Below are 56018 nucleotides of genomic sequence, written 5' to 3'. Positions count from 1 at the left end.
CGGGGAGGGCGCTCCGGCGGGCGGGGTCGGGGTTGCGGCCGGGCCGGGTACGGCCGGCGGCGGGGCGTCTTCGCGGGGGTGAGCGGGGCGACGCGGTGGCGCTACGGCCGTCGCCCCGTGCCGGTTCGGTTCCTCTCGGCGGGACGACGGCCATGGCGGGCCGCCGGGTTCCGGCGGAGCCGGCGGCCCGGGGCGGTGGCGGCCTTCCCCGGAGGGAGGACCGGCACCACCCGGTGCGTACGGCGTAGCCGCCCGAGGAACGGGGGTACGCCGTACGCGACCGGTCAGCCCGCGGCGGGGGCGTAACCCGTCGGACGGGTCGTGAAGGTGCCCCGGCCCTGGGTGCGGCCGCGCAGGCGCGTGGCGTAGCCGAAGAGTTCGGCCAGCGGCACCGTGGCCGTCAGGATCGCCGTACCCCCTCGGGTGACCGAGCCGGTGACGCGGCCGCGCCGGGCTCCCAGGTCGCCGATGACCGCGCCCACGGCGTCGTCCGGGACGGTGACGGTGACCTCGGCGACCGGTTCGAGCAGGGTCGTCCCGCCCGACCGGAGCGCCTCGCGCAGGGCGAAGCGGCCGGCGGCCCGGAACGCGAGCTCGGACGAGTCCTTCACATGGGTGGAGCCGTCGGTGAGGGTGACCCGTACCCCGGTCACCCGGTGGCCGCCGAGCGGGCCCTCGGCGAGGGCGTCACGGCAGCCCGCCTCGACCGCGCGGACGAACAGGGGTGGCACGCGGCCACCGGTGACCGTCGAGTGGAAGCGGAAGTCGACGTCCTGCGTGTCGAGGGGTTCGACGTCGATGACGACATGGGCGAACTGACCCGCGCCGCCGTCCTGTTTGACATGCCGGTAGACCAGGCCGCGGGCGCCCCGGTCGGGGGTTTCCCGGTAGGCGACCCGGGGCCGGCCGACCGTCACGTCGAGGCCCTGGTCGCGGCGCAGTTTCTCCACGGTGACCTCCAGGTGGAGCTCGCCCAGGCCGGACAGCACGGTCTGGCCGGATTCGGGGTCGGTGCCGACGACCAGGGACGGGTCCTCGTCGGCCAGCCGGGCCAGGCCGGTGGCCAGCCGCCCGGTGTCGGTGGCGCGCCGGGCCTCGACGGCCACCGAGACCACGGGGTCGGCGGGCGCGGTCGCTTCGAGGAGCAGGGGCGCGCCGGGCGCGCAGAGGGTGGCGCCGGCCCGGGTGTTCCTCGGGCCGACGACGGCGACGATCTCGCCGGCCGTCGCCCGGCCGGTGTCCGTCGTACGGTCGGCCTGGACGCGCAGGATGCGGGCGACGCGTTCGGTGCGGCCCGTCAGGGTGTCGAGCACGGTGTCCCCCTTGTGGAGTGTTCCCGCGTAGACGCGGAGGTAGGTCATGCGGCCGGTGGGTGTGGCGGCCACCTTGAAGGCGAGGGCGGTGAACGGGGCCGCCGGGTCGGTGGGGTGGCGGTCGGGGTGCACGGGTGGCAGGTCCACGGGCGCGGGGAGATAAGCGGTGACGGCGTCGAGGAGCGGTTCGATGCCTCGGTCGCGGTAGGCGGAGCCGCACAGCACCACCAGCGCCGTGCCGTCCAGGGTGAGTTCGCGCAGCGCGGTGACGAGGGTGGCGGCGGTGAGGGTGCCGTCCGCGCAGTACTCCTCCAGGGCCGCCGGGTGCAGTTCGGCCACCTGTTCCACGAGTGCCCGGCGACGGCGGTCCGCCTCGGCGTGAAGCGCCTCGGGGACGGGACCCTCGACCGGGCCCTGCCGTCGCCCGTCACCCCGTCCCTGCCCCTGCTCCTGCTCGTGCCCGCGGGTGCCGTCCGGCCAGGTGTACGCCCGCATCCGTACGAGGTCGACGACGCCGGTGAAGGCGTCCTCGCGGCCGATGGGGAGCTGGACCGGCAGAGGGACGGCCCCGAGCCGGGTGCGCAGCGTGTCCACGGCCGCGTCGAAGTCGGCTCCCGCGCGGTCGAGTTTGTTGACGAACGCGATGCGCGGCACGCCGTGCCGGTCGGCCTGGCGCCACACGGACTCGCTCTGCGGCTCGACGCCCGCGACGCCGTCGAAGACGGCGATGGCACCGTCCAGGACGCGCAGGGCGCGTTCCACCTCGCCCGCGAAGTCGACGTGGCCGGGGGTGTCGATGAGGTTCAGCCGGTGGCCGGCCCAGGCGCAGCTGACGGCCGCGGAGAAGATGGTGATGCCTCGGTCGCGTTCCTGCGGGTCGAAGTCGGTGACGGTGGTGCCGTCGTGGACTTCGCCGCGCTTGTGGGTGGCGCCGGTCAGGTAGAGGAAGCGTTCGGTGAGGGTGGTCTTGCCCGCGTCGACGTGGGCGAGGATGCCGAGGTTGCGGATCCGGGAGATACCGCCGCGGGCGGGGACGGAGCCGGTGCCGGTGCCAGGAGTGCCGCCGGGGGTGGGCAGGGAGGTACGCATGGTGAAGGTCCTTCGCGTGCGGTGCGGATGCAGGCAGCGCGATTCCCGTGACGACGGGCCGCGGGCTTGAACGGGCGGCCGTGTGGGGGACGTGGGTGACGTCGTGCCGTGGGGCGCGAGGCGCGGGTACGGCTTCGTCGCGGGTCAGCGGTGGCGGCCGCGCAGCCGGCACCGGACGGACGAAGAGGCCAGGATCACGTCGTACCGGGAACGGGAGCCGACGGACACGGCAGGCACGGTGGTGATGGCGGTGCGCACGGCGGTCGTCTCCCTTCTGTGCGGGCACGGCGGCCCGGGGTCCCGACGGCCGGTGGGCCGTCTCCTCGCCGCTCAGCGGCTGGTGGACGTGAGTGTAGGGAGGCGCCCTCCGCGCGGTACACCGCTTTTCCGTCCACACCGGCTGCACCGGGCCCCTCGCCGGGGTGAGCCGGCCGGTGCCGCCCTCCGCCGCCGGCCGCTCGGCCGCTCGGCCGCTCGGTCGGCGGGTCGGCGGGTCGGCGGGTCGGCGGGCGTGTCGGGTCGGCGGGCGTGTCGGGTGAACGGCCCTGACCTGCCCGGCTCGACGGGGCCGCACAGCTCTCCAGCACGGGTTCCCAACCCTTACGTCTGACCGTTCCCTCCGCGCCCAAACCCGATTGGCGCGCACGTCTCAGACCTCGAGTCGGCGGCACCACCCACCCGAAGAGCCGTTACCCAGCCGTTATAAACGGGGAATTCATCCCGGATTCTTCCGATTTCCCGCGCCCCTGTGACGGGAAATCGGCGTGGTGGCGGGTCGCGGCTATCACATCCCCAAGGCCCCCACAACCCCGCCTCGCCAGGAAGTTCACCGACCCGCTCGGTAGCTTCGGCCCCCATGACCACAGCACACCCGATCTCTCCGCTCACCGATTCCGACATCGGACCGGCCCAGCTCAGCGACGGTGCCGACCTCTGGCGGATCGCCCGCGACGCGGGGGAACTCGACCTCAACTCGCCCTACAGCTACCTGTTGTGGTGCCGGGACTTCGCCGAGACGACGGCCGTCGCACGCGACGACGCGGGGCGGGCGATCGGCTTCGTCACCGGATACCTGCGACCGGACGCCCCGGGGACCCTGTTCGTCTGGCAGGTCGCCGTCGAGGGTTCACACCGCGGAACCGGGGTAGCCGGAGCACTGCTCGACGCTCTGGCCGCCCAGGTGGCGGCCGGACCCGGGCTCGTCCGGATCGAGGCGACGGTCACCCCAGGGAACGTGGCCTCCGACCGGATGTTCCGATCGTTCGCCCGCCGGCACGGCGCCGGTGTGACCCGGGAGGTCCTGTTTCCGTCCGCCGTGTTCCCCGAGCCGGCCTCCGCCGGCGGCACGCACGAGCCGGAACTCCTTTACGTCATCGGCCCTTTGACGGACTGACAGCGGACGGCCCCGCCCCGCGACCGCCCTCCGGCCTCTGGCCGGCCTCGGCATCGTGTCGAGTCCTTTCCGGGCGCCGTACCGCGGCGCCCCTCACCCCCCCGTTCCACCGAACCTCTCGTGGGAGTACGTGTGACCATCCTCAGCCCCCTCAGCCCCCTCAGCCCTTCCGTCTTCGAGACCGTCGAATCGGAAGTGCGCAGTTACTGCCGCGCCTGGCCCGTCGTCTTCGAGCGGGCCAGCGGCACCCGGCTGTACGACGAGCACGGACGGCCCTTCCTCGACTTCTTCGCCGGAGCCGGCTCGCTCAACTACGGCCACAACAACCCGGTGCTCAAGCGGGCACTGCTCGACTACCTCGCCTCCGACGGCGTGACGCACGGCCTCGACATGTCGACCACCGCCAAACGCGACTTCCTGGAGACCTTCCGGGCGACCGTCCTCGAACCCCGTGCCCTGCCCTACAAGGTGATGTTCCCGGGGCCGACCGGCACCAACGCGGTCGAGGCCGCGCTCAAGCTGGCCCGCAAGGTGACCGGACGGGAGACCGTCGTCTCCTTCACCAACGCCTTCCACGGCATGTCGCTCGGCTCGCTCGCCGTCACCGGCAACGCCGCCAAGCGGGCCGGAGCCGGGGTCTCCCTGCCGAACGCCACCCGGATGCCGTACGACCGGTACCTCGACGGGCAGATGCCGGACTTCCTGTGGTTCGAGCGGATGCTGGCCGACCCCGGCTCCGGCCTGGACCACCCGGCGGCCGTGATCGTCGAGACGGTGCAGGGCGAGGGCGGGATCAACGTCGCGCGCGCCGAGTGGCTGCGCGGACTCGCCGCCCTGTGCCGGCGCCACGACATGCTGCTGATCGTCGACGACATCCAGATGGGCTGCGGCCGTACCGGCGACTTCTTCTCCTTCGAGGAGGCCGGCATCACGCCCGACATCGTCACCCTCTCGAAGTCCATCAGCGGCTACGGCCTGCCGATGGCGCTCTGCCTGTTCCGTACCGAGCTGGACCAGTGGGAGCCGGGCGAGCACAACGGCACCTTCCGCGGCAACAACCCCGCCTTCGTCACCGCCACCGCCGCCCTCGACGCCTACTGGCGCGACGGCACCCTGCGCGACCGCACCCTGGGCAGGGCCACGCGTGTCGAGCAGGCGCTCGGCGAGCTGTGCGGCGACGACGGGCGGACGGCGCTCACCCGCCGGGGCCGCGGTCTCGTCTGGGGCCTGGAGTTCGCCGACGGCGAGCGGGCCTCGGCCGTGTGCCGACGGGCCTTCGAACTCGGCCTGCTGGTGGAGACCTCGGGCCCGTACGACGAGGTCGTCAAGCTGCTGCCGCCGCTCACCGCGACCGATGACGAACTCGACGAGGGTCTCGGCATCCTGGCCCGCGCGGTGCGGCACACCGCCGGCCGGGCCGCGGGCTAGGCAGCCCTTGGGCCGGCCCGGCCGAGAGCCGCCGGACGGCCTCCGAACGCCCGCGTCACCCGTATCACCGAACACCCGGACACCGGCCGCCGAACCGGGACCCGGGCCCCACCCCACAGACGAAGGGAATCACCATGATCGTCCGTAGTTTCGCCGACATCGAGGGCACCGACCGGCACGTCCGCGCCGCCTCCGGTACCTGGGAGAGCAAGCGCATCGTGCTCGCCCGCGAGCGGGTCGGCTTCTCCCTGCACGAGACGGTGCTGTACGCGGGGACCGAGACCTCCATGTGGTACGCGAACCATGTCGAGGCAGTCGTCTGCACCGAGGGCGAGGCCGAGCTCACCGACCACGAGACGGGCCGCACGTACACGATCCTTCCCGGAACGATGTACCTGCTCGACGGGCACGAACGGCACACGCTCAAGGTCGTCCGGGACTTCCGCTGCCTGTGCGTCTTCAACCCGCCCGTCACGGGCCGCGAGGACCACGACGAGAACGGCGTCTACCCGCTCCTGACCGAGCCGGATCCCGAGCCGGGGGCGCCGGCCTCCGCTCAGGGCTGACCGGCTTGTCGTCCCCACGCCGCTCCCCCGCCCCGCTCCCCCTCACCTCCCCGTCGCCCCAGTCCCGGCACAGCGAAAGGAAGGCAGCACCACCCATGGCCTCCGCCCCGACCCGTCCCATCGACCTCTATCCCACCCGCGGCGCCGAGGAGGTGCTCATCGGCCGCAAGGACCCCGTCGTCTGGTCCGCCCCTGGCACCCCCGGTCCCTTCTGGGCGCGGGAGCTGGAGGAGTACGAGCGCGACGGCTTCCTCACCGTCGACGAACTCGTGACCGCCGGCGAGGTCGCCGCGCTGCGCGCCGAACTCGACCGGCTGGTCGCGGACCCCGCCACCCGGCAGGACGAGCGGGCGATCGTCGAGCCGCACGCGCAGGAGATCCGCTCCGTCTTCGAGGTGCACCGGACCAGCGAGGTCTTCGCCGCGCTGGCCGCCGATCCGCGGGTCGCCGGGCGGGCCCGGCAGATCCTCGGCTCGGACGTGTACGTCCACCAGTCGCGCGTCAACGTCAAGCCCGGGTTCGGTGCCAGCGGGTTCTACTGGCACTCCGACTTCGAGACCTGGCACGCCGAGGACGGGCTGCCGCAGATGCGGACCGTGTCGGTGTCGATCGCGCTGACCGAGAATTATCCGACCAATGGCAGTCTGATGATCATGCCGGGGTCGCACCGGACGTTCCTCGGCTGCGCCGGTGCCACCCCCGAGGACAACTACAAGCAGTCGCTGCGGATGCAGGAGGCCGGGACGCCGTCGAACGAGGCCCTGGGCACGTTCGCCGACGCCTGCGGGATCCGCCAGTTCACCGGTCCGGCCGGCTCGGCGACCTGGTTCGACTGCAACGCGCTGCACGGCTCGGGCGACAACATCACACCGTACCCGCGCAGCAATGTCTTCTTCGTCTTCAACAGCGTCGAGAACCTGCCGGAGGCGCCGTTCGCCGCCCCCGCGCGGCGCCCGTCCTTCATCGCCTCGCGCGAGTTCACCCCCGTGGGGTGACCCCGCGGGCCGGCCCCCGCCCGGCCCGCCCCGGCTCCCCCGCTTGCCTCCCCTCCTCCGGAAGGACCCTCATGCCCCGTCCCGTACATCTCGACCGGCGTGGATTCCTCGCGCTGTCCTCCGCCGTCGGGGTCGCCGGTGTGCTGACCGCGTGCAGCCGCACCGAGGTCGGCACGGGTGCCCCGAAGGAGGACGCCGGGCTGCTGGGCAAGCTGCGCGACCAGGGGTTCGTACGGGTGGGGTTCGCCGGCGAGGCACCGTACGGCTTCCAGGACGGCGGTGCTCTCGCGGGCGAGGCGCCGACGCTGCACCGCGAGATCTTCTCGGCGCTCGGGGTACCCGAACTGCGGCCTTCCCTGACCGAGTTCGGCGCGCTGATCCCGGGCCTGCTGGCCGGCCGGTTCGACGTGGTCAGCGCCGGGATGTCGATCACACCCGACCGGTGCGGCAAAGTCCTCTTCTCGGAGCCCGAGTTCGTATCCACCACGGCCCTGATGGTCCGCCGGGGCAACCCCCGGCGGCTCACCGACCTCGCGTCCTGCGCGCGGGCCGGTGCCCGGGTCGGGGTGCTCACCGCCGCCGTCGAGGCCACGTACGCGAAGGCGGCGGGGGTCGCCGACGGGCGGGTCAAGACGCTGGCCAAACAGCAGGACGGGCTCGACGCACTGCTCGCCGGCCGGATCGACGCGTTCGCGCTGACCGCGATCTCGCTGCGCTGGCTCGCCCGGACGAACAAGAACGCCGAGGTGGAGGTCGCGGAGCCGTTCGTTCCGGTGGTCGACGGGGTGAAGCAGTGGAGCGCGGGCGGGGCGGTGTTCCGGCCCGGGGCGGACTCGCTGCGGAAGGCGTTCGACGGCGAGCTGGCGAAGATCACCGGTGATCCGGCGCGCTTCGTACGGCTGGTCGGCCGGTACGGCTTCACCGAGCGGGAGGCCCCGCCGCGTTCGCTGCGGACGGCCGATCTGTGCGAAGCGGGAGGTGGCCCCGCGTGACGGGCCTCATAGCCCTGGGGTCAGGACCGCCGCGGCCGGATCCGGCGGGTCTCACGGCACCGCACCTCACGGTGCCGGACCTCTCGGTGCCGGACTTCGCGTGGTCGCACCTGGCGGGGGCGGGGGCCGGGGGCCGGCCCTTGGCGCTCTCGGACCTCGCGCTGTCCGACTTCCTGCCGGCGCTCCAGGAGGCTTTGCCGCGCCTCGGGACAGGTCTGCTGGTCACCCTGGAGGCCACGGTCCTCGGCGCTCTGCTCGCGCTGGTGCTGTCCTACGCGCTGGGGCTGATGGCCGGCTCGCGGCGGCTGCCGGTGCGCGGGGCGGCCCGGGTGGTCGTGGAGTTCTTCCGGGGCACGTCCCTGTACGTGCAGTTGTTCTGGCTGTTCTTCGCGCTGCCGATGCTCGGCTTCCGGCTGGAGCCGCTGGCCTGCGCGGTGGCGGCCCTCGGGCTCAACTACGGGGCGTACGGGGCCGAGGTCGTCCGGGGCGCGGTCGCCGCGGTGCCCCGGGCGCAGCGGGAGGCCGCGGTGGCGCTCGGCATGGGGCCGTGGCTGCGGCTGCGGCGGGTGGTGCTGCCGCAGGCGCACCCGCTGATGGTCGCACCGTTCAAGAACCTGCTGGTGCAGCTGTTGAAGGCGACACCGCTGCTGTCGCTCGTCACTGTGCCCGATCTCACCTTCGAGATCGACCAGTTGCGGTCGGCGACCGGTGACACGGCGGCGGCGTATCTGCTGTTGCTGGTGGTGTACGGCGCACTGGCCGGGCTGATCAGTGTGTCGATGAACGCGCTGGAGCGGGCCGCCCGGGCCCGGCTCGGGGCGGGGGGTGGCGGGTGATGTGGGACGGGGAGGCGGCCCGGGCCGCGCTGCCGGCCGTACTGGAGGGTTTCGGCATCACTCTCCTCGCCACGGTGCTCGGATTCGCGGTGGCGGCACTGCTCGGGCTGGCCCTCGCCCTGGTGGGGCGGGCGGCGCCGCGCTGGGTGGCGTTGCCGGTGAACGCGGTGGCGGCGTTCATCCGTTCGACCCCCTTGCTGGTGCAGTTGTTCGCGGCGTGGGTGCTGGTGCCGGGGTTCGACGCGCTGACGCTCGGTGTGGTGGTGCTCGGCGTGCACTACGGGGCGTATCTGTCGGAGGTGTACCGGGCGGGCATCGAGTCCGTGCCGAAGGGCCAGTGGGAGGCCTGTACGGCGCTGTCGCTGCCGCGCCGGCGGGTGTGGCGAGCGGTGGTGCTGCCGCAGGCGGTCCGCAACGTCCTGCCGCCGCTGGGGAATTACGCCGTCTCCATGTTCAAGGAGACTCCCCTGCTGTCGGTGATCACCGTGCACGAGATGGTGCACGAGGCGAACACGTTCGGCAGTACGCACTTCGCCTATCTGGAGAGCTTCACCCTGGCCGGCGCGGTGTTCCTGCTCGCCGGCTGGCCTACGTCCGTGCTCGTACGACGACTGGAGGCACGTCTTGCCCAGTGAGAAGGCCGCGCCCATGGACCAGACCTTGTCCGCCGGCGGGCCCTCGCCGGCGGACGGGCCGCGGTCCCTCCCCGTGCCCACGCCCACGCCCACGCCCACGCCCACGCCCACGCCGGTGAGCGTGGTGAAGGATGCCCCGGCCGGTTCGACCGCCGGCGGCGCGTCCGCCCCGGGGTCCCCCGAGGCGGTCCGCTTCGCGCGGGTGACGAAACGGTACGGCGAGCAAGTCGTCCTCGACGGTCTCGACCTGGAGGTGGGGCGTGGCGAGCGAGTGACGCTGATCGGGCCGAGCGGCTCCGGCAAGACGACGATCCTGCGGCTGCTGATGACCCTGGAGCGGGTCACGGAGGGCGTGATCCATGTGGACGGCCTGCCGTATTCGCATATGCTGGCAGGCGGCCGGGACGGTCGGGACGGCGGGCGGCTGGTGCCGGCGAGCGAGCGTTACCTCGCGGAGCGCCGGCGCGGGATCGGCATGGTCTTCCAGCAGTTCAACCTGTTCCCGCACATGAGCGTCCTTGAGAACATCGTGGAGGCGCCGGTGCACGTCCTCGGCGAGAGCCGGGACGAGGCGGCGGTCCGGGCGCGTGAGCTGCTCGGCCTGGTCGGTCTCGCCGACAAGGCGGACGCCCGGCCGACCCGGCTGTCCGGTGGTCAGCAGCAGCGGGTGGCGATCGCCCGCGCGCTCGCCATGCGGCCGGAGATCCTGCTGCTCGACGAGGTGACGTCGGCGCTGGATCCGGAGCTGGTGGCGGAGGTGCTCGACGTGTTGCGCGACATCGCGCGGGATACCGACATCACGCTGTTGTGCGTGACGCACGAGATGGGGTTCGCGCGGGATGTCTCCGACCGGATCCTGATGTTCGACCGGGGGACGATCGTGGAGTCCGGTCCGGCCGGCCGGCTGCTGGACGAGCCGGCGCACGAGCGGACGAGGACGTTCCTGAAGTCGGTGCGCTGACGGCTCACGGTTTCCGGTCTCCTGTGGGGGCGTGCGCGGCGCGTACGCCCCCTTGCTCTGCTCGCACTCCCTCCTGCTTCGCCCTTGCACGAAGGGGTGAACGCGGCCCGACCTTCGTCTCCCGGGCCCGCCGGGGCGCCACCCTGCTGGCGTGCGTAAGGTGCGTGAGATCACCGTCCCGGGGCAGCGCCGGCCCGTGGTGGCGGAAGCGAAGACGGTGCGGGGCCGGCCGACAGGGCGGGCGGCGCGGGGCCGGCGGCGGGCGGGCAGCCGGGAGCGGCTGCGGTACTGGGTGGACCGTACCGTCGTCCGGGGTGTGTCGGCGCTGGTCGGCTGGCTGGCTCTGGCGTGTCTGGCGGTGGTGGCACCGGCCAGCACGCTGCTGGTGTGGACGGACGGCCGGGCGCCCGCGACGTTCGACGGCAAGGTGGCGGCGGTGTGGCGTACCGCCGGGCAGACGCTGCGGCTGGGCGGGGAGGCCGGACCGCCGTTGCGGTTCGCGCTGTCGCTGCTGCTCGCGCTGGTCGCCCTGTTGTACGTCTCCACGCTGGTCGGCATCGTGACGAGCGCGCTCACCGATCGGCTGACCGAGCTTCAGCGGGGGCACTCCACGGTGGTGGAGGACGGTCACACGGTGGTCCTCGGCTGGTCGGAGCAGGCGCCGACGGTGGTCGCGGAGGTGCTGGCCGCCCATGCGCAGCGGCGGCGGGGCGCGGTCGCCGTTCTGGCCGACCGGGACAAGGCCGGTATGGAGGCGGAGTTGCGCGCGGTCCTGACCGGACGGGCCGGGCGGGTCCGGCTGCTGTGCCGCAGTGGCCGTCCGGCCGATCCGGTGGCGCTGGCCCGGGTCGGGCCGGCGACGGCGCGCGCGGTGGTGGTGCTGCCGCCGGACGGCGAGCCGGGGCCGGGACCGGAGAATACGGGGAGCACCGACACGGGCGCCCGGGTGGCCGGGTCGCCGGAGTCCGGGGACGCGCAGGTGGTGAGGACGCTGCTGGCGCTGCGCGCGGCGGCCGGTGCCGGGGAGCGGGTCAGGGTGGTGGCGGCGGTCCGCGACGGCCGGTTGCGGGCGGCCGCCGAACTGGCGGCGGGCGAGGGCGCGACGGTCCTCGACGTCGAGGACATCGCGGCCCGGCTGTTGGTGAGTTGTGTACGTGAGCCGGGTCTGGCGCTGGTCCTGGAGGATCTCCTCGACTTCGCGGGCGCCGAGCTGCACACGCTTCGCGATCCCCGGCTGGCCGGGCTGCAGTTCGATGCGGTGCGGGCCGGGTGCGCCGACGCCTGTGCGGTGGGGATCGTGCGGGCCGACGGCGCTTTGGTGCTGAATCCGGCGCCCGGTACGGAGTTCGGCCCGGGGGACGGACTCCTCGTGGTCGCCGAGGACGGCGGCGCGCGGGCCGTGGGCGGCGCGGCCGCGGACGCCGTCGACCCGTCGGTGACGGTGACGGGGGCCCGCGCGGGCGGGCCGCGCCCGTACCGGGTGGTGGTGCTCGGCTGGAACCGGCGCGGCGCCCGGGTGACCGGTCTGCTCGCGCGGGGAGCCGCGCCCGGCTCCACCGTGGACGTGATCACCGCGGACGTCCACGCCCACGAGAGCGAGGAGTACGGCGGGGTGCCGGTGGTGTTCCACCAGGGCGACCCGTTGACCGAGGAAGCGGTCCGCCTGATCGACGAGCGGTACGACCGGGTGGTCGTCCTCGGGCCGGACCGGGCGCCGGGGGCCGATGCGGGGCAGCCGGACGACGCGACCCTCGTCACGCTGCTGCACCTGCGGGCCCGGGAGGCGGAGACCGGCCGGGTGCTCCCGCTCGTCGCCGAGCTGGCCGACGAGCGGAGCCGGGCCCTCGCCCCGGTCGGCCCCGGCGCGGACCTGGTGGCGAGCGGACGGCTCGTCGGACTGCTGATGGCCCAGATCTCGCAGAACGCCGCGCTCGCCGCGGCCTTCGCCGAGCTGTTCGCACCGGACGGCGCCTGCGTACGGCTGTGGCCCGCGGGCGATCTGGTCCGGTGCGGCGCCGAGGCGTCCTTCGCGACGGTCGTCGCGGCGGCGGCGCGGCAGGGGGCGTCGGCCGTCGGCTATCGCGCGGCGGCCGACGCCGCCGTGCCGCCGCGGCACGGCGTACGACTCAATCCGCCGAAGAGCGGGACGCGGTGCTGGGACCCCGGGGACGAGGTGATCGTGATCGCGTCGGCGGAGCCGCCGGCGGACGCCGGCCTTGGGTGACGAGTTCTCGACAGGGTTCGGAGGTTTCGCATCCGGCCGGGCGGGGTGGGCACAACGCCGTAGACGGAGCGGCGGGGGCGGCCCGCCGTCGCCTCCCGTGGTGGCGTGCGCGAGGCCGGTGAGGCCGGTGAAGCGCTGACGAACAGGGCGGGGCGCGGCGCCGTGTCGCGCCGACGGACACGCGAGGAGCGTTCATGACAAGGCTGGATCCGGCCGGCGAGCCGGTCTTCACCGCCGACTTCGGCTCACGGGAGCAGTGGACCGCGGGTCGCACGTGGGCCTATCCGCGTGGCGGCCCGGTCAACCAGGCGGACGACAAGCTCGATCATCTGACCGAGGATCCCGCGTACACCCGGGATGGGGTGTTCCGTGCGACCCGCCGGTCCGACGGGCTGTGGGACACGGGTCTGCTGACGACGGAGGACAGCCCCGGCGGGTTCGAGCTGCGGACCGGCGACGTGCTGGAGGCACGGGTCCGGCTGCCGGAGCGGCCCGGGGCGTGGCCGGCGATCTGGACCTGGCGGGACGGTGGGCACGAGGTCGACGTCTTCGAGTACCACCCCGACAACCCGGATCTGCTGGAGCTGTCCAACCGGGTGCGTGGCGCCCATCGCTACCACCACTCCCCCTCCGTGCACCCGGGCGCGCTGATCCGGCTGCGCACCGAGTTCGGCGCGCATTCGGTGGTGTGGTGGCTCGACGACGCGCAGGTCTTCGCCGACGGGCGGGGAGTCGGGCGGGGCTGGCACGCGTCACTGATCGTCAGTCTGTCCGTGTGCGCGGGCCGCTATCACCCGGCGCCGTCACCCGACACGACGGAGTTGTCGTACGAGGTCGCCGGCCTGTGCGTGTACCGGCCCGGGGCCGGCTACGCGGGCGGGTGGCCGCCGTACTGACGCGCGTCACCACCAGTAGGCGGGGTAGGCCGGTGCGCCGCGGCGGGTGCGGGAGACCACGACTCCCACCAGGACGAGCACGACCGTGGCTGTGAACAGCAGAGGGACGAAGCGGGCGGGGGCAGGCGCCTGGAGGGTGACGACCACGGCGGTGGCGCAGGCAGGCGCGTGCGGGGTGCGGGCGAGATGAGTGAGGGCCAGGGTGACACCGGCCGCGACGGCGGCGGCCCACGCTCCGGCGCCGGCCACGGCGATGGCGGCGTAGCCCACGCCTGCCGCGAGGAGGTGGCCGAGGATCACGCTGCGCGGCTGCGCCAGCGGGATGGTCGGCACGCTGTGGATCAGGGCGGCACTCGCGGCGATCGGCGGGATCAGTACAGGCTCGTGGAGGGCGGCGCCGAGCGCGACGAGGCCGAGCAGGACGGCGGTGACGGCGCCGGCGCTGTGGAGGGCCGCCCCGGGAGCGGGCCGGGCGGGAGCGCGGCCCGCTCCGCGGGGACGGGAACGGGAACGGGAGCGGGCCGGGGACGCGGGTTCGCGGGCGGGCAGGGGGGCGGTGATCGTCGTGCTCTCGGGTACGGCGTCGGTGCTCAAAAGTGCGATGTTTCCGGGTCGGCCGGCCCGAAGCCGGCGGGGATCGGTGTGAGGGCAGGCGGGCGGGCCCTGTGATCGGCGGTCGGCCCGCCCTCGCGTCACGCCTGCGCCGCCGGGAAGGGCGGCGCGACCGTCACTGATTGTATACAAAACACTATCGGGGGCGCGTTCGGGGGACGGAGCGGCTCCGCCGTACGCCCTGGGACCGCGCCGTGGAAACGGGTGGCCGACGGGGAAGGAGACCGCTGGAACCCCGTCGGCGGGACCGGCCCGGCCGCCCGCCCGCCCCTCCGACGCCCAGGGAGCGCGCCCGAGATGACCCACGCACAGCCGCCGTCCTTCCAGCTGCTCGCCGGGGATCCCGGCTCCCCGGTGCTGCTCCATGTGCCGCACTCCTCCCGCACGGTCCCTCCGGAGGTGCGCGCGGGCATCTCGCTGGGCGACGCGGAGCTGGAGCGGGAGCTCGACCACATCACCGACGCCCATACGGAGCGGATCGCGGCCCACGCGGCGCGGTCGGCGGACACGGCGCCCTGGAGCTTCGTCAACCGGCTGTCCCGGCTGGTCGTCGATCCCGAACGACTCCCGGACGAACGTGAGGAGATGACGGCGGCCGGAATGGGCGTGGTATACACGCGCACCACGCACCGGCGCGAGCTGCGGCCGGCCGGCTTCGACCCCGCACCCCTCATGGAGCGCTACTTCACTCCGTACGCCGAGGCCATGACCCGGGCCGTGGACGAACGGCTCGCGGCGACCGGGCGGGCGGTGATCCTGGACGTCCACTCCTATCCGGCGGCGGCGCTCCCGTACGAGCTCCACGGCGACGGCCCGCGCCCGCCCGTCTGCCTGGGCACGGACCCCGTCCACACGCCGCCCGCGCTGGTGTCCGCGGCACGCCGGGCGTTCGCCGGGTTCGGCGGGACCGGGGCGAACAGCCCGTTCGCCGGGGCCTATGTCCCGCTCGCCCATCACGGAGCGGATCCGCGGGTCACCGCGCTGATGGTGGAGATCCGCCGCGACCTCTGCCTGGCGGGACCGGGAGAGGCCGCCGAATCCTCGGTGAAGGCCCTCGGCTCGGCGCTCGCGGCACTCGTCGACGCCGTTTCCTGACCCGGTCCGGGGCGGCGCGGGGCCGCGTGAAAGCCCCGGCCGGGCCCCGGCCGGAAGGCGTGTGCGGGCGTAGACTGGGCGGATGAGCGCTCCCCGATACGCGCTGACCTTCTCCGCCGGGACCGACACCGGGGCCGGCTCCGAGGCCGCCGACGACGATGTCGTGATCGTCGAGCGGACCACGGCCACCGGGCCGGGCGGCCATTTCGTCTACGCGGACGCCACCGGAATCATCCGGGCCGAGATCAGCGAACGCGACGAGGTACGGATCCTGGCGTCCGGCGGCCACCAGGAGCCGGTGCGGGGTGTGGTGGCCCGGCGGCTGCCCGCGTGACCCGGGCCCCGCTCCCGGGGCGGTGAGCGGGGGCGGTGCGGATGTCGCCTAAGCTTCCGGAATGACCACGAACGACCCCTCTGCCACCCCGTCCGAACCGCGCTACGTCCGCGTCACCATCGAACTCGTCGCCGAGATCACCGACGAGCAGGCCCTCAAGGCTGCCGCGCTCGACCAGGTGCGCGACGACGAGTACCTGGACGACGACGAGCGCGCCCAGTCCGTCGAGGCGATCGAACTGGACCCGTCCGGCTCCCTCGCCCACTTCATCGACCCGGTCGCCCTGCTCGGCTCCGTGCCCGGCGTGGAGCTGACCTCCGCGACCTGGGAGTCCGCCCACACCGAGTACGACGCCGACGAGGAGACCTGGGAGGAGCACTCCCTGGAGGGCTGATTTCCGACGGTCGTGCCCGCGATTCCCGATTCCCCGCACGGTACGCGCGCGTGGCGTAGGGTTCGCGGGCACGGCCGGACGGCAGGCTCCGGCGGTGCGGACCGGCCGGGCCGTACGCAGGGGGTTGGATGAAACGCGCCGTCGTCATGGGTGGCAGCTACGCGGGGCTGTTCGCCGCGCGGGTGCTGAGCGACTTCGCCGAGGAGGTCGTCGTCCTGGAGGCGGACGACACGATCGGCACGGCGGGGATCGGGCGGCGCGCGCCACAGCGGCGTCAGCTGCACGCCCTGCTGGCCATGGGCCACACCCAGCTGGAACGCTGGTTCCCCGGACTCACCGCCGAGCTGGTGGCGGGCGGTGCGCGGCTGGGCGAGGGGGACGAGGTCCGTTTCTTCGTGGACGGCAGGCCGAAGGCCTCCGCCTCGGGGGCGCGGATGCTCGGCGCCTCCCGCCCGTTCCTCGAATCCGCCGTGCGCGGCCGGGTGGCGGCGCTGGAGAACGTCCGGCTGGTGACCGGGAGGGCCACCGGTCTCGTCCTGGAACGGGGCCGGGTGCGCGGAGTGCGGACGGCCGGCGGCGAGGTCCTGGACGCCTGGTTCGCCGTGGACGCCATGGGCCGCTCCAGCAGGCTCGGCGGCTGGCTCGAACAGGAGGGCTGGGAGCGGGCGCCGGTCGACCGGATGAAGGTCGATCTCGGGTACGCGACCGGCACGTTCCGGCGCGGGGACGAACTGCGCGACACGGTGATCGTGCACTCCTCCGCCGGCCCCGCGAGCGGCTACCAGCCGACGCTCACCGAGCCGGGCGGGATGGTGGCGGTGGAGGACGACCGCTGGTCGGTGGTGCTCGCCGGATACGCGGACGACCGGCCCGGGACCGATCCGGAGGAATTCAGGACCCGGATGCGCCGCGGTGTGGAGCCACTGCGCACGGTGGCCGACGCCTGCGCGATGACGGACGAGGTGGTCACGTACCACTTCGCGGAGAGTCTGCGGCGCGACTACGGGCGGCTCGGGCGATTCCCGGGCGGGCTCGTGGTGGTCGGGGACGCGCTGACCAGTGTGAACCCGGTGTACGGGCAGGGGCTGACGCTCGCCGCCCTCGAGGCCAACTCACTGGCGGTGCACCTTCGTTCGGGGGCGGCCGCGCGGGAGCCCGCCTGGGGGTACTTCCGGCGGGCGTCGGCCGTCGTCGGCGCGGCCTGGCAGCTGTCGACCACCGCCGATCTGGCCCAGCCGCATGTGACGGGGCCGTACCCGCCCGGCTACCGGCTGACGCGGTGGGCGGGCGACCGGATCACGGAGGCGTCGCTGGTGGACCCGGCCGTCGACGCGACGTACATGAACGTGGTGAACATGATCGAGCATCCGCGCGCCCTGACCCGGCCGGCGGTGCTGCTGCGCGCGGCGCGGGTGCTGCTCACGGGCTCCGGCCGGAGGTGAGGACTCCGGACGGAGCCGTGCGCGCCTCGGCCGGGGCCGGGTAACCGGACCGGCCGGGGCGGGTGGTGCCGCTCCGGCCGGCGGGCCGTCAGACGCGCTGCCAGAGCGCGGGGACGTTCGACGGTTCCCAGCCCGCCTGGGCCTGGTGGGCCTGGAGACAGCGGTAGGTCGCGCCGCCGTAGGTGACGGTGTCGCCGGCCGCGTACACCGTACCGGCCTTCCAGGTGCCGCCCGGCTGCGGTTCGCCCGGGCCGGGGCCCGGGTCGGAACCGGTGGTCTTCAGGGTCAGACCGTACGTCTGGAGGATCGGGTTCAGCGGCTGGAAGTAGGTGGTGCCGCCGCTGGAGCAGTCGCCGGTGCCGCCCGAGGTGGTGCCCTGCGCCTGGCTGCCGGAGATGTACGAGCCGCCGGAGTCGCCCGGTTCGGCGCACACGGTCGTACGGGTGACACCGGAGACGGTGCCCTCCTGGTAGGTGACGCTGGTGTTGTGCTGCTGGATGGTGCCGCAGTGCCAGCCGGTGGTGGAGCCGGAGCGGCACACCGAGGATCCGACGGGCTGGAGCACGGAGCCGGTGACCTGGACGTCGGCCCCGGCGCCCTTGACGTACGGGGTGGCGGTCCAGCTGGAGTTGACGGCGACCCAGGCCATGTCGTTGCCGGGGAAGATCGACGCCTGGAAGGTGCCCTGGGCGACCTGGTTGAAGCCGCTGGTGGCGGTGCCGGCCCGGCCGCAGTGTCCGGCGGTGGCGAAGCCCTGGGTGGTGCCCCGGGTGACGGGGAAGCCGACCGAGCAGCGGCCGCCGCCCATGTAGTACGCGTCGCCGCCGCGCAGGTCGTACAGCGGGCGGGGCGCCTCGGCGATGCGGACCGCCTCGACCAGGGAGCCCGGGACACCGGTGGCGGCGGCCAGACGTGCGGCGGCGCCGGGGCGGGTCTCCTCGACGACGAGCCGGTTGGTGCGGACGTCGACGTAGCGGACGGGTGCCTCGGCGGTGGCGGCCCGGGTGAGGCTGCCGGCGTCCGCGATGGCCCGGATGGTCTTGAGGTGCCTGCCTCAACTCCAGATTCGTGACTCCTCCCCCTCGTGAACGAGGGGGCTTCTCGCTATGCCTGGTTGGCGTCGCGACGGACCAGCCCGGCCCGTAGAACGTTGAGTGCGCCCACCATGTCGGCATGCGCGGTGTGGCCGCACGCCTGACAGTGGAACTTCTCCTGCGCAGGCCGGTTCTCCCTGGCGATGTACCCGCATTCGGGGCACCGCCGTGAGGTATCGCGGGGGTCCACGGCCATCACTTCCCGCCCGGCACTCTCAGCCTTCGCGTTCAGGATCGCGAGGAACACCCCCACCCGGCATCAGCGATCGAGCGATTCAGACCGGCCTTGGACAAGGCCCCGTTAGGCAGGAAGCCGCCCGGCCGGCCGGGGTCGGGCTTCGCAGCGGGGGCCTTGCTCATGTTGCGGATCTTGAGGTCTTCGTGCGCGATGAAGTCGTGTTCACGGACCAGGCCGAGCGCGGTCTTGTGCGCGTGATCGAGGCGCTGGCGACGCACCTTGCCATGCAGGGCCGAGACCTTCTCCACCGCGCGCTGATGATTGCGGGTGCGGTCCTTCGCCTTGCGGCGGGGAAACCGGCTGAGAGCCCGCTGCGCGGCTGCGAGCCTCTCGGCAGCCTTGCGGGCGTAGCGCGGGTTCGCGATGTGCTCACCGCTGGACGTGGTGAGGAACGAGGCGATACCCAGGTCGATCCCGACCGCACTGCCCGTCATGGGGAGCGGCTCGGACCGCTCTTGCTCGGCAGTGAGCACGACGAACCACTTACGCCCCTCACGCTTGACCGACACGGTCTTGATCTTGCCGGCCACCGCGCGGTGCTGGTTGACCTTGACATGCCCGACGCCCTGGAAGCGGACTCGGGTGACGCGGTCGTGCGGGGTGGAGTCCCACCGGCAGCCGTCGCCGTCCCTGGGGAAGTCCACCGTGTCGAACCAGTTCACTCCGCGAAAACGCGGGCAGCCCGGAGTGTCACCGGCCTTGATCCGGCGGAAGAACGCCTGGAATGCCTTGTCCAGACGGCGAAGCGTCGCCTGCTGCGAGGAGAAGGACCAGCGTCCCTGACGCTCCGGATCGAATGCCCGGATCTCCTTGAGCTGCGCGGACTGCATCCCGTACGTGACGCTCGTCTTCGAGACGTGCCGGTACGCGTCACGGCGTTCCTGCAAGGCCCCGTTGTAGAGCGAGCAGTGATCACGCAGCATCTCGCCGAGCGCGATCGCCTGGCCCACGGTGGGCCGCATGAGGAACTTGTACGCACGAATCACCCAGCCCACCCCCTTCGGTCAAGCCAGCTTGATCACACCACATTTGGCGTATGTCACCACGCTGGGAACCAAACCCCGATATCCGCACCGGACGTCACATAGCCTACTAACCTCCACGCACACTTGGTGTTCGTGACGAAATACCGGCGTGATGTGTTCGATGACCCCATGCTCAAGCGGTGCGAGGAGATCATGCGGGAGGTATGCGGCAGCTTCGAGACCGAGCTGCGGGAGTTCAACGGCGAAGCCGACCATGTCCACCTGCTGGTGCACTACCCGCCGAAGGTCGCCCTGTCGAAGCTGATCAACTCGCCCAAGGGCGTCAGCTCCCGGTATCTGCGGGCGGAGTACACCGGCCGGATCAACCGGATCGGCATGGGCTCGGTGTTCTGGTCCCGCTCCTACTTCGCCGGGTCCTGCGGCGGCGCACCGCTGACCGTGATCCGCCAGTACATCGAAGGACAGAAGCGACCCGTCTGACCGTCAACCCGCAGGCGCGGGGAACTCCGGCGCTTCGCGCCTCCGGTCCGGGGATGCGTTTCCCTCCCCGACTGAAGCCGCGGATACCCACGCAAGATCAGGGATGGAGCGAGCTTGCCGCCCCGCCCCTGAAAGGTCCAGACCAGTGCGGCGATCATATGCCGGTCATGCCCAGGGCCGGGGCGGGCACACGCCGGCAGGCCCCGCCCGAACGGGGCGGGGCCTGCCGGTGTACGGGTCAGCGGTGTTCGCGGAACGCGACGTGGGCGCCGGCGACCGGGTCGTACTTGCGCAGGACGAGACGGTCGGGGTCGTTGCGGCGGTTCTTGCGCGTCACATAGGTGACACCGGTGCCCGCCGTGGACCTGAGGGTGATCACGGGGCGCTGGGTGCTGCGGGGCATGGGGGCTCCTTCCGGCCGCCGGTCACCGAGTCCCTTCGGCTCGGTCCGGTCGGTCCGCCCGCTGCAACAGCGCCGCCGGCCCCCGCATTCCCGCGTGTCCACGCAGGTCCTCGGCGGGTCCGGACGCTTCCGGGTGCTTCCGGGCCCCGTGCCGTCGGCACCTCGCGAGACGCCCGGGGGCCGTGATTCGGCCACGCGTGCGGTGTCCGGTCGGGGTTCGTGACTCGGGGCCCGCGGTCGGGTACCCGGCACCGGAACCCGGTGCGACGGGACGGGTCGAACCGGGGCGGCCGAGGGCACCGGATGTGCGCCGCCGTACGGCTTCGGTTCGGCGGCCACACGGGGCCTTGGCGCGCTTCGCGGACCCGGTTCGAAGGCGCATGGCCGTACCCCGGAGCCGATCGGGGGCGCCCGAGCGGAGGTCAGCCGGCCGGCAGGTCACCCGGACGGGCGGCCGCGCCCTTGGCGAGGACGGCGGTGGTGCCGAGGAGCGTGCCCGCCGGGCCGGCGGACGTGGCACGGGTGAGGACCGTGCGTTCGCCGAGGAAGGCAAAGGTGGCGCGGTCGAAGATCCACTGGGTCTGCTCGCCGTGGGCGGTACGGGCCACGGCGACGCCCTCGCGCCCGGCCGCGTCGGTCGCGTACGGCAGCACGACGGTGTCCGGGATCCGCGCCGCCGCCTCGTACAGCGCGGCGGTCACCCGCGGCGGCGCCCAGGTCTCGGCCAGCAGGGTGCCGATGGCGTCGAAGGCCCGCTGGTGCGGGTCGGCGGCACGGCCGGCGGGCCGGGTCTGCGCGTAGACGAGATCGAGCAGGGCCCCGGGGTCGGTGGGCAGCGCGGACACGAAGGTGTGCGTCGGATCGGTGACCGACGGCTCCGGCCGCCCGAGGGCGCCGGGGCGCGGGGTGGCACCTCGGTGGTCGAGGTACTCGACCGGGCCGCTCGCGGCGAGCGGCGTGTCGGGCGCGCCGGCCTCGCGGAGCAGTCCTTCCCGGGTGCCGTCGGCCGACAGCCATACCTGCCTGCGGTGGGCCGGCGCCATGGTGGCGGGGCCGCCGCCGGCGTCGCGCCCGGCGTGGCCGACCAGGCTCTCGATGTAGACGAACCGATCGGGCCGGACGGTGGTCGCCGAAGCCTCGGAGGCGGCGAGCGCGGCCCGGGTGAGTACCTGGGCGGCGTTCGGCGCGGCGGCGTGGGCGCCGGGGCGCGCGGTGCCCCGCGGGACCGGGTCGGCGGTGACCACGGCCAGGGTGAAGGCGCCCGTGAGGGCGAGCCCGGCCGCGACGGGCAGAGCGAACCGGCGGGCGCGGGCGCGGTCACGGTGTGGCCGGGCCTCCGTGGCGTTCAGGACCCGGTGCTTCAGGGCCTGGTGGCGCAGCGGGGGCAGGTCGTCGACGGGCGGGGGCGGCAGCAGGCGCGTGAGGTCGGAGCGGAGACGGGAGTCGTCGGCGGGGATGGTCATGATCGGCACTCCGGGGTGGAACGGCGGGAGACGAGGGCAGGGGTGAGGGCCGCCGGGCCGAGGCCGTCGGCGGTGGTGGCGGCGACGGCGCCGCGCGGGGTGGTGGCCGTGGCGGTAGCGGTGGTCCGGGTGCGGGCGCGGCGGCCCGCGCACAGTTCCTCCTCGGCGAGCGCCCGCAGCCGCTCCCGGGCGCGGGAGAGGCGGGAGCGGACCGTGCCGACGGGGATGCCGAGGGCCTCGCCCGCCGCCGCGTAGTCGAGTCCGGCCCACACCACCAGCGCGAAGACCTCACGGTCGCGGCGGCGCAGCCGGGTCAGGGCGACCCGGGCGGCGCGCAGTCGCTCGGCGTCGGCGAGGCGGCCCACGACGTCCTCGGAGAAGTCGGGCAGGACCCCCCGGTCGGCGAGCCGGGCGTGCGCGGCAGCGTGGCGGCGGGCCTGGCGGGCGGTGCCGCGCAGCACATTGGTGACGATGCCGAGGAGCCAGGGGCGCAGGCTGCCGCCGTCGGCGTGCAGCCGTCCCCGGCCGCGCCAGGCCTCCAGGAAGGCCGAGGAGACGACGTCCTCGGCCGTGGCCGGATCGCCGCACACGCGCAGGGCGTACCGGTACAGCACGCTCGCGTGCTCGTCGTACGCCTCGCCGAGTGCCGCGAGATCCCCGGCACGGAAACGATCTCTCATAACGGATTCCACACTGGGTACTGGGCGCCGGTTCGGGTGGGTTCCCGTGACGCCCGCCACACCGGCGGGCAGGCTTCGCCGCGTGTGACGCGGGTCACGGGAACGCGGCGGCGGCCCGCTCCAGTGCAGGTCATGAACGTTTTCCAGAACTCCCCCGTCCCGGCGGTCTCCACCACCACGCGGCGGCGCGTGCTGCGCGGGCTCGCCGTCACCACGGCCGCCACCACCGCCGCCGTCTGCCTCCCGGCGGTCGCCTCCGCCGCGTCCGCGTCGCCGGCCGCACCTCGCCCGAAGACGGGCGGCACGTCCCCGACGTACACGCTGACCCTGATCCACCGGGGCCGCACGGGCGCGCCGACCGGATCCTTCCGCAGCCAGCTCACCGCGCTGTCCGGCACCGAGGCCGGGGCGAGCCTGCAGCCGTACGACGAGTCCGGCACCGTCACCGTCCAGGTACCGGCGGGCCGTTATCTGCTGGACAGCACCATCTCCACCGAGCGGACGGACGGCACGGAACACCGGGGGATCGACTGGCTCGTGCGGCCCCGCCTGGACGTGGACCGCGACACGACGATCGTGCTCGACGCCCGCGCCGCCCACCCGGTGGACATCCGGCCGCCGGTCCCGGACGCCGAGTTCGAGACCTGCGGGGCGTTCGTCGAGGTCACGCACGAGGGGACGACGGGCTTCGCGAATGTGGTGGCCTACACACCGGACCTCCGGATCGCACACCTCGGTCCGGCCACCGAGGCCGGCGCGGTCCGGACCTGGGTCGACGGGTACTGGAGCAGGCCGGAGGGGGTGTGCTTCCTCGGTTACGCCTTCCGGACCGACCGGGCGCTGGACGGTCTGGTCCGTCATCCGGCGCTCGGGGACCTCGCCACCCTGGTCGTCCGGGCGGCGGCGCCCGCGTCGGGGGCGGGTGTGGCGTTCGTGGATCTCTCCCCGTCGGCGGGGCCCTCCCCGTCGCTCTCCCGGCCGCTGACGGTGCCCGGCAGCGCGACCTTCCTGATCGCCGCCGAGCGCGGCACCGTCGACGTCATGTACAGCTCGCCGGCCGACCCCGAGAAGACCCCGACCCGTTACCTCACCCGCGGGATCGAGCTCACGGCCGGCGCCACCACCGTGCACACCTTCGACACCCCGGTCTTCGGGCCCGCCCTGGACTCCTCCCCCGGCGCCGAACCCGCCGCCCGACGCACCGGCAACGTCCTCGACGTGGCCGTGCCGCTGCTCGCCGACGGCGACGGCCATACACCGTCCTCACCGCTGTTCACCGCCGCCACCACCGCGCTGTACCGTGACGGCGCACTGCTCGGCACCCGGCGCGGCACCCCCGGGGAGGGTTCGTTCACGCTCCCCGCGGGGCGGGCTTCGTACCTGCTGACGGCGCGTGCGTCCCGGCCGCACGGCAGCGTCACGGCGGCCTGGACGTTCACCTCCGCCAGGACGGCGAGCACCACCGAAATCCCGCTCAGTGTCGTCCGGTTCAGCCCGGAACTCGCGGTCGACGGCACGGCTCCGGCGGGCGCCGCGAGCACGGTGGGAGTGGCGGTGCGCGGCGCGGCGGAGCGGTCGGGGGTGCGGTCGCTGGTGGTGTCGGTTTCGACCGATCGGGGGGCCTCCTGGTCGGCGGTGCCGGTGTCCGGTGGACGGATCGCGTTCACGACGCCGGGGCCCGGGAGGACGGTGTCACTGCGGGCGGAGCTGACCGACGCGTTCGGCAACACGCTCACGCAGACGCACATCGACGCGTACGCGGCGGGGGCCGCGTCCCGGGCCTCCTGACCGGACCGGGCCGCTCCCCCGCTCCGCCATCGCCGTCTCGGCCCTCAGCCGCGCTTCCTGGAGGGCGTCGTCGGCTCGGCGAGCGGGCCGGGCACGCTGTGGGCGACCTCGCGCAGATGCGGCCGGTCCGGCTCGGACCGCCGGACCACCGGACCGCCGGACCGCCGGCTCGGCCCTGCCCGTCACCCGCGCTCCCTCTCGCCCGCCTGCCCGGCGATTCCCCTGGAATGGGGCGGGGTTCAGCCCCGGGGCACCGGGGTGGCCTGGTGGTAGTACAACCGCCAGGCGCCGCTCGCGTCCTCGCGCCACAGGGAGCTGCGGCGCGCCCGCCGGTCCTCGACGACCGTCTCGTACGTCAGATGGACCAGGCCGGGCGCGAGCAGCACGCCGCGCATCCCGGACGCCTCGATGCGCGGGCCGTCCGGCTGGGCGTCGTCGAACCCGGGGAGCTCGGCCAGCATCTCCTCGTACGTCCAGCGCCGCCCCGAGGACCCCACCTCGACGAACTCGGGGTCGAGGAGCAGGCCGGGCTCGACGGCGTCGGCGCGTACGGCGGGCTCCAGGAGGCGGAGTTCGTTGTCGACGGCGGCCTGAACGGCGGCCCGCCCGGCGTCTTCGGTGTGCGCCGTACTCTCGGCGCCCCCTGCGTGCTCTGCGTGCTCTGCGTGCTCTGCGTTGTCGATCATCGGCCCATCCTTTCCGGCCCGGAGTCCCTCGGCAATCCTTTTCGGCGCCGACGGGGTAGGCGCGCGGGCGGACTTGTTGTACCTTCCGTCGAACGGCTTACTAGACAGCTCGTCTAACAAGCCTGCCCCGCTCTCGCCCCTCCCCGCCCCCGAGGTCCTCAAGGAGCCGCACCATGGCCGGCAGCACCCTCCGCCCCGCGGACCAGGCCCCGGACCCGGGCCAGGCACTGCGGCCCGAACGCGACGCGGCGCGCCGGCTGCTCGACTCCTCCGCCCGGCTGTCCTACGACCCCGCCACCGAAGTCGACTGGGACACCCCGCTCGACCGGGACTTCCACGGTATGAGCCCCGAGTGGAGCACGCTCTACGGCACCCGCTACTGGCAGGAACTGACGGAGGAACAGCGCAAGGAGCTGACCCGGCAGGAGGCAGCGTCCGTGGCGTCCGCGGGCATCTGGTTCGAGATGATCCTCCAGCAGATGGTGTTGCGTGACATGTACGCCAAGGACCCGACGGATCCGCGCTTCCAATGGGCGCTGACGGAGATCGCCGACGAGTGCCGGCACTCGATCATGTTCGGCCGGGCCGCCGCCAAGCTCGGCGCGCCCGCCTATCGCCCGCCGCGCCTCGTCCGCGAACTCGGCCGCCTCTTCAAGTCGCTGGCGGTCGGCGAAGCCGCGTACGCCTCGATCCTCGTCGCCGAGGAGGTCCTGGACGTGATGCAGCGCGACTGGATGCGCGACGAGCGGGTGGTCCCGTTCATCCGGACCATCAACAACATCCACGTCGTCGAGGAATCACGGCACATGAGGTTCGCCCGCGAGGAGACCCGCGCCCGGTTGCGCGCGGCGGGGCCGTTGCGCCGCCGCGCGCAGGCGCTGGTCGTCTCCCTCGCCTCGTACCTCATCGTCACCAGCATGGTCCACCGCGACGTGTACGCGAACGCCGGCCTCGACGCCGGGCGCGCCCTCGCGGAGGCGAAGGCCAACGAGCACCACAAGTCGCTGATGCGGTCGAGCTGCGCGGGCCTGATGGAGTTCCTGTCCTCGGCGGGGCTGCTGACCCGGCCGGCCGTCGCCGTGTACCGGCGCGCCCACCTCGTCTGACCGGCTCGCCCCCTCCCCGGAGAGCCGCCCCTCCCCTGGGCCCCGACCCGACCGCCTTCCGGGCCCCGCCACGCCCCCGAGCCCCCGCGAGCCGTCGACGCCATGACCTACGCCATCACCCAGACCTGCTGCAACGACGCCACCTGTGTCGCCGTCTGCCCTGTCAACTGCATCCACCCCACGCCCGACGAGCCGGACTTCGGCCGTACCGACATGCTCTACGTCGACCCGGCGGCGTGCATCGACTGCGGTGCCTGCGCCGACGCCTGCCCGGTCGACGCGATCCTGCCCGCGGACGCCCTGGCCGCCGCCGGGCAGGAGGGGTACGCGGAGATCAACGCGGCCTTCTACGAGGGGCGCGCGCCGCGTCCCGCCGCCGAGGGCGGGCCCGTCTTGCACTCCTGGGGCGCGCCGTCGTTCGCCCGGACGCTCCCCGCCGACTTCGCGCCGATCCGGGTCGCGGTCGTCGGCACCGGCCCGGCCGGAATGTACGCGGCCGAGGACCTGCTGCTGCACACCGGTGCCGAGGTGACCCTGATCGACCGGCTGCCGGTGGCCGGCGGCCTCGTCCGCTACGGCGTGGCACCCGACCATCCGGCGACCCGGCGCATCGGCGACACCTTCGCCCGTTTCCACACCCATCCGCGGGTGCGGATGTACCTCGGTGTGGATGTCGGCACCGACATCACGGCGAGCGAGCTGGCCGCGCACCACGACGCCGTCGTGTACGCGGTCGGCGCGGCCGGTGACCGGCGGCTCGGTGTCCCCGGCGAGGAGCTGCCCGGCTGCGTCCCGGCGGCCGGGCTCGTCGCCTGGTACAACGCGCATCCGGAGGTCGCGCCGGACATGGTCGACCTGTCGGGCACCGAGCGGGTCGTGGTGGTCGGCACCGGGAACGTCGCCCTCGACGCCGCCCGGGTCCTGGTCGCGGACCCGGACGCGCTCGCCTCGACGGACATCGCCGACCACGCGCTGAGCGCGCTGCGGAACTCCGCCGTACGGGAGGTGGTGCTGCTCGCCCGGCGCGGGCCGGAGGATCTCGCGTGCACCGCGCCCGAACTGCTCGCCCTGGGACGGCTGCCCGGGGTGCGCCTGGTGGTGGACGACCACGATCCGCGCGCGTGGGCGGCGATCGAGGCCGCGGCGCCGGGGGACAAGGCGGCGCTGCTGCGGACGGCGGAACGCGAGCGGGTGGACTGGCCGGGGACCCCGCGGCCGGGCTCCGGGGGCACGGGAGAGCGGCGGATCGTGTTCCGGTTCCACTCCTCGCCCGAGGAGATCCTTCCCGGCGCGGTACGGGTGACGGGCGCGGCCGGGCCGGTCGGCATGGCCGCCGGGCTCGTCCTGCGGGCGGTCGGCTACCGCGGGCTGCCGGTGGCCGGGCTGCCGTTCGACGAGGCGACGGGCACGGTCCCGCACCGGGGCGGCCGGATCGAAAAGACGCCCGGCGGTTATGTCGTCGGCTGGATCAAACGCGGTCCCTCGGGTGGCATCGGTGCCAACCGCGCCTGTGCGGCCGAGACCGTGAGCACGCTCCTCGCCGACGCGGTGGGCGGCGCGCTGCCGTCGCCGTCGGGCTCCGCGCGGGCTTTCGGCCGGCTGGTCCGGCGCCGGGTCGGCCAGGTGGTCGACGCGCGCGGTCTCGCGGCGATCGAGCGCGCCGAGCGGGCCCGGGGCGAGGCGTCCGGCCGCCCGCGCGTGAAGCTGGGCACCGTACCGGAGCTGGTCGCGGCGGCGCGTTCCCGGCGCCCGCGGGCACGCTGACGGCCCCGGGCGGCCCAGCGCGGCCCCGGGCTGAGCGGCGCCCGGCCGGCGGGAGGATTCCGGCCGGGCCCGCCCGCGCCCCGGCGGGTCGGCTACGGCGGCCGGGTGCGGCGCGCTCGTGGACTCGACGGCCCTCGGCGTGGCACCCGGTTTCCACCGATGGCTCCCGATATGAGTGCGAAGCATGAGCCAGAACTCAGCTGTTGTGGTGGGGGTCGACGGTTCCGAGCACAGCCTGCGCGCGCTGGAATGGGCGCTGCGGGTCGCGCGGAGCCTGTCCGCCCCGCTCACCGTCGCCCATGTCCGTTCCGAGGCCCTCCAACTCGGCAGCGCCCGGATCTCGTCGCTCGGTCCGGCACCCGAACTGCCGGACACCGTCGTGAACTCCCTCGCGGCACAGATCGGACCGCGGGCCGAGGACCTCGACGTGCGGTACGCCTCCCTGGAGGGCTCCGTCGTCGACGCGCTGGTCGGGGCGGCGGCGCGGGCCCGGCTGCTGGTGATCGGCTCGCGCGGCCGGGGCGGTTTCAAGAGCCTGCTGCTCGGGTCGAACAGCCGCGCGCTGGCCGCCGCGTCGCCGTGCCCGCTGGTGGTCGTCCCGCACGAGGCCCGGATCGCGACGCTGGACGGGAGCGCGGCGGCCGGCCGGGTGCTGCTGGGACTGCACCCGGAGGAGACCGGGGACGAGGTCGTGGAGTTCGCGTTCCGCGCGGCGCGGCAGCGCGGGGTGCCGCTGCAGGTGGTGACGTCCTACCCGGTGCCGCCCAACCCCGTCCTCCTGCTCGCCCCGCCGTCGCCCAAGTTCGACGTGCCGCCGACGACCCCGGACGAGACGCCGGAACTCGTCGAGAGCACCCGGCGGCGGCAGGCGGAACGGCTGCTGCCGTTCACCCGGCGTCATCCCGATGTCGAGGTGCTGCCGGTGGTGACCCCGGTCGACGCCGCCGGCCGGCTGGTCGACGACTCCCAGGAGGCGGGCCTCGTGGTGGTCGGGCGGCACCGCAGGCACCGGGTCGCCAAGTTGCTCGTGGGGTCGGTGGCGAACGCCGTGCTCCAGCACGCCGCCTGCCCCGTCGCGATCGTGCCGCCGCCCGTCGCCGCCGCGTCGGACTGACCCGGCGGCGCCGGCCCCGGCACCGCCCCTCGGCGAGGACGCCCTGGGGCGGTCACCGGGCGTCCTCACCTTTTCGGGTGACATGCGGGGCGGAGAAACGTGTCTGCCTCCGGAGAAGCCGCGAACCTCGACACGACGGGGGGCTGATCCAGTGGAGCGTGTCCATGCATCTGATCCGGCGCGGCGATCCGAACCTGGCGGTGCGGTCGTATGAGGGCCTGACCACCGTCGTCCTGTCCGGCGAGCTCGATCTGGTGCTGGTGCAGCGCGTCCGGCCCGAACTCGACGTGTCGGCCCGCGAGGCGGCGGCCCTCACGGTCGACGTGCGCCGCCTCACGTTCTGCGACGCTTCAGGGCTCGGCCTGCTGGTGCGCTGCGCCCGGCGGGTCCGGTCCCGCCGGGCGGCCTGGACCCTGCTGTGCGACCAGCCGGAGCTGCTCCGGCTGATCCGGCTGGCGGCCCTGGACGAGGTCCTGCGGCCGTCCGGGCAGCGGGGAGCCGGCGGGCCGCCGCTTCCACGCGCCGCACCGCCGGACGCCGGCGGGCCGTCGGGACGGCCGGCCGTCCCGCGCTCCCGCCCCTGGCAGGGCGGAAGCGCGGATCACCTCAACGGTGCGCCGGGGCCGGAGCCCCGGACGCGGCCGTAGGGGCTGTCCGGTGACTCAGGGCCGGACAGGCCGGGCCGTCAGGCGCACGGGGTCTTCCCGGACCCCCTGTGCGGGCCCGGGAAAGGACGGCACGTGGTCCGGGGTCGCGACAGGTGTCACGGCCCCGGCCCCGGCCAAGGTCCGCCGGACAACGCCCCTAGGCGGGGAGGAGTTCGCCCGCGCCGCCGTGTTCCCGGGTCTCGCCGGGATACCCGGGCGGGAGGACGGACGGGGGCCGGACCCCCGCCATCCGCAGCTCGATGACCCCGCGTACGGCCGACCACTCCTCGTCCAGGATCGAGTAGAACGCGGTGTCGCGGACCACTCCGTCCAGGCCGCGCGAGTGGGCCCGCCGTACCCCCTCGCAGGTGGCGCCGAGCCGCTCGATGGCGATCCGGGAGCGGGTGTTGCGGGCGTCGGCGCGCATCGAGACCCTGCGCACGCCCCAGGCCTCGAAGGCATGGCGCAGCATGAGGTACTTGGCCTCGGTGTTCACACCGGTGCCGCGGGCCTCGCTGGAGATCCAGGTGTTGCCGACCTCGACGGCGTCGGGCACCGCGGTCAGCGGATCCCCGTCCGGCACACCGGTGACCGGTGGCCAGATCACGGGGCCGCGCCAGTAGTCGAGTTCGAGGAAGCGGGTCGACCCGAGGACCCGCCCGTTGAGCGGATTCACCAGGGCGAAGGGCAGCACCCGGCCCGCCGCCTGTTCGGCGAGGGCACGGGCGATGTAGTCGCAGGAAGCATCAAGGCCATGGGGCACGGAAGTGTAGGCATAGGCCGCACGATCCAGTGCGCCCGCCCAGGCGATGCCCTCGGCGTGGCGCATGGCCAGCGGTTCCAGGCGCACGGTGCGCCCGGCAAGGACTACAGGTACTGGCACGGAACCTCGGGTCTTTCACGGGCAGGGGTCATCGCACGCCGGTTCATGACGCGGATGAAGGGGAAGAGCCGCGTACCCGGTGCCGCTTCCCTTCGCCAGAAAGGCGAAATAGCCAGGGAATCGGTCCGTCACCGGAGCGGGGAGGAACAGTATGCAGCCCCGAGCGCCCGGAGAACAGAACCCCACACGAACCCGCCCCCACGGCTGGATGAATGTCCGGTTCGCCCCGGTCCCCCGCCCAGCCCCGCACGACCTCGACCGGATCTTACGAAACCGCGTCCACGCAGGTCGGATGGCCCCAGCCGGTCGAGTTCTTGGTGATCGTCGCGCCCTTGTCGTACGGCTGTCCGCAGCGGCACCGGCCCGGGAAACGGGCCTTGAGGGTCGGCGCCGACGCGCCGGAGCCCGCGCCGCGCGCTCGTGGCGTACCGGAGCCTCCGGCTCGCTTCGGGGCGCGCTTGGCAAAGGCGGCGCGCGCGGAGGCGGGCTCGGGCGGCGGCAGCGCAGAGCCCTCGGCCGAACCGGCGGGCCGCTGGCTGCGGGCGGTGTGGCTGGCGGCGCGGTCGGCGGCGTCGTTGAGCGGGTCGCCGTCGACCTGGTGGGCGGGGGTGTAGACGAACTCCACGTGCCGGTCGGCGAGCAGCTCGTCGATCCGTACCACCAGCTCCTTGTTGGCCACCGGGGTGCCGGCCGCGGTCTTCCAGCCCTTGCGGCGCCAGCCGGGGAGCCACGTGGTGACGGCCTTCATCGCGTACTGCGAGTCCATCCGCACCTCGGCGGGCACGGCGGGGTCGAGGTACTCCAGGAGTCTGAGGAGCGCGGTCAGCTCGGCCACGTTGTTCGTCGCGGTGCCGAGCGGGCCGGCCTCCCAGTGGGCCACGGCGCCGTCCTCGTCGCCGATGACCCAGGCCCAGGCGGCGGGCCCCGGGTTGCCCTTGGACGCGCCGTCGCAGGCCGCGGTGATCTTTTCTGTCATCCCTCGATCCTGACATGCCCGGCGGGCCCGCCGGGCCGCCGCCCGTTCCCGGCCCCCGTAGCCGCTCGGGATCGGGGTCGGAACGAGGCTCAGGACCCGGCCCCGGCCCCGGCTCGGCCACCCCCTGCTCGGTCACCCTGCTCGGCCCTGGGCTCCGGCTCCGGCTCCGGCGAGGAGGGCGTCGCGGCCGATGGCGTCGGCGCGGGTGGCGGGCACAGTGCAGGCGTACGCCCCGGCCACCGCTCCGTAGCGGGCGCAGCGGTCCACGGGTTCGCCGACCATCCAGGCGTAAAGGAAACCGGCGGCGAAGGCGTCACCGGCGCCGTTGCTGTCGACGACCGGGGCGGGCGGGGTGACGGTGGGGACGTGGACCGGTTCCCGGTCGGGACCGGTGAGGAACCACGCTCCGTCGGCCCCGGCGGTGACGACGGCCACGGAGGCACGGCCGCGCCCGGTGATGTCACGGAGGGTGGCGACCGGGTCGTCGAGGGCGGTGGCGGACACGAAGACGATGTCGGCCTCGTACGCGAAGGGCTGGTGGTAGGAGTCGTGGCCGTCCCAGTTGTGCAGGTCGGTGGAGACGGTGAGACCGGCGTCTCGGAGCAGGGGCAGGGCGTGCGCGCACGGCTGGGTGAGGGAGACGTGGGCGTGCCCGGCGCGGGCGGCGAGGGCCTTGACGGTGGCCGGGGGCAGCCGGTCGTCGTCGTGGCCGCGGGTGGCGTCGTAGAAGGAGAGCCGGCGCCCCTCGGGATCGACGAGATTGACGGCCCGCTTGGTGCCCGCGGACCACGGCACCCCGGTGAACGGGATGCCGTGGTCCCGGTGGAAGGCGCGGACGAGGTCGCCCTCGGGGTCGGCGCCGACCATGTCGATGTGGTGGGTGCGCAGACCGAGGCGGTGCAGACCGAGCGCGACGAAGTCCCCGGTCTGCCCGGCCCGGGTCTGGATGCCGGGCCGGATCATGTGGCTGTCCGCGTAGGGCACGGGCAGTTCGGGGACGTACACGATGGTGTCGACCCCGGCGCCGCCGAGCACGAGGACATCGATGTCGTCGCTGACGTCACCGGCGTCGACGGCTCCGTTGCCGTCGGCGCCGTGTGTGCGGTCGGGGTTGCTCGCGCCGTCGCTGCCGCTCCGGGCGCCGGGGTCCATGCCGAGGTCGCTCATGCGGGCAGTCAAGCAACGGCCGGCGACCACTCGCAAGAGCCTTCTGAAATTTTCCGCAAGCACCCGCAAGGGAGGGGCGGGCGGCCCGAGGCGTCAGGGGCTCAGCGCTTCAGCTGCCCCTCCAGCCAGTCCATGATCTCGGGCGTCACGGGGTCGGCGATGTCCGCGAACTCCTCGTGCTTCTTCAGGAACTTCGCCACATACGGGCAGACCGGGACGATCCGCATCCCGGAGGCCCGCACGTCGTTCAGGGCGTACTCGACGAGGACGCCGGCGAGGCCTCGGCCCGCGTACGCGTCGTCGATCTCCGTGTGGAAGAAGACACGCCGGTCGTCACGGTCGCGGTAGGCGGTCAGGCCGGCGCGCTGATCGGCGACGGCGATCTCGTAGCGGTGCCGGGCGTCGACGCGCTGAACGACGGGGGTGGTGTCCTGCTCGGTCATGACGGTCCTTTCTGGCCCGCGGGACCGTACGCGTACATGTGCGGGGACCCGAGGAGCGGAGTGGTGGAGGGGAGAACGGGAAGTGGAAGGCCGAGGGGGTGGGCGGAAGCCGGATACGGGAGCGGGGTGGGCCGGGGCGTGCGATCGGAGGCGGGACGCGGGCGGGTAAGGCCGGGCGGACCGGATCCGGTGCGGCGGCCCTGGTCTAGACCCGTGCGGACATCCACGGGGATGCCGGTACGAATCCTGTGTGAATCCGGTGTGAATATAGTCCGCCCGCATGTGCCGAGATTGCCTCCGGGCGCACACGTCCGGCCGGTGAGCGCCCTGCGCCGCCGTCCGTCCCCCGACTCGCGCGCGGGCGCGTCACGGGGAAGGATCGCAACCATGAGCACAGGTGCGCCGCGCGTACCCCGTCCACCCGGAGAACGGACCGGCCCTCACCCCCGGGCAGGCCGGCCCCCGCTCCCCCGGGTCCCCCGAGGTGGAGGGCCGCCGGCCGGACGACGGCCGTCCCGGGCGAGAGACACGCGATCCGCGCGATGAAACGGAATCCTCCGACCCGCGCCCCGGGCAACCCGGGGCCGAGGCCGCCGGCCCCGGCAGGCCCCACCGGCGGCCCCACCCAGGAGCTGCCATGACATCAGACGGCACCACACCTCCGGCTGACTCCACCACCCCGTCCGACGTGCCGGACCCCGTCACCGCCACGGCCGACGAGCACGGCACGCTGACCGCGTGGAGCCCGGGCGCGCAGCGGCTGCTCGGCTATCCGGCCGAGGCGGTCCTGGGGCGCCCGGCGTCCGAGCTGCTCGCCGACTCCGGGGACACGTTCCTCCAGCGGCTCGGCCGGCAGCGGCGCTGGAGCGGACCGATCGCCCTGCGGCATCAGGACGGCAGCGAGGTGACGGGCGAGCTGCACGCGCGCCGCCGGGTGGCGCCGACCGGCACCGACTGGCTGCTGGTGTGGCGCGACGCCCACCAGGAACCTCCGGCACGCGGGGCCTTCCCGATCTCCTGGTGCTTCCAGCAGGTGCCGAGCCCCCTCGCGGTCTTCGACCTGGATCTGCGCTACGTATGGACGAACGACGGTGAGGAGACGGCACTCGCGCTCACCGGCGACCAGCTGTACGGGCTGCGCCTCGCGGAGGCCGTCCCGCACCCCGACAGCGTGCGGGTCGAACACGCCCAGCGGCGGGTGGCGCGGACCGGCCGGCCGGAGTACCTGGAGGCGTACGTCCAGGTGGCCGGCGAGAACCGGGAACACTCGTGGACGATCCACCTCGCGCCGCTGACCGACCCGGCCGGGCGGCTGATCGGGGTGGGCTTCGCGGCTCAGGACACCACCGCGCAGTACGAGGCCCGGCAGCGGCTGACGCTCCTCAACGAGGCTGGCACGCGGATCGGCACGAGTCTCGACATCGCGCTCACGGCGCAGCAACTGGCCGATCTGGCCGTCCCCCGGTTCGCCGACTACGCCTGTGTCGACCTGCTGACCGGCATCGAGGACGGCGACGAGCCGCCCACCACGCCGGTGACCGGTCCGGTCACCCTGCGCCGTACCGCGCAGCGGTCCATCCTGCGGGGCACCCCCGAGTCCTCGGCCGGGCCGGGCGCGGCCCTGACCGTGCCCGAGGGCGGGCCGGCCCTCACCTGGCTGGCCGCGCCGGGCCCCGTTCTCTACCAGCGGGACGATCCCGACCTCGTCCGGTGGGCGGAGCAGGACCCCGGCCAAGGGGCGCGGCTGCGGGAACTGGGCGCCCACTCGGTCCTCGCCGTTCCGCTGCGGGCCCGCGGGGCCACCCTGGGGTCCGTCCTCTTCGTCCGCCACCGGCGCCCGGACCCGTTCGTCCACGACGATCTGCTGCTGGCCCAGGAACTCGCCGCCCGTACGGCCGTCTGCGTCGACAACGCCCGGCTCTACACCCTCGAACGCACCACCGCCGTGACCCTCCAGGAAAGCCTGATGCCGCAGCGGCTGGCGGAGCAGACGGCGATCGAGGCCTCCGCCCGCTATCTGCCCGCCAGCGCGCAGGTGGGCATCGGCGGCGACTGGTTCGACGTCATCCCGCTCTCCGGCGCCCGCGTCGCACTGGTCATCGGGGACGTCGTCGGGCACGGTGTCCAGGCCTCGGCCACCATGGGGCGGCTGCGCACGGCCGTCCGTACCCTCGCCGACATCGACCTGCCGCCCGACGAGCTCCTCACCCATCTCGACGACCTCGTCCTGCGGCTGACAGCCGAGTCCCCGGACTCCGACGTGCAGGGGGACATCGGGGCGACCTGTCTGTACGCGGTGTACGACCCGGTCACCCGGCGCTGCGCCCTCGCCCGCGCCGGCCATCTCCCGCCCGTGATCTGCCGGCCGGACGGCACGGTGGACTTCCTCGACCTGCCCGAAGGGCCGCCCCTCGGCCTCGGCGGTCTGCCTTTCGAGGCGATGGAGGTCGAACTCCCCGAGGGCACCACGCTCGCCCTCTACACCGACGGGCTGATCGAACGCCGGGACAGCGATCCGGACGAGCGCCTCCAGGCGCTGCGCGAAGCCCTCGCAGAGCCCGCCGGCTCCCTTCAGGAGACCTGCGACACCGTCATGAGCACCATGCTCACCTCCCGTCACGACGACGACGTCGCCCTGCTCCTGGCCCGCACCCGGGTGCTGCCCGCCGAGAGGGTGGCGGTCTGGGAGGTGGCGGACGACCCGACGAGTGTGGCGCAGGCCCGCAAGGACGCGTCCGCGCAACTGGCCGAGTGGGGGCTGGACGACCTCGTCTTCGTCACCGAACTCGTCGTCAGTGAACTGGTCACGAACGCGATCCGTTACGGCGAGCCGCCGATCCGGATGCGGCTGATCCACGACCGTGCTCTCATCTGCGAGGTCCAGGACAGCAGCAGTACCGCGCCGCATCTCAAGCGGGCCCGGACCTACGACGAGGGCGGGCGTGGGCTGCTTCTCGTCGCGCAGCTCACCCAGCGCTGGGGCACCCGGTACAACCGCAACGGCAAGACCATCTGGGCGGAGCAGGACCTGCCCGACCCGTCCGCCCGGCCGGCCTTCGGGGACGAGCCGGAGCGGGGGGACGGGCCGGGCTGACCGGGCGGGGCGGGCCAGGCGGAGGTGCGTTCGCGGTGAGGGGAGCGGACGGGGCGTAGGGAGCGGACGGGGAGGGCGGGCGGCGCGGGCGGAAGTGCTGCGTTGTCAGTGGGGCGCTATAGCTTCGGAGTTGTTCGAGAAGCTGTGCGACAGGGGTGGATTCATGGGTGTCCGGCATGCCTTGAAGGTCGTTCTGGTGGACGTCGACAACGAGGTGGTCGCCGCCTGGCGGTCCGCGTTCGCCGACACACCGGGGGTCGAGATCCGGCAGGGTTCCCTGCTCGACGTGGACGCCGACGCGTGGGTGTCCCCGACGAACGCGCGGGGCCTCATGGACGGCGGGGTCGACGCCGTCGTCAAGCGGCATCTCGGCGCCGGGATCCAGGTACGGGTGCAGCGCGCGATCAAGAACCGGTTCGGCGGGAGCCTGCCGGTGGGCAGCGCGGTGTGCGTCCCGTCGGGAGCGGCCGTGCCCCGCTTCCTGATCTCGACGCCGACGATGCGCGAGTCGTCGCAGAACGTCAGCCAGACAATGAACGTGGCACTGGCGTGCGCGGCAGCGTTCCAGGCGGTGCATCTGCAAAACCGTGCGAAGCCCGGCAGCATCCGGTCGGTGGCCCTCGTGGGGATGGGCGCGCGGACGGGGCAGGTGCCGGCGCAGGTGTGCGCCAATCTGATGTGGACGGGCTACACCCTGTTCCACGATCACGGGTTCGCGGACTACGACGAGCTGCGGGCCGCGGTGCTGGCCCGGCTGGCCGACATCGAGGCGGCGGGGCCGGCGCGGCGGGTGCGGATCGACGTCGGGAGCCGCCTCCCTTTTGTTCCTGTTGCTCCTGAGTCCTCTCTTCCCTCGGAGGGGCCGGCTTCTTCGGCTCCTCCCGCTTCTTCGGCCTCCGAGGCTTCTTCCGGTCCGGTCGGTCCACTCGGCGCGGATACTCCGGCCGTCCAGGCTGCTCCGGCCACTCCCGTCACTCCGTCCGGCACCACGACTCCTGGAGGTCACTCCCCCGTGAACGACACGCACACCCCGGTCGCCGGCGAGCCGGTGCCCACCGCCGGCGACCCGCTGAAGCTGACCGAGCTGTTCGCCGGCGGCGGGGAGCCGTGGCTGCCGCTGCTGCGTCCGGTGATCGAGGCGCGGCCGGATGCCGCCGGCTTCATCGGTCCGCAGCGCAGCCCGGAGGTCGTCCCGGTGCGCGAGCTGACGTTCCAGGCGCTGAAGCCGCATCCGCCGCACAAGTGGAAGGTCGTGGCCTTCGGCCAGAACCCGTATCCGCGGGCGGAGAGCGCCACCGGCATCGCGATGTTCGACAACACCTTCCACGACTGGCAGGACAGCCGGTTCGGCCGGGTGGTGAGCCTTCGCTGCCTCATCAAGGCGGCGGCCATGTGGAAGTACGGCATCGTCAAGAAGACGCCGATCGCCGATGTCCGGGCCCTGCTGAAGAAGGAGGACACGGTCCAGCCGCCGGAGTGGTTCCAGGCGATGCTGACCCAGGGTGTGCTGCTGCTGAACACCTCGCTCACGGCGAGCGCGGACGGGGCGGTGCCGACCGATCGGCACACCGCGTTCTGGCGGCCGGTGGCCGAGCAGATCGTCGAGGAGATCCTCCGGGCGAAGCAGGACGCCGACGAGGAGGACCGGGGTGTGGTGTTCGCCTGGTGGGGCGCGCACGCCCGGAGTCTGAAGCGGGTCGTCCAGCGCCTGGAGAAGAAGTACCCGGGTGTCGAGGTACGGCACCTGGACCACGCGAATCCGGCCGCGCAGGGGGACGTCTTCTGCGAGGGCGACCACTTCGCCCAGGTGAACGACGCGCTGGCGGCGGTGGGGGCCGGGCCGGTGGACTGGCTGCCGAGAAAGGGCTGGGAGCAGGCGGCGGCCGGGGCCGGCGGAACCGGCGGCGGCGAAGTCGCCGAGCGGATGGGGGCGTTCATCGCGTCGACGATGGAACTGCACCAGCTGTATCTGGACCGCCTCACGAGCGTCAAGGACGAAGGGCTCGTCCTGCCGCCGGTCACCGGGGTGTTCGACACGCCTCTGATGGACTTCCGCCAGGCCGTCGAGCCCGTCTCACGCGTCCTCGCCCGGCTGGACCCCTATATCGAGCGGTCCAGCCGGTTCGGTGAGACGAAGGCGGCGGAGGGCACCGGTGCGGCGGACACTGCGGGGCTGTCCGCCGACGCGATCTCGGCGCTGTACCTGTACACGTGCGAATCGGCCTTCTACCGCGAGATCAACGCCGTCCTGCGTTCCCCGGACCGGGAGCGGCTCGTGCCGTATCTGCCGTATCTGCGCCTGCTGTTCTCCGCGGTGTCGGCGCTTCCGGCCCGGACACAGCCGCTGTGGCGGGGTGTCGCGCTGGATCTGCGGTCCCAGTATCCGCTGGGTCGGACCGTCACCTGGTGGGGCGTGTCGTCGTGCACCTCGGAGCCGGGGGTGGCGCGGGCGTTCCTCGGGAGCCGGGGGAAGCGCACCCTGTTCGAGGTCACTCCGGCACGGGCGGTGGGGATCCGGCGGTTCTCCGCGTTCACGGGCGAGGAGGAGTACATCCTCGCGCCGGGCACGCAGTTGAAGGTGACGGAGGTCAAGAACGAGCGCGGTGGGCTGTGCACCGTACGGCTGACCGAGCTGGAGGGCCAAGGGCTGGTGTCCTGACGAGGTACGGGGGCAGGGGGTGCCGTCGCCGCGCGAGGCCGACGGCACCCCCTGGCAGCGCCGTATCGGACGGCCCCGCGCCGGTGACCTTCCGGCGGAAGGGTCGCCTCCCTGTACGCGGTCGGTAACAGCTCGCCGCGGAGCGGGATGCGTCGCCGCCGTTCGTCGCACACTCGACTTTGCATCGAACACAGAGGGCCGTACGCGGCCGACCACGGGGGAACACCATGCATGCCTTTACACGCGCGACCCGCCCGCCCTTCAAGAACCCCAGGGGCTGGAAGTCCTGCGCTCTGGGAGCGGCGGTCGTCGCCGCGCTGCTCTCGACCACCGCGTGCGACCCGTCGGGGACCGACGGTCCGGATGGCACGACTCCCGCGGACCCGTCGAGTGCCACGGGTCCGGCGAAGCCCGGGGAGTCGACGACTCCGCCGCCGACGACGTCCACGCCCACCTCGGCACCGACGTCCGCTTCGGCACCGACGCCCGCGCCGAAGCCCAGCGGCAGTGCGGACGACGGCGAGGGGTCCGGGGGCAAGGGCGGGGGCGGGAGCACGAACGCCGCGTGTGCCACGGGCGATCTCTCCTTCTCCGTCACGAACGAGGACGAGGCCGGCAAGGAGGTCCGGCACCTCCTTCTCGCCGCCGAGAACGTCGGCCACAAGAAGTGCGACCTCTACCGGTACCCCGACGTACGGTTCGACGCCGACGCCCGGAACCCGGTCCTCGCGATCAAGGACAGTGACCTGAAGGAGCCCGCCACCCTCGCCCCGGGCGAGGTGGCGTACGCGGCACTGCTCGCCACCGGCGGCCACATGGACACCTACGACGCGAAGAGCCTCACTCTCCGCCTCCAGGGTGCCGAGTCCGGCAGCGCGCTTGGGCGGCCGGTCGACGTCACCCTGCCCCGTGGGATGAAAACGCTGACGACCGACAGCGGCTCGCTTGTCACCCACTGGATCCCGACCGCGTCCGGTCTGGCGCTGCGCTTCATCATGTCGCGCTGACGCGGATCCGGCCGGGGTCCTCGTACCCGAACGCGGGCCCCGGCCCCCGGATCCGCCACCGCCCCGGTCAGGAGAGCGTGCTCGGACGGCGCGGCGGCGGGACCATGCGGAGCACCTCCCACAGGGGGCGTCCGCCGGAGGCCCACGCGCCGAGCGTGTGACGGTCGACCACGTACAGCAGCTGCTGCCGGGCGAAGGTCGCGGCCGGGGCGGTGACCCGGCCGTTGGTCACCAGGACGGCGACATCGGCGCCGTGGACCGGGCGGGCGGTGCCGTTGAGGACCTGGAAGTCCGGCGTGCCCACCGCGGCTCCTTCGAGCCCCTTCCGTCGGTGTTTGCACTGGATCACCCAGCGCCGCCCGAAGGGGTCGGTGGCCTTCACATCGGCGCCCAGGTCCCCGCCGCCGCCCACCCGGACCGCGTCCCGGCAGCCGTCGCGGTACATCAGGTCCCGTACCGCGTCCTCGAACCGGCTGTGATGCAGGGCGTCCAGGTGGGACAGCGCGTAGCGCAGGGCCCGGGCCCGCTCCGCCTCCCGCTCGGCCTTGCGCCGTTGTCGCTCGAACCAGGCCCAGCCGGCCGGCACCGCGAGCACCACGAGGCCGACCGGGACCCACCAGTGGACCAGCATCCACCGGACGACGGCCGTCACGAGCGCGAAGCCCGCCACCGCGGCGACGCCGAGGGCGAGCGTCCGGTCCGATCCGGACCGTCCTCGCCGTGCCGGCCGCCGGGAACGGTGCCTCGCGGGTGACCGTCCACTCATCGCCGCTCTCCTCCCCACCGGCTCACCGGCCGGCCCGCCGGCCGAGCCGGCCGACGCCGCTCGCCTGCCCGCACCGGGGTCTCCGGGATGCCCCTGATGCCCCGGCCCCCTTGTGTAGTCGTACGCCGGTATCCCCGGGGCCGGTTCACCGTCGAATGGCACAAAGTCATCGGACCTGTCCGGATATCCGTACCCCGGTCATGGGCCCCTCAAGGCCCGGACCCGGCACACCGGGCCGGGCACGGCGGGAGGGTGACAGGGGCGTGGCGGGGGCCGAGAGCGGGCATCGGCGCTTCGGCCAGTGCGCGGCGCCGCGCCCTCCGGTCACGAGAAGGGCCGGTGACGTACCCGGCTCCGCCGGTCCGCTGCCGCCCCGGCCACGTGCCCGACGGAAGCCCCCGCACGGCATCTCCCCCTGGGCGGGACGCATCCGGCCCGCCGTCACGGACATGCTCTCCGGCAGAGGGTGACCGATCCGGGCCGGAGCGCACGCCCCGGCCCGAGGCCGTGTCTTCGAACCGCAGGGAAAGGACCACCGCGACAGATGACCACGACGACCACTCCGGACGAATCCTCCGACACCTCGATGACCGACGAGGAGTACGGGGCCCATCGCGCGTCGCACGCTTTGTGGGCGGGCAGTTCGGTACTGATCACCGACGAACGGGGCCGCGTCCTCGTGCAGCACGTCGACTACCTCGACACCTGCCTGCTGCCCGGCGGTGCCGTCGAGAAGGGCGAATCACCCGCCCGGGCCGCCGCCCGCGAACTGCGCGAGGAGCTCGGGGTCACCGCCCGGGTGGAGCGCGGTCTCGCCGTCGACTGGGTCTCCCCCGGCGGCATGGACGCGCCCGCCGTCATGCGCTTCCCCGGCGAACTCCTCCATGTCTTCGACGGCGGTACCTGGGACGACGAGCGGATCGCCGCCATCCGGCTGCCGGAGAGCGAGATCACGGCTGTCGAATGGGCCGAACCCGCCCTTCTCCCCGGTCTCCTCGCCCCGCGAGACGCCCGCCGGGCCCTCGCCGCGCTGCGCGCCCGGATCGGCGCCGCCGGCACCGTGCTTCTGGAGGACGGTGTCCCTCTCGTCCCGACCGTCCTCGACCGGGCCGGGGTTCTGGGCACGCCCCGTCCCCGGCACCACTTGACGTTCCAGGCCGCCGGCCGGGTCCCCGGCACGGACACGCCGGTCCGGCAGGCCTGGGTCTGGGCCTTCGCCCCGGACGGGCGCGTCCTGGTGCTCCTCGACCCCGACACGGGCGCCGCCTGTCTGCCCGGTGGCGCCCCGGAGCCCGCCGACCGCGGCGACCTCGTGGCGACGGTGTGCCGGGAGGCCGCCGAGGAGGCGGCGGCCCGGCTGACCGGGATCACGTACATCGGCCACCTTCCCGATCCGGGACAGGAGTGTCTGCGCGTCCGTTACGCCGCCCGCCTCGACGGCCTGGGGCCCTCCGCCGCCGATCCGGCCACCGGCCGGACGTACCTCCGGGTCCTGGCCACTCCGGAACAGGCCCTGTTCCTCTTCGACTGGGGCCCGGTGGACGGTGCCGCTCAGCTCGCCGCCGCCCACCGGGCTCGCGGTCTTCTCCGTATCCCCCGGGCCGCTCCTCGGCCCGTCACCGAACTCGCCGGCCCCGCCGCTTTCTCCGCGCGGTGAGGATGGCCCGGCCGGGGCGTGGAGGCGGCTCGCCGGGAACGGTTGTGGCGCCCGGCGGGGGAAGGCGTCTCCTTCCCCCGCCGGGCGGGAGACGACGGCCCCTGGGCCTCAGGCCGGCCCACCACCGCCGGTCCGCCGGCGACTCGACCACGGCCAGGACCAGAGCCACCGCCGCACCGGCGAAGACGAGTGCCGCGGCACCGGCCCGCCACCCATGCCTCCGCCGGTCGGCGGCGGCGAGACCTGTCCGGATGCCGGACTTGTCCATCAGCCTGGTCGTGCGCCCCCGCACCACCGGGAGGCCCGCCGGGGCGCGGCCCCATGACGTGCGAAGAGGCCACGGCCCATGTCACACGCCCCGCCCGCGCCACTCGTGTCGCAGCAGTCCGTACACCAGTTCGTCGACGCGCCGCCCGTCGAGGTGGACGCTCTCGCGCATCACGCCCTCCCGTACGAACCCGGCGCCTTCGAGCATGCGCGCGGAACGCGGGTTGTCCGCGAGCACCTCCGCCGTGATCCGTTCCAGGCCGAGGACGTCGAAGGCGTGGCCGACCGCTCGTACCACCGCCTGATGCCCGTACCCGCGTCCCCACAAGTCCTTCTCGCCGATGACGATGCCCAGCCGGCAGCGCCGGTGCGCCCGTTCGATGAGCGCCAGGTGGAGGAAGCCGATGGGCTCGGCGCGGCCGGCGAGGCAGATGGCGAGATGGACGATGTCCTCGCTCGGCCGCATCCACCGCTCCAGGGTGGCGGCGATCCGCTCGCGGCTGTAGGCCTGGGTCCCGCCGTCGCTCAGCCGCTGGATCTCGGCGTCGTTCTTCCAGCGCAGCAGCGGTTCGAGGCTCGCCGCCGTATGGGGCCGCAACTCGACGGTGCCCTCGCTCGCGGGGGATGTCGACCGGTGGCTCATCGGGCGTGCACTCCTTGGCGAGGTTTCCCGGGCACGGCGATCGCGCCTTCGGCGGCCGCAGGGTCGCGGGAGCGGGCACGGACACGGTCTCCGGCGCCCGGTCCGCCGGCAACGATCCGGCCGTTTCGGGGTCATGACATCACGTCACCGGGTCCCGCCGACAGACCGGCCTCGTGGTGTCCGGGGGCGTGGTACCGAGCGGAGCCGGGCCCGGCGGCGGACGGACCCGGCTCACGGTCACCGCGCGGTCTCGGGGTCGGTCAGATGCGCGGCGAGGAACCAGACCTGCGCCTCGCCGGTACGGACGACCTGGGAGACCAGGAGGTCCTGGGTACCCTCGTCGCCGAGTTCCGCCGTACGCCGGGCGGCGTCACGAACGTCGGCCAGAATGCCCTCGTGCGCGTCGAGAAGGCGCGACAGCATCGACCGCGTGCTTTCGCTGCCGTCCGGCGGGCGCGGCACACCCGTGATCCCGGCCGCGTGGCGGGGGTCGCCCACCGCGACGCCGCCGAGGCTCTGCACCCGCTCGGCGAGCGCGTCGACGAGATCCAGCTGCTCCTGGGCGTGCTTGTCGAACAGCAGGTGCAGCTGGTAAGCGGTCGCTCCGCGCATGCCCCAGTGGCACTTCTTGTAGAGCGCGTACAGGAACTGGGTGTCCGCGAGGACACGGTTGAGCCGCTGGCACGCGTACTGCCGGGCGTCGTGGGAGAGAGCGATCGGCATCTGGACGACGGTGCCGAATTCCTGGATCTCGGGACCGTGCTGGTGGAGGTGCGGCTGGCTGGTCATGGTGCTCCTGGGACGTGTGGGATGACGGGACCCGGGCTCGAGAGCCCGGGGACTTGCGGGAGAGGGAGGGCCGGCGAGGGTCAGCCGGCCACGGACCGGACGGCCTCGCGGATCACGTCGGCGACACACCGGGGGTGGGAGAGCATCACCAGGTGCGAGGAGTCGACCTCGACCGTGGTCGCCCCGGCGCGCCGGTAGCCGAAACGCTGGACCTCGGGGTTGAGGGTGCGGTCGGCACTGGCGACGATTCCCCAGGACGGCTTGGTCTTCCACGCCGCGGTGGACGCGGCCTCGCCGAACGCCGCCGCGGCGAGCGGGCGCTGGGTGACGGCGAGGACGCCGGCCAGGCCGGGGTCGACGTCGGCCGCGAAGATCGCCGGAAGCCGGTCGGTCTCCACCGAGACGTCGATGCCCTCCTCTTCCCCGCCGGCCGGCGGGAACGGGCTGTACACGAGAGCGCCGGCCAGCTCGGAGTCGGGGAAGCCGCCCTGCAGCTCGCCCAGGCTCTCGCCCTCTTCGAGCGCGTAACCCGCCAGGTACACCAGTGCCTTGACGTTCTCCTCGGCGCCGGCGACGGTCGCCACGGCACCGCCGTAGGAGTGGCCGACGAGCACGACCGGGCCGGGGATCCGGCGGATCACCGACGCGACATAGGCGGAGTCGCCGCTCAGGGTGCGGTTGGGCACCGCCGGTGCGACCACCTTCAGCCCGTCGGCCAGCAGCTCCGGGATGACCCGGGAGAAGCTGGAGGCATCGGCGAAAGCACCGTGCAGCAGGACGACGGTGGGTGTGTCATGGGGCGTCACGAGTGAGTCCTTCGGATCGCTGGGTTCCTCGGGGCGTCTCCCCCGTGCCGGGAATCCGGCGGGTCCGGGATACGGTCCCGCCGGCGGCAAGGTGCCCGACCGGGCCGGGGAGCGCCCTCGGCGCCGGTGTCCCGGAGCCGCTCACCACGCTAGGCAGGGGCGGGTCCGGTTCTGTTCCGGCAGCGCACGACCCGCAGCCGGTCCGCGCACCGGAGCGGGCCGGACTTGGTGTCCCGTACGGCCCTGGGGTACGGCGGGTACGGCGTCCCCTACGGCCAGGGGGTACGGTCCGGGACATCGGAGGCGGCGCCGAGGAGTGCCCGGGAACCGGCGGTGGCGTCCCGCGGGCCCGGGCTCGCCCTGCGGAGCGTCGCGGTGACCGGTCAGCGGTCCCGCAGCAGGGGCAGCAGGACGCTCTCCGCCCAGCGCAGGAAGGGTTCCTGGTGCGCGCCGCCGATCTGGACGAGGGCGAGGTCGGTGAATCCGGCCTCGGCGAAGGCGCCGACGGCGTCCGCGACCGCGGCCGGGTCGTCACCGCAGGGCACGGCCTTGGCGACATCCTCGGGGCGGGTCTGTTCGGTGGCCTGCGCGAAGCTCTCCGGCAACGGGAGTTCGGAGTTCACCCGCCAGCCGCCCAGCGACCAGCGGAACTGCTCGTGAGCCCGCGCCACGGCCGCGTCCCGGTCGGTGTCGTAGCAGATCGGGAGTTGTCCGATACGGGGCTTGCCCGCGCCGCCGTGGTCGTCGAACGCCTGCACCAGCGCGGGCTCGGGCTCGGTGGCGATCAGCAGGTCTCCCAGCCGCCCGGCGACCTCGCAGGAGCGGGGGCCGGACGCGGCGATGCCGATCGGCGGCGGAGGGTCGGGCGGGTCCCATATCCGGGCGGCGTCGACCTGGAAATGGCGGCCGTGCCGGGTCACGTACCCGCCGTCGAGCAGGGCTCGGATGATCCCGGCGGCCTCCTCCAGACGGTCGAGGCGGACACGTGCCGATGGCCAGCCGGCACCGACGACGTGTTCGTTGAGGTTCTCACCCGAGCCGAGGCCGAGCCGGAATCGGCCACCGGACAGCGACTGGAGCGTGGCCGCCTTCTGCGCGATCACCGCCGGGTGGTAGCGGAAAGTCGGGCAGGTGACGAAGGTCATCAGGGGGATGCGGGAGGTGGCCTGGGCCGCGGCGCCGAGCACGCTCCACGCGTACGGGGCGTGTCCCTGGGATTCCAGCCAAGGGAAGGAGTGGTCGGAGACGACGGAGAAGTCGAAACCGACGCGCTCCGCCTCGGCCACGTGCTCGACGAGTGCCCGCGGGCCTGCTTGCTCGGTCATCATCGTGTAGCCGATACGCATGGTCATGCCGGGCGACTTGCCGGGAGCGCCCTGCCGCAAACGGACGATTCCGGCTTTCTTCCCGCGATGCCGTGTCCGGACCGGTGGCGGTGGGGCCGGACACGGCATCGCGGGATGATCCGCCCCCGGACGCGATTCCGGCTGGGCGGCCCGCGTTTGCGGCGCCGCCCAGGGGGCAACCGCAGAACGGACCCAAGAGGGACGAACCACCCCATTCATCGAGGTGAAGTCATGATCATCCTTGGTGTGATCCTGCTGATCGTGGGCCTGATCACCGGCCTGGGCATCCTGTGGACGATCGGAATCATCCTCGTGGTGATCGGGATCGTGCTGTGGGTCCTCGGCGCCCTGGGCCACGCCGTCGGCGGTCGCCGCCACTACTGGTAGCGCCCCGCGCACGCACCCCGGGGACCCGGACCGCCGCACTGCCCGGCGTCGGTGCCGGGCGCCCGCCCGGGGGCGGGGCGGCGTTCACGGTCGGTGCCCTCCCTTGCGTACCTTCACCGCCGCCCGGAGCGGCAGCCGCCCCGGGCAGAAGGTGGGCGACCGTGCGTCGCGCGCGGTCGCCCACCGGTGAACCGGTCCCCCGGTCGCTCAGCCGAGTGCGCCGAGCAGCGCGGTGACCACCCGGGCCGTCTCCGCGGCCTCGTCGCCCGCGGTGTCCAGCAGCGGTGCGGCGTCGGCGAGGAGCGCCGCGAGACGGCCGCCGTTGTCCCGCAGGAAGGGCTCCGAGCCCTCCTGGAAGGCGTCCCGCACCGCCTGCGCGGTGAGGAAGTCGCCGCCCTGGGCGGCGACATGGAGCCTGCTGGCGAGGGCGCGCTCCAGCGTGGTGGGTGTCCAGCGGCCGGCGGACAGGTCCTCGGCGAGGGCGCGCGCAGCGGTGCGCACCCCGGCCGCGGCGGCCGTCGGGCGGGTGCCGACGAGGAAGCCGGGGATCGGGTTGGCCCGGTAGTTGTCCCAGAACGCGTCGCCGAACCGCGCCACGGACTCGGCCGGGACCTCCGGCACCTCCCAGGTGTAGCTCTCGAACCCGGCGGCGGCCAGGCACTCGGCGAACGCCTCGTGGCTCCAGCGGGAGGTGGTGATGGTGGAGGTCTCCGTGCCGATGAGGTCGGTGACGAGGATGCCCCGGTCCTCGGCCTCGGTCTCGGAGACCACTCGCAGCCCGTAGTCGTCCCACGCGGGGCCGAAGGGCCGGAACTCCGGCCACACGGCGAGGGCGACGAACTTCCCGCCGGGGACCAGGTTGTCGTGGATGCCGCGCAACATCGCGGTCAGCTCGGCCTTGGTGGTGGCGTAGTTGAGCAGCCAGACGGCGCTGACCAGGTCGAAGGCGCCGAGCTTCGGCAGCGCGACGGCGTCGGCCACGTGGTACGTGATGCCGAGCCGGTCCTCCTGCTCGGTCTTGCGCGCCAGCTCGACCATGACCGGGGACAGGTCGGAGCCCACCACCTCGGCGGCGCCCGCCGCCTTGATGAGCCGGGTGTAGTGGCCGTGGCCGCAGGCGAGGTCGAGCACCCGCCGGCCGGTCAGGTCGCCGAGGTGCTTGAGGACGTTGTGCTGCTCGGGTCCGGCCAGCGGGGCGGTGTCCTTGAAGTCCGAGTAGCGGTCGCCGATCTCCGCGTACTGGTCCTGCTGCTCGCTCATGGTCGGCGTACTCCTTGGGTGCGGGTCGAAATCGGTGTAGCCCACGGCGTCACCGCCGTGGAACGTGTCGGGGTCGGGTTCGGCGAGCGGGAGGCCGAGGCGGATCCGCTCGGGAAGGTCGGGGTTGGAGGCGAAGTACCGGGCGAAGGCCACCGCGTCGGCGCCGCCGCCGCTCAGCCGGAGCGCGGCGGTCTCGGGGTCGGTCGGGTCGTCGCCGGTGAACGGGTTGACCAGGAGCACGCCCGTCCAGCGCTCGCGCAGCGGCCGGTTCACTTCCTCCTCGGGGCTCTCCACCAGGTGCAGATAGGCGAGCCCGTCGTCCGCCAGGGTGGCGGCGAGCAGCACGTGGACGAGCGCGGGGTCGTGCTCGGTGGTGTCGTTGTAGCCGCTCCCTGGCGAGATCCGCAGGCCCACCCGGTCCGCGCCGACCGCGCCGGCGACGGCTCGTACGGCCTCGACGGCGAAGCGGATCCGTCCCGCGGCGTCGCCGCCGTAGCCGTCCTCGCGCAGGTTGGTGTTGTCGGAGAGGAACTGGTGGATCAGATAGCCGTTGGCGCCCTGGAGTTCGACCCCGTCGAATCCGGCCTCGACGGCCGCGGCGGCGGCCGCCGCGAACTCCGCGAGGGTGGTGGCGATGTCGGCGTCCGTCATCGCGCGGGGCTCCACCGTCGGGACGAGGCCCCGGGGGGTGCGGGCGTCGCTGAGCGCGGTGACGGCCGAGGGGGCGAGCGGCCGGACGCCGGCGGGCAGCAGGTCGGGGTGGGCGATCCGGCCGTGGTGGGAGAGCTGCGCCACGATGCGCCCGCCGGCCCGGTGCACCGCGTCGGTGACCCGCGCCCAGCCGGCGATCTGCTCCGGGGTGTACAGACCGGGCTGGCCCACCGGCCCGGTGGCCGCGGCGCCGACGCTCACCCCCTCGGTGACGATCAGCCCGGCGGAGGCCCGCTGGGCGTAGTACTCGGCCACGAGGGGGCCGGGCACGCCGTCGGCGCCGGCCCGGTTGCGGGTCATGGGGGCCATGACCACGCGGTTGGGCAGGGTCAGGGCGCCCGCGGTCAGCGGGTCGAGCAGGGAGGGCATGGGGTCTCCGTAAGGTACGTGGAGCCGGTCGGGACGGACTGGCGCGCCGGGCGGTTCAGGAGGCGCCGGTCCAGGTGGTGAGTTCGATGCCGTCGCCGAGGGGCAGGTCGAGCGAGACATAGCCGCGGGCCCGGTCGCGGATCCGCTCCAGGTACTCCGGGGGCAGCATCGAGAGGTTGTCGGAGACGATCACGGCGCCGGGCGCGAGCGCGGGCTCCAGCACGTCGAGGACGGGCAGGTAGAGCTCCTTCCAGCCGTCGAGGAGAACGAGGTCCACAGGCTCGCCGAAGCCGCGCAGCAGCTCCAGGGCGTCGCCCTCGCGGACGTCGACGAGGTCGTCGAGCCCGCTCTCGGCGAGGTTCTCGCGCGCCTTGCGCACCTTGCTCGCGTCGAGTTCGGTGGTGACCAGCCGGCCCCGGCCGTTCTCCCGCAGTCCGGCGGCGATCTGGACGGCCGAGGTGCCGAAGGAGGTGCCGAACTCCACGACGAGGCCGGGCCGCAGCATGCGGACCAGGGTGTAGAGCAGCCGGCCGGTGTGCGGGTCGACGGGCAGCAGCGCGTCGGCGCACAGCGAGCTGGCCTCCGCGGGGGTGGGCGGGGCCGCCAGCTTGGCAGCGCTGTCGTACGCGCGGCGCATCGCGCCCTTGTCACCGCGCTCCGCCTGCGCGTACAGCCGGTTCAGGACGGCCCGCACCGCGGGGTCGTCGAGCCCCGCGGAGCCCGGTGCGACGGACAGGTCGCTCATGGTGGTTCTCTCCCGTTCTCGTGGTGGGTGCCGGTCGGGGCCGGGGCCTGTCCTGCGGCTCCTGCCGGGCTCGCGGGCACTGGGCCCGGCGTGGAGGACAGGCCCCGGCGATCAGGCGGTGAGGCCGTCGAGCAGGTCGCGGCGGATGTAGCTCTGGGCGTTGTAGATGGTCCGGTCGGTGTCGGTGATGGCCCGGCGGCCGTGCATCACCCGGGTGTTGTCGATCAGCGCGACGTCGCCGTCCTGCCAGTCGATGTCCTCGGTGAGTTCGTCGGTGAGCCGCTTCATCCGGTCGAGCAGCCCGTCCGGGACCGGGGTGCCGTCGACGAAGGCGATGACCGGCTTCTCATAGTTGTAGGAGGGGCCGAAGACGCTGTTGGCCCAGGAGAGACGCTCGCCGAAGAGCGTGGTGCGGGCCGCGCCCGTGCGGTACGTGTAGTGGGCGGAGCCGTCCTCCAGCTGGACGAGCGTGGTGCTGTCGGACTCGCCCGCGAGGGCGCGGAAGTCCTCGAAGGTGATGTCCTCGACGGGCTTCGCGCCACCGGTCTGGTGGAAGACGAACTGCTTCCACTTGGTCTCCTCGACCCGGCGGGAGTACGTGATGTCCTGGGCGAAGGCGGCCCGGTCGGCCTCCTCGGCGGCGTCCCACACCCGGTAGCCGTCGCACACGGTGGTCTGCGAGCCGCTGGAGGCGGCCTTCTCGCAGAGGAACCAGGTGAGGTCGGGAATGAAGGGGCTGTTGCCGTTCTCGAGGTGCAGGCCGACGGCGTCGGTACCGGCGTCGACCTTCTGCGCGACGTCGCCGCCGTGGAAGGAGCGGGCGGGGTCCAGGGTCACGCGGTCGGAGTGGTTCTTGACGAAGAGCGAGAAGTCCTCGATGGACGGCGCGAATCCGCGCAGGACCAGGAACCCGGCCTCGGCGAGCAGTGCGGCGACGGCGCGCGGGTCGAGGTCGGCGAGGGTGGCGTGGCCGGCGCCGGGCGTGAGGAGCTTCCCGGTGCCCGCGCCGAAGGCTTCGATCGCCGGCTGGCTGACAGACATGTGCGGCCTCTCGTTCATCTCGTGGGGTTCGTACGGAGGTGGTCGACGACGGCCTGGCGCATGGGGCGCCCGGTGACGGTGAACAGCCGCCGGTAGTCCTCGTCGTCGGCACTCATCAGGTGGATCACCTCGACCCGTTCCACCTCGGAGAGGTGTTCGGCGCCGAAGGCGGCGAGCGCGCGCTCGGCCTCGGCCCGGTCGGCGGCGGGGTCGACGACGAACAGGCCGTGGAGCGCGGGCAGGTCGTTGCCGACGACGGCCGTCGCGCGGACGAAGGGCAGTCGCGCGTACTGGGCCTCCACCCACTCGGGTGCGACGTTGCGGCCGGCCGAGGTGATGATGACGTTCTTCTTGCGTCCGGTGATGGTGATGTAGCCGTCCTCGTCGACGCGGGCGAGGTCGCCGGTGTGCAGCCAGCCGTCGACGACGTCGCAGCTGGAGGGGTCCTCGCGGGTGTAGCCGTCGAAGAGGGAGGAGCTGGTGACCAGGAGTTCGCCCTCCTCGCTCAGCCGGACCCGGACGTGCGGGAGCGGGCGCCCGACGGTGCCGATCCGGCGGGCCCCGGGGGTGTTCCAGCTGACGACGGAGCTGTTCTCGGAGAGTCCGTAGCCCTCGTACACCTCGATCCCGAACGCGTCGAGTTCGCGCAGCGTCTCGGGGTGGACGGGGGCGCCGCCGCAGCAGACGAGGGGTGCTTTCTCGGTGCGGAAGAGGGCGGGGGCGATCTCGCGCCCGGCCTCGGCTGCCTCGCGGGCGGCGTCGAGCAGCGCGCCCGCGAGCGCCGGGGTCGCGACGACGGCGGTGGGGCGGGCGGCGGCGAGCTGCGGCAGAGCGGCCTCGACGGCTCCCCCGCTGGTGCCGACGAGCGGCGAGCCGGGCGGCAGCAGGGTCAGACAGCCGCCGTCGAGCAGGACCAGGTAGAGACCGGTGACCTGTTCGATGAGCAGGCTGAAGGGGACGAAGGAGAGGTAACTGGTGAACGCCCCGGCGGGCATCGCCTCGTGCAGGGAGTCGATGAGGGCGCCGATGCCGTGGGCCCGGATGCGCACGCCCTTGGGGCGCGAGGTGGTCCCCGAGGTGTGGATGATCTTGCATATCCATTCCTCGTCGCCGGTGGGCACGGCATAGGGCTCGGTGCCGCCCTTCAGGTCGTCGAGCCGGATCTCGACGACCCGGCAGCCGGCCGGCAGAACGGTGTCACGGCCCCATTCCGCCAGCCGCGCGGCGCCCTGGGCGTCGACCAGACAGACCTCGGTCTCCTCCAGCAGCCCGGCGGCCTGTTCGCGCGAGAAGGCGAGCGGGACGGGCACCTCGGTGGCCCGCAGGGCGAGCAGGGCGAGGTCGGCCACGACGAACTCGGGCGTGTTGTCGCACAGGACGCCGACCCGGACGGCGCCGGCCCCGACCGTGCCGGTGAGTTCCCGGGCGGCCCGGGTGATCTCCCGGTAGCCGTAGGTGGCGGCGAAGCCGCCCTCGCCGTCGAGGACCCTAACGAGGGGCCTCTCGCTCTCGGCGTACCGGCGCAGGGCGTTCTCAACGGCCCGCACGACTGGCCACCTCCCGCGCGCCGGTGGTCTCGGTGAGCAGTTCGACGACGGGGGCGAAGAACGCGTAACGACCGGTCGATCCGGCGAACAGGCCGGAGAGCCGGGAGAGGTCGATGAAGCCGGCCACGGGGCGCTGGTCGTAGTACGTGCCCCAGGTGGCCGGTTCACCGGGGCCGAGGCGTCCGGGGTCGGCCTCGCCGAGGGCGGTGAAGTTGACGCCCAGCCGGTCGAACAGCGTGCCGAGCTGTTCGGTGGCGGTGCACAGGATGTACTCCATCCCCATGGTCCAGGCGATGATCGGGATGAGCCGGACCATCTCCCGTCCGGCGCCGCCGGGTCCGGCGAGCGCGCCGATCTCGATGACGCGGCCCCGGTCGACGGGGCCGCCGGTGTGGGCGGCGATGGCCTCCTCGACGCCGGTGTCAAGGTAGCGCTCGGAGAAGAAGGGCCGGTCCAGGCCGTAGGTGAGGCCGGCGCAGCCCACGAGGGCGCGGGCGTCCTCGTCCTCGGGCCGGTCGGCGTCCGCGCGCGAGGCGACGACGAACGCGTCGGGGTCGGGTTTGATGTCGGCCGCGTACACGTCGGCGTAGGTGGTGCGGGCGAGTTCGACGGCCTGGTGCCAGTCGTCGGTGTCCCGCTGGGCGAGGGAGATCTTCAGCACGTCTGAGCCTCCGATGGGAGCTGCTCGGGGGAGGGCAGGCGGTGCGCCCAGGGGCGCGCCTGTTCGAGCTGGGCGGCGAGGGCGAACAGGGTCGTTTCCTCGCCGAAGCGTCCGGTGGCGTGGACGCCGACGGGGAGTCCGGTCGCGGTCCAGTGCAGCGGGACCGACATGGCGGGCTGTCCGGTGAGGTTGGCGAGCGGGGTCTCGTGACAGAAGTCGACCGCGCGCAGGAGCTGTTGGCGGGGGGTGCCGGTGGCGAAGGTGCCGAGCGGCGGGGCGGGCTCGGCGGTGACCGGGCCGAGCAGGACGTCGTACTCGTCGTGGAAGGCGGCGAGGCCGCGCGCGGCCCGCTGGAGGGTGGAGACGGCGAGCAGGTAGTCGGCGCCGCTGAGGGCGCGGCCCCGCTCGTAGAGGTCCCAGGTGAGGTCCTCGAAGCCGGCCGGCTCCGGGGTGCGGCCGCTGAGCGCCGCGTACGAGGTGATGGCGGAGGAGACTCCGGCGGCCCAGAGCACGAGGAAGGGCTCGACCAGGTCGGCGAAGGCGACGGCGGGCGCGGCCTCGGTGACCCGGTGGCCCAGGTCGGCGCAGAGCGCGGCCGCCTCGCGGACGGCGTCGGCGCAGGCGGGATCGAGTCGGCCGCCGCTGCCGGGCCGCAGGGTGAAGGCGATGCGCAGGGGCCGTCCGGGTCCTTCGCCGACCGCCCGCAGGAACGATCCGGCGGGAGCGGGCGGCGCCCAGTAGGGGTCTCCGGTCGCGGGTCCGGCGATGGCGTCGAGCGCGGCGGCGCTGTCCCGGACCGAGCGGCTGACGACGTGTTCGCAGGCGAGTCCGTTCATCAGGTCGCCGACGGCGGGACCGAGCGGGGTGCGGGCCCGGGTGGGCTTGAGGCCGAACACGCCGCAGTTGGAGGCCGGGATGCGGATGGATCCGCCGGCGTCGTTGGCGTGCGCGAGGGGGACCAGGCCGGCGGCGACGGCCGCGGCGGAGCCGCCGCTGGATCCGCCCGCGCTGCGTCCGTGGTCCCAGGGGTTGACGGCCGGGCCCTGGTGGTGGGGCTCGGTGGTGGGCAGCACCCCGAACTCCGCGGTCTTGGCCTTGCCGAGCACGCGCAGGCCCGCGGCGCGGAACCGGTCGCCGAGTTCGCTGCCCTGGCCGGGTGTGAAGCCCGCGAGGAAGCGTGATCCCATGGTCGCCTCGATGCCGGCGACGGTCGGCCCGAGGTCCTTGAGAAGGAACGGTACGGCGTGGAACGGCCGTTTCGCCGCGACGGGTTCGCCGTATCCCCGCTCCGCCTCGGCCCGCGCCTGTTCGAAGGCGGTCACGGCGACCGAGCCGATCCGGCCGTCGATCCGCTCGATCCGGTCGATGGCCGCGTCGAGCAGCTCGGCCTCCGTGAGGTGCCCGTCGCGGACGAGTTCCGCCTGCGCGAGCCCGTCGAGCTTCGATAAGTCCCCTAAGGCGGGCATTCCGACCTCCCCTTTCCCGAGCTAGTAGCTTTCGAAAAAGCTTTCTATTGAGATAGTAGCTTCCGAGGAGGAGTCCTTCAACTGATCCCTTGGCCGGAACACACCCGCGCACCGCGAAAATGACAGGGGTGCGCCGGAGCGGTACCTGGGGGAAACTGGCGGGCCCGCAGGTTCGCCGCACGAGAGGAGAGGCATGAACAACACAGCCCCGGCCGGAAAGACGGTCCCCCTGGACCGGATGGCCCGACACGCGGCCCGGCTCGCCCAGCTCGTGAACGCCGCCACCCGTGCCGCGGCGGCCGACGCCGGGCTCACCCACGCCGACACGGACGTCCTGCTCGCACTGCGGGAATCCGAGGACCACCGGCTGCGGCCGACCGCGCTGTCCGCCCTGTGCGGGCTGTCCTCCGGCGGCACCAGCAACGTGATCCTCCGCCTGCTCCAGGCGGGTTACGTCAACCGGGAGGCCAACGCCGACGACGCCCGCAGCACGTGGGTTCAGCTCACCCCGGAGGGCGAGGCACTGGCCGGATCCGTACTCGCCTCAGCCACAGTGGCCCACGGCCGGCTGCTGGACCGGCTGCCGGACGGCCTCGCCGCGGAGCTCGACGACCTCCTGGAGACCGCTCTGCGCCACCTCGGCCACCTCGACGACCGAGCGGGCGGCTAGCACCCGCCACACCCATCCGCCCGTCGGCCCCGCCGCCTGGGCCCGCCCGGCCACCGCCCGCGGATAGCGCGGCGGCCACGACGGCAGCTGCCGCGACGGCTGCGACGGTGCCCCCGACAGGGCCACGAGCCGCGCGAGTTGTCCCGCGCTGGGCACGCCTTCGACGCGGTACCCGCCCGACATCACCGTCGGCGTGACCCGCACCGAGGGCCAGCGCGCCACCGCCTCGCGATGCCGCTCGGCGTAACGCGGCGAATCCACCTCGGCGATGAAGCGGTCCGGATCGAGCCCCGCCCGGCCGGCGACCGCCGCCAGCACGCGCGGCTCCCCGATGTCGAGCCGCTCGCGGAAGTACGCGTCGAAGACCTGGTCACCGTAGGCGTCGGCGCGGCCCTGGTCCGCCGCGTACTGATAGCCCTGCGAGGCGAGCCGGGTGGAGGTGGGCCGGGGCGACTCGGGGTGGACGCGCACCCCCAGCCGGCCGGCCAGCGGTCGCACACTGCCGGCCCAGACCCGCTCCGGCGGCACCCGGTCCGGGCTGTCGCCGCCGGCCTCGTGCGCGTGCCAGCGGACGGACACCCCGAAGCCCGCGAGCTCCGCCGTCAGCAGACGCCGGGTCAGCATGCTGAGGGGGGATCCGAAGTCGAACCAGGCGTCGATGGCACCGGTCATCTGCTCGTACGCCCCCTTCTGGGAGAACTCGCGCGTCTCGTCCGTGCTGTCCCGCCATGGCGCGGCAGGACCATGAAGCATACCGAGGCCGCTGTTTCCGGCGCCCGGGCTCGGACCGACAATGTCACCTTCACTACAGGTAACGACGGTTCGCCCCTTCGCGACAGCGGTTCGCGAAGGCTCGACTGCCGTCATCGGCAATGGAAGTGGGGGGGGGGGGGGGGGGGGGGGGGGGGGGGGGGGGGGGGGGGGGGGGGGGGGGGGGGGGGGGGGGGGGGGGGCGGCGGGGGGGCGGCGCCGGGGCCCCCCCCCGCCCCCGCCGGCGCCCGCGC

47 protein-coding genes and 4 pseudogenes (1 of these 51 running past the window's edge) are annotated in these 56018 nt (G+C 73.7%); 27 read left to right on the top strand and 24 right to left on the bottom strand.

The features are described 5' to 3' along the window. On the top strand, positions 1-82 hold the end of the coding sequence (locus tag ACGFRB_RS31555; protein ID WP_363010996.1) for a helix-turn-helix domain-containing protein. It extends 1127 nt beyond the left edge of the window; the window shows 82 of its 1209 coding nt (coding positions 1128-1209); the start codon falls outside the window, past its left edge; its stop codon occupies positions 80-82. 202 nt (positions 83-284) lie between these two features. Here the strand turns inward: ACGFRB_RS31555 and fusA are convergent, their stop codons facing one another. Then, positions 285-2402, bottom strand: a complete 2118-nt coding sequence (gene fusA / locus ACGFRB_RS31550; RefSeq protein ID WP_393247914.1) for an elongation factor G — start codon at positions 2400-2402, stop codon at positions 285-287. A gap of 856 nt (positions 2403-3258) precedes the next feature. Here fusA and ectA point away from each other — a divergent pair. From ectA to ACGFRB_RS31500, 10 genes are all read left to right on the top strand, one after another. Next, positions 3259-3795 carry a diaminobutyrate acetyltransferase gene (gene ectA / locus ACGFRB_RS31545; protein ID WP_393247912.1) on the top strand — a complete coding sequence of 179 codons (537 nt, stop codon included), beginning with the start codon at positions 3259-3261 and terminating at the stop codon, positions 3793-3795. Positions 3796-3933: 138 nt separating this feature from the next. Continuing rightward, entirely contained in the window at positions 3934-5223 is a 1290-nt protein-coding gene (gene ectB / locus ACGFRB_RS31540) for a diaminobutyrate--2-oxoglutarate transaminase (protein ID WP_393247947.1), read from the top strand. A gap of 134 nt (positions 5224-5357) precedes the next feature. After that, the gene (locus tag ACGFRB_RS31535) at positions 5358-5789 is read left to right on the top strand and encodes an ectoine synthase (protein WP_363011004.1); all 432 of its coding nucleotides are present in this window, start codon (positions 5358-5360) and stop codon (positions 5787-5789) included. Positions 5790-5884: 95 nt separating this feature from the next. Then, complete coding sequence (thpD, locus tag ACGFRB_RS31530) at positions 5885-6784, top strand: ectoine hydroxylase (protein ID WP_393247910.1); 900 nt, start codon at positions 5885-5887, stop codon at positions 6782-6784. A gap of 71 nt (positions 6785-6855) precedes the next feature. Then, positions 6856-7776, top strand: a complete 921-nt coding sequence (ehuB, locus tag ACGFRB_RS31525; protein ID WP_393247908.1) for an ectoine/hydroxyectoine ABC transporter substrate-binding protein EhuB — start codon at positions 6856-6858, stop codon at positions 7774-7776. Positions 7777-7937: 161 nt separating this feature from the next. After that, positions 7938-8612, top strand: coding sequence for an ectoine/hydroxyectoine ABC transporter permease subunit EhuC (gene ehuC, locus ACGFRB_RS31520; protein ID WP_393247945.1), 675 nt, complete (start codon positions 7938-7940; stop codon positions 8610-8612). Then, a complete protein-coding gene (gene ehuD, locus ACGFRB_RS31515) occupies positions 8612-9247 on the top strand; it encodes an ectoine/hydroxyectoine ABC transporter permease subunit EhuD (protein ID WP_363011010.1) in 636 nt (211 codons plus the stop codon). The genes ehuC and ehuD overlap by 1 nt, the downstream gene beginning before the upstream one ends. Then, entirely contained in the window at positions 9237-10208 is a 972-nt protein-coding gene (gene ehuA, locus ACGFRB_RS31510; protein WP_393247906.1) for an ectoine/hydroxyectoine ABC transporter ATP-binding protein EhuA, read from the top strand. The genes ehuD and ehuA overlap by 11 nt, the downstream gene beginning before the upstream one ends. Positions 10209-10359: 151 nt before the next feature. Beyond that, a complete protein-coding gene (locus tag ACGFRB_RS31505) occupies positions 10360-12432 on the top strand; it encodes an NAD-binding lipoprotein (protein WP_393247904.1) in 2073 nt (690 codons plus the stop codon). Between the two features lie 194 nt (positions 12433-12626). Then, positions 12627-13328, top strand: a complete 702-nt coding sequence (locus ACGFRB_RS31500; protein WP_393247902.1) for a beta-glucanase — start codon at positions 12627-12629, stop codon at positions 13326-13328. Between the two features lie 6 nt (positions 13329-13334). Here ACGFRB_RS31500 and ACGFRB_RS31495 read toward each other — a convergent pair whose 3' ends face one another. Next, a complete protein-coding gene (locus tag ACGFRB_RS31495; protein ID WP_393247900.1) occupies positions 13335-13922 on the bottom strand; it encodes an HPP family protein in 588 nt (195 codons plus the stop codon). 315 nt (positions 13923-14237) lie between these two features. Here ACGFRB_RS31495 and ACGFRB_RS31490 point away from each other — a divergent pair, with 315 nt between their 5' ends. The 4 genes from ACGFRB_RS31490 to ACGFRB_RS31475 all read left to right on the top strand — a co-directional run bounded on the left by ACGFRB_RS31490 (position 14238) and on the right by ACGFRB_RS31475 (position 17205). Continuing rightward, complete coding sequence (locus tag ACGFRB_RS31490) at positions 14238-15035, top strand: N-formylglutamate amidohydrolase (RefSeq protein ID WP_393247898.1); 798 nt, start codon at positions 14238-14240, stop codon at positions 15033-15035. A gap of 82 nt (positions 15036-15117) precedes the next feature. Further along, positions 15118-15369: a DUF6296 family protein gene (locus ACGFRB_RS31485; RefSeq protein ID WP_393247896.1), complete on the top strand. Its 252-nt coding sequence runs from the start codon at positions 15118-15120 to the stop codon at positions 15367-15369. 61 nt (positions 15370-15430) lie between these two features. Then, positions 15431-15763: a hypothetical protein gene (locus ACGFRB_RS31480; RefSeq protein ID WP_363011022.1), complete on the top strand. Its 333-nt coding sequence runs from the start codon at positions 15431-15433 to the stop codon at positions 15761-15763. 128 nt (positions 15764-15891) lie between these two features. After that, positions 15892-17205 (top strand): FAD-dependent oxidoreductase, encoded by a 1314-nt coding sequence (locus tag ACGFRB_RS31475; protein WP_393247894.1) that lies wholly within the window; start codon positions 15892-15894, stop codon positions 17203-17205. Positions 17206-17293: 88 nt separating this feature from the next. Here the strand turns inward: ACGFRB_RS31475 and ACGFRB_RS31470 are convergent. Both ACGFRB_RS31470 and ACGFRB_RS31465 read right to left on the bottom strand, forming a co-directional pair. Then, positions 17294-18214: pseudogene (locus tag ACGFRB_RS31470) on the bottom strand (carbohydrate-binding protein); the annotation flags it as partial. 95 nt (positions 18215-18309) lie between these two features. Next, a pseudogene (locus ACGFRB_RS31465) lies at positions 18310-19523 on the bottom strand (RNA-guided endonuclease InsQ/TnpB family protein). A gap of 50 nt (positions 19524-19573) precedes the next feature. Here ACGFRB_RS31465 and tnpA point away from each other — a divergent pair. Then, positions 19574-20003: pseudogene (gene tnpA, locus ACGFRB_RS31460) on the top strand (IS200/IS605 family transposase). 238 nt (positions 20004-20241) lie between these two features. Here the strand turns inward: tnpA and rpmG are convergent. From rpmG to ACGFRB_RS31445, 3 genes are all read right to left on the bottom strand, one after another. Next, the gene (gene rpmG, locus ACGFRB_RS31455) at positions 20242-20406 is read right to left on the bottom strand and encodes a 50S ribosomal protein L33 (protein WP_363011028.1); all 165 of its coding nucleotides are present in this window, start codon (positions 20404-20406) and stop codon (positions 20242-20244) included. 422 nt (positions 20407-20828) lie between these two features. Continuing rightward, positions 20829-21869, bottom strand: a complete 1041-nt coding sequence (locus ACGFRB_RS31450; protein ID WP_393247892.1) for a CU044_5270 family protein — start codon at positions 21867-21869, stop codon at positions 20829-20831. Next, positions 21866-22549, bottom strand: a complete 684-nt coding sequence (locus ACGFRB_RS31445) for an RNA polymerase sigma factor (RefSeq protein ID WP_393247890.1) — start codon at positions 22547-22549, stop codon at positions 21866-21868. The genes ACGFRB_RS31450 and ACGFRB_RS31445 overlap by 4 nt, the downstream gene beginning before the upstream one ends. 132 nt (positions 22550-22681) lie before the next feature. Between ACGFRB_RS31445 and ACGFRB_RS31440 the strand changes: the two genes are divergently transcribed. Further along, entirely contained in the window at positions 22682-24337 is a 1656-nt protein-coding gene (locus ACGFRB_RS31440; RefSeq protein WP_393247888.1) for a serine protease, read from the top strand. 239 nt (positions 24338-24576) lie between these two features. Here ACGFRB_RS31440 and ACGFRB_RS31435 read toward each other — a convergent pair whose 3' ends face one another. Further along, positions 24577-25023 carry a nuclear transport factor 2 family protein gene (locus tag ACGFRB_RS31435; RefSeq protein ID WP_363011036.1) on the bottom strand — a complete coding sequence of 149 codons (447 nt, stop codon included), beginning with the start codon at positions 25021-25023 and terminating at the stop codon, positions 24577-24579. Positions 25024-25196: 173 nt separating this feature from the next. Between ACGFRB_RS31435 and ACGFRB_RS31430 the strand changes: the two genes are divergently transcribed. The 4 genes from ACGFRB_RS31430 (at position 25197) to ACGFRB_RS31415 (ending at position 29654) form a co-directional block, all read left to right on the top strand. Next, on the top strand, positions 25197-26129 hold the full coding sequence (locus ACGFRB_RS31430) for a diiron oxygenase (protein ID WP_363011038.1): 933 nt from the start codon (positions 25197-25199) through the stop codon (positions 26127-26129). A gap of 102 nt (positions 26130-26231) precedes the next feature. After that, positions 26232-27893: an FAD-dependent oxidoreductase gene (locus tag ACGFRB_RS31425; RefSeq protein ID WP_393247886.1), complete on the top strand. Its 1662-nt coding sequence runs from the start codon at positions 26232-26234 to the stop codon at positions 27891-27893. Between the two features lie 184 nt (positions 27894-28077). Then, entirely contained in the window at positions 28078-29007 is a 930-nt protein-coding gene (locus ACGFRB_RS31420; protein ID WP_393247884.1) for a universal stress protein, read from the top strand. A gap of 164 nt (positions 29008-29171) precedes the next feature. Beyond that, positions 29172-29654 carry an STAS domain-containing protein gene (locus ACGFRB_RS31415; RefSeq protein ID WP_393247882.1) on the top strand — a complete coding sequence of 161 codons (483 nt, stop codon included), beginning with the start codon at positions 29172-29174 and terminating at the stop codon, positions 29652-29654. Between the two features lie 157 nt (positions 29655-29811). On the opposite strand, the gene ACGFRB_RS31410 is transcribed toward ACGFRB_RS31415, so the two are convergent. The 4 genes from ACGFRB_RS31410 to ACGFRB_RS31395 all read right to left on the bottom strand — a co-directional run bounded on the left by ACGFRB_RS31410 (position 29812) and on the right by ACGFRB_RS31395 (position 33123). After that, positions 29812-30537, bottom strand: coding sequence for a GNAT family protein (locus ACGFRB_RS31410; protein WP_363011046.1), 726 nt, complete (start codon positions 30535-30537; stop codon positions 29812-29814). Positions 30538-30802: 265 nt separating this feature from the next. Further along, positions 30803-31513 carry a ribonuclease H gene (locus ACGFRB_RS31405; RefSeq protein ID WP_363011048.1) on the bottom strand — a complete coding sequence of 237 codons (711 nt, stop codon included), beginning with the start codon at positions 31511-31513 and terminating at the stop codon, positions 30803-30805. A gap of 132 nt (positions 31514-31645) precedes the next feature. Beyond that, positions 31646-32680: an adenosine kinase gene (locus tag ACGFRB_RS31400; protein ID WP_393247880.1), complete on the bottom strand. Its 1035-nt coding sequence runs from the start codon at positions 32678-32680 to the stop codon at positions 31646-31648. A 101-nt stretch (positions 32681-32781) separates the two neighbouring features. After that, complete coding sequence (locus ACGFRB_RS31395; RefSeq protein WP_393247878.1) at positions 32782-33123, bottom strand: GNAT family N-acetyltransferase; 342 nt, start codon at positions 33121-33123, stop codon at positions 32782-32784. A gap of 637 nt (positions 33124-33760) precedes the next feature. Here ACGFRB_RS31395 and ACGFRB_RS31390 point away from each other — a divergent pair. From ACGFRB_RS31390 to ACGFRB_RS31380, 3 genes are all read left to right on the top strand, one after another. Continuing rightward, a complete protein-coding gene (locus ACGFRB_RS31390; protein ID WP_393247876.1) occupies positions 33761-36217 on the top strand; it encodes a SpoIIE family protein phosphatase in 2457 nt (818 codons plus the stop codon). Positions 36218-36380: 163 nt separating this feature from the next. Next, a complete protein-coding gene (locus tag ACGFRB_RS31385; RefSeq protein WP_393247874.1) occupies positions 36381-38876 on the top strand; it encodes a macro domain-containing protein in 2496 nt (831 codons plus the stop codon). Positions 38877-39103: 227 nt separating this feature from the next. Beyond that, positions 39104-39883 carry a DUF4232 domain-containing protein gene (locus ACGFRB_RS31380; protein WP_393247872.1) on the top strand — a complete coding sequence of 260 codons (780 nt, stop codon included), beginning with the start codon at positions 39104-39106 and terminating at the stop codon, positions 39881-39883. Between the two features lie 67 nt (positions 39884-39950). On the opposite strand, the gene ACGFRB_RS31375 is transcribed toward ACGFRB_RS31380, so the two are convergent. Then, positions 39951-40649 carry a restriction endonuclease gene (locus ACGFRB_RS31375; RefSeq protein WP_393247870.1) on the bottom strand — a complete coding sequence of 233 codons (699 nt, stop codon included), beginning with the start codon at positions 40647-40649 and terminating at the stop codon, positions 39951-39953. A gap of 544 nt (positions 40650-41193) precedes the next feature. Between ACGFRB_RS31375 and ACGFRB_RS31370 the strand changes: the two genes are divergently transcribed. Further along, on the top strand, positions 41194-42306 hold the full coding sequence (locus tag ACGFRB_RS31370; protein WP_393247868.1) for an NUDIX domain-containing protein: 1113 nt from the start codon (positions 41194-41196) through the stop codon (positions 42304-42306). 349 nt (positions 42307-42655) lie between these two features. Here ACGFRB_RS31370 and ACGFRB_RS31365 read toward each other — a convergent pair whose 3' ends face one another. The 4 genes from ACGFRB_RS31365 to ACGFRB_RS31350 all read right to left on the bottom strand — a co-directional run bounded on the left by ACGFRB_RS31365 (position 42656) and on the right by ACGFRB_RS31350 (position 46163). Beyond that, positions 42656-43216, bottom strand: coding sequence for a GNAT family N-acetyltransferase (locus ACGFRB_RS31365; protein ID WP_393247866.1), 561 nt, complete (start codon positions 43214-43216; stop codon positions 42656-42658). 237 nt (positions 43217-43453) lie between these two features. Then, entirely contained in the window at positions 43454-44005 is a 552-nt protein-coding gene (locus ACGFRB_RS31360; protein ID WP_393247864.1) for a Dps family protein, read from the bottom strand. An 80-nt stretch (positions 44006-44085) separates the two neighbouring features. After that, a complete protein-coding gene (locus tag ACGFRB_RS31355) occupies positions 44086-44811 on the bottom strand; it encodes an alpha/beta fold hydrolase (protein ID WP_393247862.1) in 726 nt (241 codons plus the stop codon). 383 nt (positions 44812-45194) lie between these two features. After that, a complete protein-coding gene (locus ACGFRB_RS31350; protein ID WP_363011075.1) occupies positions 45195-46163 on the bottom strand; it encodes a TIGR03557 family F420-dependent LLM class oxidoreductase in 969 nt (322 codons plus the stop codon). Positions 46164-46388: 225 nt separating this feature from the next. On the opposite strand from ACGFRB_RS31350, the gene ACGFRB_RS31345 reads away from it, so the two are divergent. Then, positions 46389-46544 carry a DUF6131 family protein gene (locus ACGFRB_RS31345; RefSeq protein ID WP_363011077.1) on the top strand — a complete coding sequence of 52 codons (156 nt, stop codon included), beginning with the start codon at positions 46389-46391 and terminating at the stop codon, positions 46542-46544. A 207-nt stretch (positions 46545-46751) separates the two neighbouring features. Here ACGFRB_RS31345 and ACGFRB_RS31340 read toward each other — a convergent pair whose 3' ends face one another. From ACGFRB_RS31340 to ACGFRB_RS31315, 6 genes are all read right to left on the bottom strand, one after another. Beyond that, positions 46752-48884, bottom strand: coding sequence for a methyltransferase domain-containing protein (locus tag ACGFRB_RS31340; RefSeq protein ID WP_393247860.1), 2133 nt, complete (start codon positions 48882-48884; stop codon positions 46752-46754). Between the two features lie 55 nt (positions 48885-48939). After that, a complete protein-coding gene (locus ACGFRB_RS31335; protein ID WP_393247858.1) occupies positions 48940-49629 on the bottom strand; it encodes an O-methyltransferase in 690 nt (229 codons plus the stop codon). Positions 49630-49740: 111 nt separating this feature from the next. Further along, complete coding sequence (locus tag ACGFRB_RS31330) at positions 49741-50670, bottom strand: TauD/TfdA family dioxygenase (protein ID WP_393247856.1); 930 nt, start codon at positions 50668-50670, stop codon at positions 49741-49743. Between the two features lie 14 nt (positions 50671-50684). Beyond that, on the bottom strand, positions 50685-52217 hold the full coding sequence (locus ACGFRB_RS31325; protein WP_393247854.1) for an AMP-binding protein: 1533 nt from the start codon (positions 52215-52217) through the stop codon (positions 50685-50687). Continuing rightward, the gene (locus ACGFRB_RS31320; protein ID WP_363011087.1) at positions 52204-52878 is read right to left on the bottom strand and encodes a thermostable hemolysin; all 675 of its coding nucleotides are present in this window, start codon (positions 52876-52878) and stop codon (positions 52204-52206) included. Before ACGFRB_RS31320 ends, ACGFRB_RS31325 begins: the two co-directional genes overlap by 14 nt. Continuing rightward, on the bottom strand, positions 52872-54344 hold the full coding sequence (locus ACGFRB_RS31315; RefSeq protein ID WP_393247852.1) for an amidase: 1473 nt from the start codon (positions 54342-54344) through the stop codon (positions 52872-52874). The genes ACGFRB_RS31320 and ACGFRB_RS31315 overlap by 7 nt, the downstream gene beginning before the upstream one ends. Before the next feature lie 193 nt (positions 54345-54537). On the opposite strand from ACGFRB_RS31315, the gene ACGFRB_RS31310 reads away from it, so the two are divergent. Beyond that, positions 54538-55014, top strand: a complete 477-nt coding sequence (locus ACGFRB_RS31310) for a MarR family transcriptional regulator (RefSeq protein WP_363011091.1) — start codon at positions 54538-54540, stop codon at positions 55012-55014. 141 nt (positions 55015-55155) lie between these two features. On the opposite strand, the pseudogene ACGFRB_RS31305 reads toward ACGFRB_RS31310, so the two are convergent. Next, positions 55156-55686 (bottom strand): annotated as a pseudogene (locus ACGFRB_RS31305) (DsbA family protein); the annotation flags it as partial. Positions 55687-56018 lie beyond the last annotated feature (332 nt).

Origin of the sequence: Streptomyces sp. NPDC048718 (genome assembly GCF_043198875.1) — a bacterium.
In the GTDB taxonomy this organism is placed as follows: Bacteria; Actinomycetota; Actinomycetes; order Streptomycetales; family Streptomycetaceae; genus Streptomyces.
Note: the sequence above shows the minus strand (reverse complement) of the source record. Positions and strands in the feature narration are given on the sequence as shown.

What these genes read in the sequence shown, in the direction of transcription:
- fusA (WP_393247914.1), bottom strand. Translation starts at nt 2,402, where the DNA reads ATGCGTACCTCCCTGCCCACCCCCGGCGGCACTCCTGGCACCGGCACC.
- ectA (WP_393247912.1), top strand. Translation starts at nt 3,259, where the DNA reads ATGACCACAGCACACCCGATCTCTCCGCTCACCGATTCCGACATCGGA.
- ACGFRB_RS31535 (WP_363011004.1), top strand. Translation starts at nt 5,358, where the DNA reads ATGATCGTCCGTAGTTTCGCCGACATCGAGGGCACCGACCGGCACGTC.
- thpD (WP_393247910.1), top strand. Translation starts at nt 5,885, where the DNA reads ATGGCCTCCGCCCCGACCCGTCCCATCGACCTCTATCCCACCCGCGGC.
- ehuB (WP_393247908.1), top strand. Translation starts at nt 6,856, where the DNA reads ATGCCCCGTCCCGTACATCTCGACCGGCGTGGATTCCTCGCGCTGTCC.
- ehuD (WP_363011010.1), top strand. Translation starts at nt 8,612, where the DNA reads ATGTGGGACGGGGAGGCGGCCCGGGCCGCGCTGCCGGCCGTACTGGAG.
- ACGFRB_RS31500 (WP_393247902.1), top strand. Translation starts at nt 12,627, where the DNA reads ATGACAAGGCTGGATCCGGCCGGCGAGCCGGTCTTCACCGCCGACTTC.
- ACGFRB_RS31490 (WP_393247898.1), top strand. Translation starts at nt 14,238, where the DNA reads ATGACCCACGCACAGCCGCCGTCCTTCCAGCTGCTCGCCGGGGATCCC.
- ACGFRB_RS31485 (WP_393247896.1), top strand. Translation starts at nt 15,118, where the DNA reads ATGAGCGCTCCCCGATACGCGCTGACCTTCTCCGCCGGGACCGACACC.
- ACGFRB_RS31480 (WP_363011022.1), top strand. Translation starts at nt 15,431, where the DNA reads ATGACCACGAACGACCCCTCTGCCACCCCGTCCGAACCGCGCTACGTC.
- ACGFRB_RS31475 (WP_393247894.1), top strand. Translation starts at nt 15,892, where the DNA reads ATGAAACGCGCCGTCGTCATGGGTGGCAGCTACGCGGGGCTGTTCGCC.
- rpmG (WP_363011028.1), bottom strand. Translation starts at nt 20,406, where the DNA reads ATGCCCCGCAGCACCCAGCGCCCCGTGATCACCCTCAGGTCCACGGCG.
- ACGFRB_RS31450 (WP_393247892.1), bottom strand. Translation starts at nt 21,869, where the DNA reads ATGACCATCCCCGCCGACGACTCCCGTCTCCGCTCCGACCTCACGCGC.
- ACGFRB_RS31445 (WP_393247890.1), bottom strand. Translation starts at nt 22,549, where the DNA reads ATGAGAGATCGTTTCCGTGCCGGGGATCTCGCGGCACTCGGCGAGGCG.
- ACGFRB_RS31440 (WP_393247888.1), top strand. Translation starts at nt 22,682, where the DNA reads ATGAACGTTTTCCAGAACTCCCCCGTCCCGGCGGTCTCCACCACCACG.
- ACGFRB_RS31435 (WP_363011036.1), bottom strand. Translation starts at nt 25,023, where the DNA reads ATGATCGACAACGCAGAGCACGCAGAGCACGCAGAGCACGCAGGGGGC.
- ACGFRB_RS31430 (WP_363011038.1), top strand. Translation starts at nt 25,197, where the DNA reads ATGGCCGGCAGCACCCTCCGCCCCGCGGACCAGGCCCCGGACCCGGGC.
- ACGFRB_RS31425 (WP_393247886.1), top strand. Translation starts at nt 26,232, where the DNA reads ATGACCTACGCCATCACCCAGACCTGCTGCAACGACGCCACCTGTGTC.
- ACGFRB_RS31420 (WP_393247884.1), top strand. Translation starts at nt 28,078, where the DNA reads ATGAGCCAGAACTCAGCTGTTGTGGTGGGGGTCGACGGTTCCGAGCAC.
- ACGFRB_RS31415 (WP_393247882.1), top strand. Translation starts at nt 29,172, where the DNA reads ATGCATCTGATCCGGCGCGGCGATCCGAACCTGGCGGTGCGGTCGTAT.
- ACGFRB_RS31405 (WP_363011048.1), bottom strand. Translation starts at nt 31,513, where the DNA reads ATGACAGAAAAGATCACCGCGGCCTGCGACGGCGCGTCCAAGGGCAAC.
- ACGFRB_RS31400 (WP_393247880.1), bottom strand. Translation starts at nt 32,680, where the DNA reads ATGAGCGACCTCGGCATGGACCCCGGCGCCCGGAGCGGCAGCGACGGC.
- ACGFRB_RS31395 (WP_393247878.1), bottom strand. Translation starts at nt 33,123, where the DNA reads ATGACCGAGCAGGACACCACCCCCGTCGTTCAGCGCGTCGACGCCCGG.
- ACGFRB_RS31390 (WP_393247876.1), top strand. Translation starts at nt 33,761, where the DNA reads ATGACATCAGACGGCACCACACCTCCGGCTGACTCCACCACCCCGTCC.
- ACGFRB_RS31385 (WP_393247874.1), top strand. Translation starts at nt 36,381, where the DNA reads ATGGGTGTCCGGCATGCCTTGAAGGTCGTTCTGGTGGACGTCGACAAC.
- ACGFRB_RS31380 (WP_393247872.1), top strand. Translation starts at nt 39,104, where the DNA reads ATGCATGCCTTTACACGCGCGACCCGCCCGCCCTTCAAGAACCCCAGG.
- ACGFRB_RS31375 (WP_393247870.1), bottom strand. Translation starts at nt 40,649, where the DNA reads ATGAGTGGACGGTCACCCGCGAGGCACCGTTCCCGGCGGCCGGCACGG.
- ACGFRB_RS31370 (WP_393247868.1), top strand. Translation starts at nt 41,194, where the DNA reads ATGACCACGACGACCACTCCGGACGAATCCTCCGACACCTCGATGACC.
- ACGFRB_RS31365 (WP_393247866.1), bottom strand. Translation starts at nt 43,216, where the DNA reads ATGAGCCACCGGTCGACATCCCCCGCGAGCGAGGGCACCGTCGAGTTG.
- ACGFRB_RS31360 (WP_393247864.1), bottom strand. Translation starts at nt 44,005, where the DNA reads ATGACCAGCCAGCCGCACCTCCACCAGCACGGTCCCGAGATCCAGGAA.
- ACGFRB_RS31350 (WP_363011075.1), bottom strand. Translation starts at nt 46,163, where the DNA reads ATGACCATGCGTATCGGCTACACGATGATGACCGAGCAAGCAGGCCCG.
- ACGFRB_RS31345 (WP_363011077.1), top strand. Translation starts at nt 46,389, where the DNA reads ATGATCATCCTTGGTGTGATCCTGCTGATCGTGGGCCTGATCACCGGC.
- ACGFRB_RS31340 (WP_393247860.1), bottom strand. Translation starts at nt 48,884, where the DNA reads ATGCCCTCCCTGCTCGACCCGCTGACCGCGGGCGCCCTGACCCTGCCC.
- ACGFRB_RS31335 (WP_393247858.1), bottom strand. Translation starts at nt 49,629, where the DNA reads ATGAGCGACCTGTCCGTCGCACCGGGCTCCGCGGGGCTCGACGACCCC.
- ACGFRB_RS31330 (WP_393247856.1), bottom strand. Translation starts at nt 50,670, where the DNA reads ATGTCTGTCAGCCAGCCGGCGATCGAAGCCTTCGGCGCGGGCACCGGG.
- ACGFRB_RS31315 (WP_393247852.1), bottom strand. Translation starts at nt 54,344, where the DNA reads ATGCCCGCCTTAGGGGACTTATCGAAGCTCGACGGGCTCGCGCAGGCG.
- ACGFRB_RS31310 (WP_363011091.1), top strand. Translation starts at nt 54,538, where the DNA reads ATGAACAACACAGCCCCGGCCGGAAAGACGGTCCCCCTGGACCGGATG.